Raw genomic sequence first — 57,671 nt, 5'->3', positions numbered from 1 at the left:
GAACATGCGGCTAAAGCCTGGTGCGATTCGTGAGCTGCACTGGCATAAGGAAGCGGAATGGGCGTACATGATTTATGGGGAAGCAAGAATTACATCGGTTGATGCAGAGGGGCGGAATTTTACAGAGGATGTGACTGAGGGAGATTTATGGTACTTCCCTTCAGGCTTGCCGCACTCTATTCAAGCACTTGAACCAGGAGCTGAGTTCTTGCTTGTGTTTGATGATGGTTCCTTCTCTGAAAATAGTACGTTCCAAGTGACTGATTGGCTTGCGCATACCCCAGAGGAAGTCGTTCTCCAAAACTTTGGAATGACAAAGGAGCAATTTAAGAAGCTGCCAGAGAAAGAGAAGTATATTTTCCAAAAAGGAATTCCTGGTTCCCTTGAATGTGACAAGGTGCAAACAGAGCAAGGAGAAGTCCCGAATTCCTTTAAATATGAGCTATTAAAACAAGAGCCAATTACGTCAAGCGGTGGACAAGTGTGGATTGCGGACTCTACCAATTTCAAAGCGTCTAAAACGATTGCATCCGCTCTTGTGAAAGTTGATCCAGGTGCCATTCGTGAGCTGCACTGGCATCCAAATACGGATGAATGGCAATATTTCATTTCTGGAAAAGCTCGAATGACGGTATTTGCTTCTGATGGACATGCGAGAACCTTCAACTATCAGGCGGGAGACGTTGGCTATGTGCCATTTGCGATGGGGCATTATGTAGAAAATACAGGCGACGAACCGCTCTATTTCTTAGAAATCTTTAAGAGCGATCATTATGCAGACATTTCACTCAATCAGTGGCTTGCGGTGACACCGAAACAGCTTGTTTTGGATCATTTAGATCAAGGCGAAGAATTCTTAAAACTGCTTGATACAGAAAAACATCCTGTCATCGCTGCACCTAAAAAAGAGGATTAATTCCAACCTTCCTGCAAAAAGGCTGTCCTTTTTGCAGGTATCTTCATGTAAAGGAGTGTTGTTTACCCATGCAACAATCTGTTCACGCTTTATGGCAAGGGCTGAAATGGCTCATGGCGCTATCAGCTGTCTGTTACATATTTTTGTTGTTTTGTGTGCTGTTCTTTCATTTGACGGGTGCTTTTTATCAATCGATTTTATCGTTGATTCTGTTTATGGGCATCTATGTTGTACTTGGGATCTCTTTTGAACATCTGGAACACGTGCTCATGCGGTTTGTTCGTAAGTGTCGGTCCAAAAAACGATCTATCGTTTTCTATGCCGTTTTATTTCACCTTTTGTTTATTTGGGGTGCTGTCTATGTATCAGACGAATTGGTTGACGGCATTTTGCTGACTACTTCTGAAGAAATTCTCTTTGCGCTAAGTCTTTGGTTATTTCATTTTTTGTTTGATTATGCGTCGTTTTCGTTTGATAAGGAAGCTTCGTGAGGCGCTATCGTCTTTTTGTGGAGAGCGCTTGTTTGACCTGCTCCATATGATGGAGATCATGTTTAATCAAACCTTGAAAATAACTTGATAACGTCAGCTCAGTTTGACCGATCAGAAAGGGTGTAGTCCAGCGAGATGCTTCGATTTTCTTCATTTCTTGAAGCAATTTTGTTCTAACAACAATAAATCGCCCGATCGTCTCGCTTCTCTCTTCCTTTCTTGCTCTTTCGGCTGACTGCTGATTCATTTCATGCACATCAGGTGCCTGAGGTAACGCTTTATTGTTCCAAAATTCCTTTAGGCGATCGTGTAAAATAAATTCATCCCATGGAACGAAATGTGCGATGATCTCAGCAATGCTCCACTTTCCATCAGCGATGGCGCTACGCCATTCTTCTTCTGTTACTTCCGTTAGTGACTGTACCCATTCAAGGGTGTGTTCATAGTGTTTTATCACGGTGTCTTTGTTCATGTTTTGTTATCCCCTTCATGTTTTTAAAAGAAGTTGATCAGAAATTGGTTTGTTTCATCCTTGCGAAATCATTTATAACATATTATCATATACTTTAATTACCAAATGAAAAGGGGGAATTGTGATACGCTGTCCTATATGAAAAAGCTTATTTTTTTGCACTAAAATAAACCGACCGGTCTGTTTATAAAAGGGGAGGAAAAATGATGAAATCTCAAAATGTAATCATTATCGGCAGTGGTGTAGCAGGATTGGCTACTGCTTTATTTTTAAAAAAGGCTGGAATGGAAAGTACGATTTATGAAAGCAGGTCAGATGAAGAATTAGAAACAGGAGCAGGTTTTTTACTATCTCCGAATGGGGTAAAGATTTTGGATGGAATCGGGTGTAAAAATGAAGTGATAGCAAATGCAACCGTGATAAAGAAGATCCAGCAAATAAACAGTGAAAATGAAGTAGAAGCGATCTTTCACAATTATAGCGAAAAATATTATGATGCCCCTTTACTGAACGTCATGAGAGACCAAATCATCAAATCACTTTTAAAAGAAGTTCACCGCCAAGGAATAGAAGTGAAATACAACAAAAAGTTAATCTCAATCACACAGCAGCCTCATTCCGTTCAGGTTCTTTTTGATGATGAAACTGAGATAACAGGTGATATTGTAATAGGAGCAGATGGAACTTTTTCGAAAACAAGAGAGGCTATTGCGTTTAATGCTAAATTAGACTATAGCGGTTTTTGGGGACTACAAGGAGTATCGTTTGTGAAGGATTTTGTATTGGATGAGGCAACAAGTTATTTTTACAATGACGGAAACTTTCAATTCATTTTTGGGAAAGCGCATCCAACAAATAAAATGAATATTTTATGGCAAGCTTTCTCTCAGTGTCCTGAGAAGTTACCTACAAAACATTTTGAGAAAGCCAATAAAGAAACCATCCGACAGTTATTATATAAACAAATGGAACATTGGAACATTCCTAAACACCTTTCTGACATCATCGATCATACTAACATGTTCTTTCCAAGAAGTATCTATGAAATAAAGGATTTTCCTGTGTGGTCAAAAGGACGTGTTGTTCTTGTAGGTGATGCGGTACATACGGCGAACCCTTTTGTTGGTCAAGGAGCATCGTATAGTCTAGAAGATGCCATGCTCATAGCAAAGATGCTAAGGGATCATGATTATCGAGATGCGTTCTATTATTATGAAAAAGATCGAAGAAAGAGGACAGAAGAATTGAATGCGCTATTTCAGCACATGAGTATTCAAAACGATATTGATAAAAAAATGAACGAATACACGATTGAATGGGATGAAGAAACTTACGTATGAGATGAAAGATAAAAAACACCACTTATGCTGAAAAGTGGTGTTTCTTGTGTTTTCTCCATGCATATAAAATCGCAGCGATCAAACTGATCAGTGAAATGAACGCTAGTATTCTGATATAAGGCGGATAGTAGGTTAGCACGATCTCGTTTTTGCCTTTTTCTATTGGAAAACCGATAAACGCATAATTGGCTTGTTCAATCTCGGTTTGATGGCCGTTCACCGTGAGCTCCCAGCCTTTTTCATATGGAACAGGCAGAATCATATAATCATCGCCGCGCTTGTTCTCATAAGAAATCGTAAAGCGGTTATTTTTAAGCTTCACCTGCTGGCTGCCATCATCCTGTTTTTCTTTTTCATATGCCCGCGCAAGGGTGCGGTAAGGCTCATGATACAGCTTTAATTGACTCAGCTCATACGTCCCTTTTGGAACTCGTATGGAAAGGATTTTTTCCGCAGGGACTCGAATCGTCACGTCATTAACGCCTGTTTTGTAGATAGACGTATTGCTTTTGCGTGATGTGACGTAGTCATCCACAGATAACTGAAACCCTTCGTTACGGTCGGTCCGCTTCACATAAAAGCTCACATACACATCCCCCACGCGAGCGATATCATCTGGAAGGGTGATATTCAGCCCGCCCGTTTTCCCGTATACATCAAGCACGCCATTTTCGTATACCGCTTGTTCAGTATGAATGTTTGTATCCTTTATTCGATCAGGCGATTGGTCGATTTCAGCATTTCCTTTTTTGTTTAAGATCACACCTTGCAACATCGCATGTTCTTTATCAAGTGCTGACGCATGCTCTAGTGACTTTTCTGAATAGACGGTACTCGTTGTTCTTGCAAATGGGAGCGGACGTGTATTTTCATACACTTCATAATGCTCGCTTTCCAAGATTGGCTTGAAATCAGCTGGCGGTGAGTAAGACATCCTTTTGTCTCTCATATAATACTTCCCGTAGGTCAGACTGTATAAATTCGCCCTGTCCCCCATTGTTGCATACCGGCTGACACTTTCCCGTCCCATATCAATTTGCAGGTCATTCCAGTAGAAATGGAGCAGATGCTGATTCAATATACTTGAATACGCACTCATGCCTTGAAAGCCTTCAAATAACGGGGTGTTGTTGCGCACGCCGTTCATCCAATCAATCCGGGCAAGCGGATCTTCTTTTGAGCGGCTTTGAATCTGCTGAATGAGCTTCATTTGCTCATGTCCAGCATACGCCTCACTATTCAGATACGTATCTGATACGCTCTTAATATTGCTTCTTTCAAATAAGTAGCCCTGCTGATACACAGCTGCTGTCAGTAAGCTCACAACGATGAGCACAGCTGAAAAGAGACGAAGGTGCAGACGTTTTCCCGCATGTATCGAGAGGAAGAACAAACTGATCACAAGCAGTCCTATTCCGGTAAATACAACAACATCCATATTTCCCTTTGCTCGTTCTGAAAGAGCGACTGCGAGAAGGAATACAAGCCAAGCGCCTAAAACCGCACGTTTTTTCCACTTCCACTCAATTTGCGAGAAATGCTTGATGGTGATGGCTACGGCTGCTCCAACTGTAAAAGCAAGAATATATTCAAATCTGTACTGCGGTGCAGAAAAACCATTAAACACGCTCGCCATCTTTGGACTGTAGTGAAAAATGATCAGCAGAACACTGATCGATGTGAACATGAAAAACCATCTGTTCCGGTAAAGCGGAACGAGAAACAGACAAATCAGAAAGATGACCGGCAATAAATACACCCTGCTTGTAAACAGCAGATGATCATGCAGCTCAAACCAAGGAATTGCCTGTTCATACGGCGGTCTTACATTATTGAGAAAGCCGTAAACAGACGGGATAAAAAAGGCAGCACTGATCCCAAACGATAACAACGTAGAGATCGCAAAGGTCCAGAACACCTTCCAGCCTCGCTCCTCGCTATGAAGCTTAATCATATATCTGAAGACGAGATAAATGGCTAAAAAGATAAAGTGAATGTAAGCAAAGTAAAAATTATTGATCAGCATGAGACTGCAAGCCGCAATAAACCATGCTGGCTTGCCTGTTTTGAAAATACGTTCAACCCCGAGCACAAGCAGCGGAAGCCACATCATGCTGTCGGTGAAAAACTCCCAAAACGTTTGATGTCGAAAGTACACAATAGACAGTCCGTAAATACCGGCACCTGTCAGCGCCCCCAGCCTATGCTGCACAATCGAAAGGAGCACACGATATGCGATGAACAGAATGACTGTCAGCTTGATCACACTCAGCCAGATAACTGCATTTGCCCAAAAGTGAATGTCTGTTGACTGAATAAGGTGGAGCGCATTTAACAACCAGACAACAGCGACTGTGACCATAAAGACCATCGACGTTGTAAAATAATAACCTAATTGCGTATATGTACCGCCGCCTAGACCGAATTGATAGGAATAAAAGAAGTTCCCTTTGACGTATTCATCGTAAAGCAATTTTTTAAATGGGAGCATTTGCGAAATGCCATCCCCATCTCCTGTCATATATCGGCCTTGCGTATATTCATATAAGAAAAAGGAGTGTCCTAATAAAGCAAGAATGAGGCACATCCCAATGAGTATCCATCTACGTTTCATCATCTAAATCCTTTCTCCAAAAGATCCACTGTTCATTGAAACAAAACAACCCAGCAAGCGATTCGTGCTTGCCGGTTATTTGACTCCACGTTATTTAAATAACTGCGTTAACACTCGGTCTTGTTCTTTTGAGCTTGTCTCTTGTTCCATGACATTTGATTCTTGAATTAAGTAATGCGGCCTCTTTTTCGTTTCATAGTAAATTCGGCCAATGTATTCTCCGATCACACCTAGACTCAAGAGCTGGACACCACCGAGGAAAAGCACAGCTGAGATTAAAGTGAAATAACCCGGTACCATGATGCCCGTTCTGACGATTTGAATAAAGGTCGCCACGATGTAAATCAAAGAGAGAAATAAGATCAAAATACCCGTATAAAAACAAATACGCAGCGGGCGGTTGTTAAAGGAAATGACACCATCAATCCCGTAGTTAAATAATTTCTTCAGTGACCATTTTGTATCACCATGCTGTCTTTCCACATTTTCATAATAGATGACCTTTTCTTCAAAGCCAATCCAGCAAAAAAGGCCTTTTGAAAAACGATTTCCCTCTTTCAGCTGAAGCAATGCGTCGATCGCTTGACGGGAAATTAAGCGGAAATCTCCTACGCCATCACGCAAGTCCACTTCGACCACCTTGTTCATCACTTTATAATACATCGATGATAGGTAAGAACGAAGCTTGCTGTCCCCTTTACGGTTTCGTTTGGCAATGACTTGATGATAACCTTCTTCGTAGCCTCTAACAAAATCCTGAATCAAATACGTTGGGTGCTGCAGGTCGGCGTCCATAATGATCGCAGCTTCCCCTTTTGCATGCTCAAGACCTGCTAAAATTGCAGCTTCTTTCCCAAAGTTACGAGAAAAGGAAATGTATTTGACTTTTGCACTTTTGTGAGAGAGCTCTCTCATGTATTGAAGCGTATTGTCTTTGCTTCCATCATTCACAAAGATGATTTCAAAGTCATAATGAAAATCGCGAAACTCTTCCTCGAGTGCCTCAAAGATTCGTCTGATGTTTTCACCTTCATTGTAAGAAGGAATTATAACAGAGAGCAGTTCCCGTTCCATATCGCACCTTCTCTTCACTTTTTTCACATAGTCTGTTATGTTCATTATTCCTTTTTTGTCAGAAAACGAAACCCTTTTTTATTATCCATAAATTTCATGTATCCTTAATCGTTACATTATATCAGAGTTTTATTTCCAGTGATTTTCACCAACATGAATTTAATGTAATTTTAAGTTTATCCATTGTAAAAAGCCTGTAATTTTGATCACAGACTGGGTATTGTTTCATAAAATTGTTTGGTCAATTATATATTTCCCTGTTTATTGAAAAAATGAGTGGAAGTGAAAAGGGCAACCCTTTTAATGCAGCAGCCCTTTGTCGTTTTGTTGCAGATGCTCATTTGCCTTCGATTGTTTATTTTGAAATAAATGCAACTGAGCGCCGTAGCTTTCGATCCATTCTCGGACAATCCGTTCAGTCGTTTCTTGTCCTTTATACTTGCGGCCAGCCTTTGCATAGGTTGTTTCAAAATCACTCCAAAGGAGCTCTACCCATGTACGTGCTTCTTCATATGTGAGCATATTGTTTTTTTCCATTAGTTGTTCGGTTAATCGCTCAAAATATTGTTCCATACTGGTTCCTCCTTCATCTAGCAGAAAGTGCCTTTTTAAAAAAATCTCTTTTTTCATATACTACCCTTACGTCTTCAAAAGACGCAAATGATTTGTATTGTTTGGAGGGAATCAGTATGCGTAATAAAGCAAAGGGCTTTCCAAATCAAGTGAATCACAAGTTTGAAGGCGAACCAGGGGCCACAGATGCTTATGCGTCTAAAAGGCCGAACGGTGAGACGAATACACGTCCACAGGAACGTATGAGGGCATCAGGGAAACGCTAATTTTTCCAAAGGGAGTGCTTGAGATATGAGTTCAAATGGGAAATCGTATATGGAAGACTTTGTTCAATTAAGAACAACCGCTTACCCTCAACCATGGGCGAATGCTAAACATTCTGCCTCTCAGGTCAACGGAGAAACGCAGCAAACGCAGCACGACATCGTACTTCAGAACAACGTCCGTAAACAACGTTCGAAGTAAAGAAAAGGACTGATCTCTAGGGATCAGTCCTTTTTCTTCTTACCTCAGCAAATGGCTATTGATCAGTCCTTTTGCGTAAGCATTGAAATCGGCAGAGCATCTTCTTTATTTGGCTCTGAAACTCTGTAGCCCCAAGCAAAAACCCCATTTAAATACTCCACATAAAACTGCTCGTCTGTATCTTTGATGTGATAGGTCGTTTTCGTCTGAATAGTAGCTGGATCTAATAAATAGGCTTTCGCCATGTCAATTTTCCGCTCCAACACGGCATATTCATTCACAATGCCTAGCTGCTCAGCCTTTCTTGCTTTTTCAGAAAGAGCGGCAATCTCCTGCTTTAATTCGTATTCTGTCATTTCACTATAGCGTTTTTCCATCTGTCATTCCCCTTTGTCTAAAACGTGATCAATTATATCAAGATCAAATCCTTTTCGGTAAAGGAATTGCTTCACTTTCATTTTTTTCTCAAATGATCCGTCATATCCTACCTTGCGTTTTGCCTTCTCAAGCATATAGTGAAGGGCTTCTTCTTCCTTTTCCTCTTCTTGTCCATCATAGGCTTCTTGAAGGGCTTTATCAATGATATCAAATGAAAATCCTTTTCGCTGAAGCTGCAATTTGATACGCTGTTCAATTTCTTTTGCGGACCGGTTTTTCTCTTTCTTAACCAGCTTCAGCACTTGTTTCACTGCTTCCTCTAGCTGCAAATCATTCGGATATTGCGATAGTGCTTGTTCGATGGTGTCATCGTCTATGCCTTTCAGCTTTAATTCTTTTTTTAGCACTGACGGGCCTTTGCTATTCGTTTTTCGGTGGGTGCTTACATATGCTTCTGCAAATTCAAGATCATTTACATACTTATAATGTTTTAATTTGTGTATAATTTCACTAATAGCAGGTGCTGGTATGTCTTTTTTCGTCAAATAATCGGTGACTTCTTTCACTGATCTCATCCGATACGATAAATAATCGACGGCCTGCTGAAATCCTTTTTTTACTGCATCACCGAATTGAATCTCTATGATATCGGCTTCGTCCAGCTCTTTTCCCTTTTTCAAATCATGCTGGACGAGCACATCTAGATCAACGCTAAAAGCGTACTTTTCATCAAGAAAGATGTTCACGCGTTCTGTATTGTTTTTCTGAGCAGAGATTTTCGTAATATAGGGCATCCTGTGATCACTCCTTTTTTCAAACAGTCAGGATGTTTCTTCTGATTCAAAATCGTGAAAGATATAGGTATGTATATGAGAGGAGAAGATGTCAATTGAATATCGCCATTACCGGAGGAACCGGGTTTATCGGCCAGCATATCACAAAGGTGCTCGCAGCTGAAGGACATCATCTATATATTTTAACAAGAAATCCAAAGGAATCCGAACAAAATCATTTACACTATGTGCAGTGGCTGACAGAAGGTGCTAAGCCTGAACATGAATTGCCTGCGATTGATGTATGGATTAACCTTGCTGGAAAATCCATTTTCACACGCTGGACGGACAAAGCAAAAAAAGGCATTCTCTCCAGTCGTCTTCAATCAACGCAAGAAGTAAGACGCATCATAGAAGCGCAGGAATCGAAACCATCTGTGCTCATTCAAGCAAGTGCTGTCGGTATCTATGGCACTTCCAAGACAGAGGATTTTACGGAGGAGGCCCCACCAGCCGATACAGACTTTTTAAGTCATACGTCAAAGCTTTGGGAAGCTGAAGGGCAAAAAATTGAGGCGCTCGGTATTCGCACGGTTTATACACGCTTTGGGGTAGTGCTAGGAGAGAAAGGCACACTTCCTCTTATGACCTTGCCATACAAGCTGTTTGCCGGTGGAACAATTGGCTCTGGCTCGCAATGGGTATCTTGGGTTCACGTGGAGGATGTAGCACATCTCATTGCGTATGCCATTCTACATGATCACATATCAGGTCCACTCAATGTCACGTCTCCAAATCCTGTTCAAATGAAGCAGCTGGGGCAAACCATTGCATCTGTCCTTCATCGCCCTCACTGGCTGAAGGTGCCGTCCTTTGTCATCAAAACCGCTCTTGGCGACATGTCATTGCTTGTATTAGAAGGCCAGCGCGCCCTGCCGAAAAAGGCACTGCTGTCTTCTTATGAATTTTTACTCCCTGAGCTAAAAGAAGCGATTTTGCATTCAGAGGAATAAATGTTGTCAAAAACACCCATCCTATTAAAAATGAGATGAGGGGGCGATTTTGATGAAGAAAAAAGAACACCAGCCGACTTCAAAACTGAAGAAAACCCAGGAAGTTCTGTATCAGCAGGAATTCAAAAAAGCGGAAAGAGCAGCAGAAAAAAGAAACAAATAAAGCGGATATTCCTCTTTTACAAGCACATAACTAAAGTGATCTTGTAAAGGAGGGAAAAGCTTTGAAAAAAGACCAACTCAAAAAATCCAACCAGCAGCTTGCGGCACAAGAGACGGATGGCGAATATGTTGAATTTTCCAAAGAACTTGCAGATCCGAATGACGTAAAAGCGATGGCACGTATGAAAGCAGCCGATCAGCGTGCCAAAAAACAATAAGTAAAAAAAACAGACCCTATCACAAGGTCTGTTTTTATTTGATTTCAGTTAGCAGGGTTGATGCCTTCTGACGTGACTTTTCCTCAGGCACCTCTTCTGGATAACCGATGTGAAGAATCGCAGCAAAGCGTTCGTTTTCCTTTAATCCCATATCCTGTTGAAACCCTTTGTCGTATAAAATACGGCCGCTCTTCCATACCATACCGATTCTTTGATCCCAAGCCAGCAGCTGGAAGTTTTGAATGAGCGCACTCACAGCGGCAAAATCATCATTTCTCACAACTGGATTTTCGTCTTCTTTTAAAACAACAAGTAAAAGTGCTGGTACTTTAGAAAAATAATCTCTGTACTGATTGATCTTTTCTTCTTTTGCGTCTGGGTTGTTGCGTTTAAAGAAAGCAATGAACCGCTCAACAAATACCTCTTTTGCTTCATCCGTCACTGCATATAAAAAACGCCAAGGTTCCGTGATTTTATGATTGGGTGCATAGACTGCATCCTCTAATAATGGCTGAAGCTGCTCAATCCTCACCGGTGTTTCTTTGAATTTTCGAATCGATCGTCTATATCTGACAGCGTCTCGAACCGTTAACGCTTCTGTTTGTTGTTTTGTTTCTGGCATATATGTCATCCTTTCAATCAACCTTAATTGAAATTGATTCTCATTCACATTATAAACATGATCATGTGTTGTTTGCAAATAGGACCTCACCTCTCTGCTAAAAAGTTGTTTGACTTTTTCAAGTAATGTTACAATCATATTACGTTTTAAACAAATTTTGAGAAAAAAGCCAAGATGATGAAATGATTTCAGGTATTTCCACTTTGTCTCATGCGGCTATTTTTTCAAAAAGCTTTCAACCCATGATTGGAAGGGAGGCTTCTGGATGGAATGAAAATCAATATTGGGCAAATCATCAAACTCTATCGTTATAAACAAAATATGACCCAATCGGAGTTGGCAGAAGGAATTTGTTCTGTCTCTCATTTAAGTAAAATTGAAAATGGCTCAAAAGAGGCCAATCAAGATACGATCAATCTTTTGCTTGAACGGCTTGGAATTAGTCAAGAAACGCTGTCGCAAAAGGCGCGTCACCTGCTGTCATTGCTCGATGAGTTTCAAATGAACATGTATTTCTATGCGCTCGATCAAGCAGAGCAAAATGCAGAAATGATCATTCATCACGAGGAACAGTTCTTTTCGCTAGATTTAGGGATTCAGTATCATTTGTCCTTATTTCAATTTTATTTATTAACAGAAAAACAACAGCTTGCCTTAAAAACACACCGCGTGCTTAAAAAGTTTGAAAAAACCTTTATTGACACAGAAAAAGAAACGTTTGAATATCTAGATGGCATCCACCAGATTAAAATCGGTCAGCTCGAAGAAGGATTGAAAAGACTTGAAAGCTGCTTTTCTTACGCTTCTGTTGAACAGAGTGACCTGTATTATCACTATGCAAAAGCACTTGGAGCTATGGGGCATCTCGGTGATGCGCTTGAGGCCACACATCAAGCAATGGATTTGTATAGACAAAAAAATAATTTCAAGCGGGTCATCCATTGTACACTCATTCATGGGGTCATCTCACTAGAATTAAAGGCCTTTCAAACAGCTAAAAGATATTTAAAAGAAGTGATTTTACACACGTCGCTTCACCCTGATGCTTATATTAAGATGACAGCTTATTTTTATTACGGGGTTCTCTTAAAACGCCAAGGAGATTTCTCATCCGCTGTGCCTTATTTACTAGATTCACTCAATTATTTTAATCAAGAACAGATAGAAGATCGTTACTGTGAAACGCTTTATGAAATCGCAACATTGTATGCGGAATATGATCGCAAAAAGGCGCTTCCATACATACACGAGCTGCTCAAACAGCCTCGTATTCAACCAAACTGTTTATATATGATTAAAATCTATAAATTGATGATTGAAGAGAATCCTCATGATTTGAAAACTTATTTAGTAGAAGCAGCGATTCCTTACTTTGAACACAATCAGCTCCACAATGAGTACTTGTTTGCTCTTAGAACCTTGCTTTCCTATGCGGCTTCTGAGCTTGATAAGCGTGCATATATGTCTTACACAACGAAGCTGCTTGATCACTTAGCATCATTTATCCCATATTACAAAAAAGCATGACCTTCTGCCGATCGAAGGTCATGCTTTTTCTATGATTAGATGGTCTTTTGTTGATCTGTATCGGGACGGGTGACTTGTTCGACAGAATGAATGTACCGTTTTCTCGCAAAATAATCGTAAGCATGCTGCCCAAAGCCAAGCCAAATGCTGAGTACAATGAATGGGACCGTTCCCCATAATGCAGGGATATGACAAGCCATTCTCAGCCACGTATAAATCCCTGAGTTTTTTTGATTTTTCGCTAAGGAAATAGACACGATTCGTTTCTCTGCCTTCTCTTCACTAATTTTATTTAGTCTCAGCAGCTGTGAGTGTCTAAATGATTCAAAGTGAATTCGGTTTTTCCAATCGAGTGATTTCAACAGGTCAATTGCTTTTGCACATGAAGGACTTTGTCCGTCATAAAACACAAGCAGTCTGAGTGATTTGATCGAACGCTGTTCTCTTTTCTTTGATTCAGCGAGCTTCTTTTTTTCTTGATCGAGATAGATAATTTTTTTCATAAATTGATCGCCAGCCCTTTTCCTTCATTTATTTTTTTTAGTTCGTTCAAAGGAGATTACAACTAGATTACTATAGTTGCTGGGCCTCTTGTATTGGGAAAAAGCCATCCGACGTGCGTTATATGAGCCTTTAGATAAGGGCAAAATAGCTGATTTCATGGCATATATGAGGTTTTTCAACTAAAAGTGGTTGGGAAAATCGTGATGCTTTGCGGTTTTCTGCGGTATTTGATAGAATTCTGCGGTTTTTCTACATCTTTATGCGGTGTTTTGTAGGTGAAACGCAAAAACAAGATAAAAAAAGACTACTTCCCATTGCGGCGAAGTAGTCTTTTGGTTTATATTTTTGCCAAAACTTCTACTATTTCTTTCTCAATATCTTTCCATAAGTAACGATCTGTCGTATAGTGATGTGCGGCTTCTTTCGCAAACACTTTAAATGCTTCCTCAAAATCGGGTGCATCTTTATCCGGCTTTTTCTCGTCGACAAAGCGCTGAGCTTCTGCTGAGCGAGGTCCCCATTTCCCCACTTCTTTCCCGTCCTGATCAATAATGACGATAATCGGAATCGATCTTGCGGTCCCGTTCGTTAAATACTGATCCATCAGGTCTAGGTGCTCGTCCCGAATGAAATAGCGCGCATCAATCAGTGCTTCATTTGCAATACGCATGAAAATAGGTACATTAACCATCGCATCGCCGCACCAATCTGCCGTGATCACAAGCGCTCTCAGTTTTTTCTTTTGAAGTTTTTGAAGCAGCTCTTTTTCCTTTTGATGAATTGCGTACTGGTTGTACACCGTGAGTAAGTTTTCACGATTTTTCTCCATGTTGTGTACATATGTACGTTCAGCTAATCCCTTTGTAAACCATTCATTTAGTGTCATGTGAACATCCCCCTTACCCTTCAACTTTACCACTTTTGCTGTTCTTTTGTCTAAAAAAACCTTCACCTAGTGAAAGGTAAAGGTTCTTTGGACTTATGGACGCCGTTTTCGATTTGGGTCCATTCCTATCAGCTTAGTGACGAGCACCATTGTGACAGGCAGTGATGTATTCTTTTTATACGCTAAATATTTTCCGCGCCATTCTGGTTTATATTTCTGTTTAAACGACCGTAAGCCGCTGAAACTATACATATATCTGACGTTATTGAAGATGACACTCGCCAAACGTTCTGTCAGAAAGGACTGGTGGAACGTGCCTACATTCGATAATGGTGCCATTCCCATGTTAAAGGATGTGTAGCCTTTTTCTTTCGCCCATTGAAAAAGGTGGATAAAGAGTGCATCCATCATCCCGTTCGGTGCATCATGCATGTGACGCATGAGGTCGATGGATATCTCTCCTTTTTGATACATCGGCATTAAGGACACAAAAGATATGATCTGCCCTTGTTCATCCTTTAAAATCGCAATCGGTGCTTTTTGAAGGTAGTCTTCATGGAAATAGCCTAATGAAAATCCTTTTTCTTTTTTCTTGCCCAGCCAGCTGTCAGAGATTTGTTTTAAGGTTGAGATCAATTCCTCTGAAAAGGGCGGCTCCAGCATTTCAAACGTATAGCCTTCTCGTTCAAATTTATTTGCAACAGCCCGTAAGTTTGATTTTTTCTTTCCTGACAAAGAGAACGTTTCTAAATCGACCATGGCTTCTTCCCCAAGCTTAAAGAAGTGAAAACCTAGGTCATGATAAAGCGCCATTCCTTCACGTTCTACTTGATAAAAAGCGACACGATAGCCTGCTTTTTCTGTCTGCTCCAAAAATTCTTCCAGTACAAGCGGATAAGAGGCTCTACGCCCAGAAGGATCTCCAAGCACAATAACGCAGCGGCCAATCCGGCCAAACTGAAGCATCGCCTCTCCATCACTTGAGAAAAACAGTTTTTTGTCTCCCAAAAAACCTAGATGACTAAGAGCATTTCCTCCCTTTTCTTCGAGAAAAGTTTTTAATTTTTCTTCATCGGCTTCTTCGCCGATTGGAACTGCTTTTTTGTTAAAAATCAATTTGCTAATGAAAAAGAAAAGAGGGACGCCAATTAAAGCAATCATACTGGTCATCGTGATATGCCGTTCATTATGAACCAAATAGTCCTTGCTTAAGAAATGACCAATTTTCATCCAAATGAAGTTTCCAATGACATTATAGTTAAACAACACTAGTAAATATCCGGCGGCGGCGGCCACAAACTGATTCAAAGAATAAGGCGCCTGCTGCTTCACAAATTGATTTCGAAGCGAGAAAAATACCACCATGATGACCGGCAATATAAAGATCAAACTTAGGTTAAACCCTTTTAGTAAAGTAAACACAAAGCCGCCTGCCAGGGCAATCATTGTCAATAGATAAGACCGTTTTGTTCTTTTATACACTTCAATGGACAAAATCATTAAAATGATCCCGAACATTAAAGAAAGACCATTAAATCCTGATAACAAAAAGCGTGGAATGGTTGTAATCACACCTAAACGATCAACAGGAAGCACAACGGAAGCCATAATGAGCAAACCGCTTCCAAACGTTAAAATGGACAAAGATCCGTACAATAGACGGATGAGCAGAGCTCGGTGCAAAACAATTAAGACGTTCGTTGTTTCAATAGCAGGAGCCATTCTCGGATTGCCTTCAAGACGCCTGAGTGTTGTTCCAGTTAAATCGTATGCCGCTAGACAAAGTCCAAGAATAAACGGGAAAATGGAGTAAACGAAGCGGTACAATACAAGCGCTGTCAGTACCATCTCTTTATCAAACCCAATGTATTGCATACTGAGTAAAAAGATCAGATCAAACGAACCAAATCCGCCCGGAACCATACTGATTAAACCGCCGATTGACGCAATCGCAAAGACGCCTAATACAATACGGACATCAACGTTCATCCCCATAGAGACAACAGCCATGTACATGACAAGACCAGCTGCCAGCCACTCTAAAAACGATGCACCAATATAAGCATAGATCGGGTGCTTCAGTCCGTTTTCACCGCTCTCAATCGAGCTTTTTCGAATGGACGCCATGATGATGTAAATGGGCACAATACAAGCAAAAATAATGACAAATGCCCATAACCACGGCTCCTGACTAATAATACTTTCAACTGGCAGGACCCTAACTAAAATCAAATCACTGAAAATAGATAAGCCTAGCAGAACGGAGGATGTTAAAAGGGCTATGCCTTTCAGCAGTTTTTTCGTATCGGTTATGTATTCCTTGTATAGAAGCGTTCTAAGCCCTGCTCCTGATAAACCACCGAATCCAAGTACACTATTAAAGGAGTTGGCGATCCAAGAAATTCGGATCGTTTTCCAGCCGCTGATGGGCATATCAAGGCTTTTTCTTAAAATAAAATCATATAAGGACATGGATAAAACAGCGACAAGTCCAAGAAAGACTAGAATAAACAAGTCCATTCGATTCAAGCTGTCAATAATATAAAACGTCTTTTTAATGGAAAGGCCGCTCAGCTCCTGCTTGGCGACAAAAATTAAGACAAGGATGATCACGATCGGAAAGAGCATTTTTAAGATCGTCATACCCGTTTTTTTGTTCCACATGTTTTTCCCAACTTTCTAAGTTGCTTCATTAATTTCAACTGACCATTATTATACAACAAATACCACTTAATTCATGCAGTTTAACATTCAAAAGCTTCATGATACTTTCAATTAGAAGTAAAAATCAGTAATATAAAGAAAAGAGCCGCTTAAAGGAAGTGAACAAGCGTGGAATATAATATTCATGACACCACCGTACTAAAAGAGGAAATCCTATCTCCTGAGGAAAAAAAGACATGGGTGCTGTATATGAAAGTGCTCACTGCTGCAGGACTTGGAGATGTTTCTGAATGGATGAAGCTTGATATGAGTATGCCTCAAATGAAAGTACTCATGCTGCTCAATAACCATGGCTCTCTTAAGGTGTCCGAAATTGCTGAAAAAATGGGGGCTTCTTTGTCCAATATGACAGGGCTGCTTGATCGGTTAGAACAATCGAACTTTGTGGAACGAAAGCATTCTGAGCGTGACCGTCGAATCATTGTCGTAGAATTGACAGAGGAAGCGAAAAATATTTTCAGAAGTATTTATCAAAAAGGGCATGAAAAAATTAAAAATTCCCTGCAACGGCTCAATGATGAAGAAAAAGAAAAAGTCAATGAAGGTCTAGCGATTTTAGAAAAAGCACTTCGTCCCGAACGTGGCTAAAAAAGAAAAAAAGACGGTCACTTGAGGTCCGTCTTTTTTATTTCTTCTTTTTCTTGTTTATCTGGGGTGAAAAGATATTGACGAATGACTTCCCGGTCATCCCACAGGAGATAACCTAAACCGATAATGAGAAAAATGATGCTGATCCACGTACCGCCTGGGAGTATATCTTCCAGTTCCTCGATTGTTCTTACTGTGCTTACATTTCCACCATAACGAATCTCAAACAAAACGAATTTTGCTATATAAAACAATGCCGCCATGCAGATAAACATAGCGCCGACAATTCTTCTACTAGACATGTGTTGACTCCTTTACTTCCACTGATTTCTTTTGATTAATTCCGTGATATGGGCGAGATGATGCTGTGAATGCCAGACGTACATTCCTGTTGCATCATATAAGGACACCGTTTGTTGATCGGCTGGATGGTAATATGCAGCGTTGAAATCTTCCTCTGTCATCTCCCGAAGTAATGTGACCCACCGGCGATGTAGACTGCTGATTAACGGCAGCGATTGGCTGATAGACGCCTTGCTGTCAGGAAGTGAAGCAAATGCCTCCTGATCATATGGACGTATGTGCGGTGTTTCTTCTGTCAGCGCAAGTTTAAATCGCAAGTAGGCATTCAGATGGCTGTCCGCTACATGGTGAATGAGCTGACGAACGGTCCATCCTCCTGGCCGATATGGGGTATCCAGCTGACCATCTGTCAATGGGACAACTGCCTCTTCATACTTTTGAGGAATGAGTGCCAGCTCATCAATCCATGCCTCCAGCTGCTTTTTCGTTTGTTGGTCCACCGGTTCATATAAGCCAATCGGATATTGTAATGATGTCATCTGCTGCCCCTCCTTAAAATCCTTCTAGAACAAATTTACCTATCATCTTCCCTTGCTCAAGTGTTTGATGTGCCTGCTTCAAATTGGCGGCATTGATGGGGCTGAGCACCTTTGTTAATGTATGTTTTAACTTCTTCTCTTCAAATAATGTACTCGCTTCTTTTAAAAGCTCATGCTGCTTCATCATATCCGAGGTTTTGTACATCGGCCGTGTGAACATGAATTCCCATACAAATGCAGCACTTTTATTTTTGAGTAATTGAATGTCTAAATGGTGTTGATTTTCAACAATGGTACAGATCGTACCTTGAGGTTTAATCGCTTCTGCCATGCCTTTGAAATGGCCATCTGTATCATTTAAGCATAAAATGTAATCCACTTCGCCAATCCCTTTTTCCTGAAGCTGCGCTAAGAGCGGCTGGTGATGGTCAATGATATGATCAGCCCCTAATGAGAGACACCATTCATTTGTTTCAGGTCTTGAAGCAGTGGCGATCACAGTCGCTTTCGCTAATTTGGCGAGTTGAATGGCGATAGAGCCCACTCCGCCTGCTCCACCGATGATCAGCAAGGTCGAGCCTTCTGCATTCCGCTTCATATGCATTCGGTCGAATAGCGCTTCATATGCCGTAATTGTTGTAAGAGGCATGGCAGCTGCTTCGGCAAAAGAGAGATTTGCAGGCTTTTTCGCCACAATTCTCTCATCCACAAGCTGGTATTCACTATTTGAGCCTTGTCGCGTGATATCTCCTGCGTAATAGACGTGGTCACCCGGCTGAAACAACGTACACGCTTCGCCCACTTCCACCACCGTACCGCTTGCATCGTAGCCAAGAATTTTCAATTCATCTTCTTTCTGATTCTTCGGTGACCTCACCTTTGTATCCACTGGATTCACCGACACAGCCTCTACTTTCACCAAAATATCCTTGCCAGCTGCTTTGGGCTTTGCCACCTCCTGATCGATCAAGCTTTGTTCATGCTCAATTGGCAAATACTCAAATAATCCAACTGCTTTCACTCGCTCGCACTCCCTTTCTCCATGCTTCTTTTCCACATTTTATCATACATTTCTGATGCTGATGGATCAGTCAGCAAGCGATTGCACATTTAGGAGTTCTTCAAAGCCCTTCGTTCCCTCACGATGTAAGAAGGTCGAGCCTTTTGTAAAGAGAGGACATAGGTGAACCAGCCGCTCGATTTAAAGAAGTACTGAACATAATAAAACTGAATGTGCTGAAAGAAAACGACGATGAACAGAAAAATTGTGAATAATAGCGTCACAATGTCTCCCTGCATCCATCCACTGATCAATAACATCACAAAACCGAGCATCATGAGCTGTTCGAGCCTCTGCATGATCAGGATAACGAGATGTCCCCGTTTGGTTAGGTCACCTGATTGACGCTTTCGAATGTTTCTTGATTTATAAAACCATACGATACTTGTCACTAGATGATGAATGATAAAAAGAGCGATCATGACCATCAATAAAGGAGTTGATTCAAAAAGATCTTTTATAATGAATGGGATCACCAAAAAATAAAATGCGGTAAATGCGTGTCTAGCTGATAAGAGAAATAATTGTTTTTCTATGTATCGCTGCATGTGTCTCACCTCTATATGTAGTACGTCTCATTTGTCATAAGGTTCCTTCTGCCTATCAAAAAAGGATGCCCTGAAAAAGGCATCCTTCATGAATCAAGCTTAAAATGCAGCACTCAGTACGACAGGACCTTGCGGAAGCTTGTTATCCTTTTTTGGTTCAAGGGTGACAGCCACAGTATCCCATGATTCGTTTGCTTCTTTTTCAGATAATGCATAGGTGACGGTGCCCTCCCCTTTGCTATCTGTTTTAAAGGCACCGGCCGGAACGGGCTGATCTCCTTTAATGAGCCATACTTGATAAACAGCTGATGAATCAAGCTGGCCTTTTAATCCGTCAGCACTCACGACAAGCTCTTTTTTGCCGTGATGCTCAATCACTGAAAAAGCACCCGTTGTTTTTGCCGATTCAGCAGATGCCAGTGATTTTGTCGCAACAACTTTGACAGGTTGTTCTGCTTGTTCTGTTCCATTTGTTAAGAAATACACGTTCCCAGCTGCAGAAATGAGAAGTAGTGCGGCAACGAGAGGCAAAAGCCATTGATTTTTCTTCTTCATTGGCGGTTTCGTCTCATTTGCATCACGCACTATTTTGAGATCTTGAGGCGGGTTCGATGTTGCAGCGATTGTTGTCTCTGATATCTCTTCTTCAAATACTCTTGATAAAATGCGGCCTTTCATCCCTGCCGGAGGCGTTTCGTCCTCTGCTAGAAACGGAATATCAGACATGAGCGATGTCAGTTCTTCAAGCTCTTCTTTGCAATCCGAGCAATGTTTGATGTGTTCTTCAAACTGCGTCTTTTCTTCTCCTTGTAAATGCCCGTTAAAGTAATCAATGACTTGATGTTTACACTGAGTCATGCCTCTTCCTCCTTTCCTCCGCGAGACAGTTTCGTTCGTAAATGCTTCAATGACAACCGAACTCTTCCCTTCACCGTTCCAATAGGGATGCCTAGTTTTTCCGCAATGCTCTTTTGTGTCATTCCTTTAAAATAAACATCTTCGATGATGGTTTGCTGTTCTTTCGACAATGTTGATACTGCTTCACGTATGATTTGTTTTTCTACGTTCCATTCTACTTCTTTTGACACATCTTCTTGATGATCTGCCAAGTATTCAATATGCTCATCTTCAAGAGCTGTTTCATTTCGGTGTTTCCTTAATAGATCGATTGCCGTGTTTCGTGACATCATAAATAACCATGAGGAAAATTTCCCTTTATCTGTATTGTATTCTCCTATGCCGCGCCAGAGCTTGATAAAGACTTCTTGAAGCACTTCCTCCGCCAGCTCACGGTTTCCAGTCATTTTATAAATAAACGAATATAACACACGTTCATAGCGATCGTACAATAATTCAAGCGAGGGCTTATGTCGATCATGTTTGATCTTGTGATACAGCTCAAAATCCTTCAGTGTGTCCATGGTCATCTCCTTCCTTTTTCATGAGAAAGAGCATTATGCATTCATCATGAAATCTTCACGTATGGCTTATCACTCAAATTGCTGAGATAAGCCTCCTTTGTACTTTACTCTTTTTTCAAGGAGAAAAAAAGAGCACTGAAAAAGGAAATGTGTTCCTCATGAGAATGTACTTACTAAACGGATGGATTGACCATTTGGATCACCCACCTCAAGGAAAGTCAAGAATGCATGTGTTTCATTCACTGTTCAGTTGATTTTAGCAAACTCTCATTAGTCTCTCAATTTACATCAGGTAGAACGCATCCTTTCATCATGTCATAATAGAACGAAACAGGAGAACTGGAGTGTCCGAAAATGATTGTAACGATTGTTCTTTTTTTATTAGCTGGTCTGGCTGAAATAGGCGGTGGTTATCTTGTCTGGCTGTGGCTGCGTGAAGCAAAACCCGTCAGCTACGGAATCGCAGGTAGCCTCATCTTGGTCGCTTACGGCGTCATCCCTACATTCCAGCAGTTCCCGACCTTTGGGCGGGTTTATGCAGCCTATGGCGGTGTTTTTGTCGTTCTCGCTGTGTTTTGGGGCTGGTGGGTCGATCGCAAAACCCCTGATATGTACGACTGGATGGGTGCTTTGATCTGTTTAGCTGGTGTCAGTGTGATGTTATTTGCCCCCCGCAGTTAAAGGTCGGATGATGATCACACGCTAAAAAGCCGGCAATATGCCGGCTTTTCCTCTTTTACATTCTAAACTGTGTTTCATACAAACGCCGGTACATCCCGTCCATTTCCAGCAGGTCTTCATGCCTGCCTTGCTCCTTGATGCCCTCTTTTGTTAAAACCACAATCCGGTCAGCATGCTGGATGGTCGCTAGGCGATGCGCAATAATAAACGTGGTTCGTCCTTCAGATAGTTCTTCAAGTGAGCCCTGAATAAAGGATTCTGTCTCCGTATCCAGAGAAGATGTGGCTTCATCTAAAATAAAAATTGGCGGATTTTTAAGGAAAATACGTGCAATGGAGATACGCTGTTTTTGTCCGCCAGATAACATCATTCCGCGTTCACCGATGATCGTATCAAGCCCATTTGGCAAGCTATTTACAAGATCCTTCAGTTGGGCTTTCTCCACTGCCTGCCACACTTCTTCATCAGATGCATCAAGTTTTCCGTATAAAATGTTTTCTCGGATGGTCCCATGGAATAAATAAATATCTTGCTGGACGACACCAATTTGTCTCCGCAACGAAGGCAGTGTCATCTTTCGTGTCTCTATGCCATCAATTGTAATGGTACCCTCCTGCCATTCGTAAAAACGTGGCAGCAAACTGCAAAGCGTCGATTTCCCAGCACCAGAGGGACCTACGACCGCAATGGTCTCTCCTTGTTTCACCTCAAGATTGATGTCATGAAGAACCGGTTTGTCTGATTCATATTGAAAAGACACATGCTCAAAAACGATATCCCCATTTAACTGATCAACTTCAATGGCATCATCCGCATCCTTTTCATCTGGCGATTGATCGATGAGTGATGCAAATCGTTTAAAGCCCGCTGCACCTTTTGGATACATTTCAATGACTGCATTGATTTGTTGAATGGGTCCTAAGAAGATGCCTGTTAATAGCACAAATGACACAAATTCCCCATACGTCATATTTTTTTGCAGCACAAACCATGCGCCGCATACAAGGCCAAACACTGTCACACTCTTAATAAGAAAATGACTGACAGCGGTATGCACAGCCATCATTTGATATGTGGTTAGCTTTGTCTTTCTAAATTGCTCGTTATGTTCAATAAATCGGTCCATTTCATGTGATTCATTTCCGAACGCTTTCACAACACGTATGCCACTAATATTGTTTTCCACACGTGAATGGAATTGACCAATACTCGAGAACATTTTATCAAAAGCAGCAGACATTTTTTTCGTAAAGTAGACGGATAATCCGATCAAGAATGGAACGACAATAAATGTGAGAACTGCCAGCTGCCAATTAATCGACAGCATCAAGCCAAAGGCACCCGTGAGTGTCATGATCGCGATAAATAAATCCTCCGGGCCATGATGCGCGATTTCTCCAATATCCATTAAATCATTTGTCATACGGGACACGAGTTTTCCCGTTTTCTTTTTGTCAAAGAAGCGAAAGGACATTCTTTGCACATGAGAAAATAGCTGATTCCTCATATCCGTTTCTATATTAATGCCTAATTTGTGCCCAAAATAGGTCACGACATAATGCATCGTAGAGCTGATCACGTATAAACTGAGGAGCAGAATACCCCAAAACCAAATGGCATCCCAATCACCATTTGGCAGCAAATCGTCCATCACTTTACTGATGGCAAGGGGAAAGGATAATTCGAGTAAGGCTGCCAGTACCGCACAGGAAAAATCTAATATAAACAGCCCCATATATGGTTTGTAGTATGAGAAGAAACGCTTTAACAATTGACAGACCTCCTACCGATCAGACATTTCTGTCAATATGTCAGCAAACTCTTCCGCTTGATTGGCTACTGCAATCGGATCGTAAGGCCAGAAGAACTCTGTATCCATTTGATAGGTCTGCTCTTTTTTGACAGATTCTAGACTCTTCCAAATAGAATTGTTTTTATCAAATGTTCCGCCGTTGCTTTCATCAATGAAAATGTAATCTCCTGCATATTCAGGAAGGGTTTCATACGAAATGACTTCATACCCTGTCTTACTTTTTAAAATTGTATCTCTGACCTGTTTTGGCGGGTTTACCTGTAATTGCTGATATAATGCCTGCCCGCCTCGATAAATTCCGTTACCATATACATAGACATCATTTTTAAAAGCACCCATGATCGAGACCGTTTCATTCTCTTTTAAAGCAGACTTCACTTTTTTCCTAGCAGCCTCAATTCGTTGATCGAAGGCGGTGAGGAATGCTTTTCCTTCCTCTTCTTTATTTAAAATTTTTGCCAGCGTCGTTAATTCTTCATGTGCATCTTTGAAAGAACCGTAAGGATACACGATGGTAGGGGCTATTTTTTTGTACACATCATAGACTTTTTCATCCTGTACGGCTGTGATAATCAGATCAGGCTTTAAGCTAAGTGCTTTTTCAGCTGAACGCTCGTCACTGATGTCCTCTATTCCTTTTATCTTGCCCTTTAAGTGTACGTTCTTTAAATCCTGCGTTGTCGATCCAACAGGCTGAACGTCAAGTGCAATCACACTCCCTAAATATCCATCTACGAGAATTCGTTTAGGTTCAGCTGGAATCTCTATCTTTCCTTTCACTGTTTCAACCGTTTTCGTTTCTTGCTTTGATTCTGCTGTTTTGGCCTGTTCTTTATTGCCACAAGCCGTCAATATCATTAGAAGAATGACAGCACATATCCAATACGTCTTTTTCATCTCCATATTCCTCCTTCATTTTCGCCACTACAAATGAGAATAGTTATCAATTACTAGTCTCATGTATTCTATCAACCTCTCCCGTAGTGGTCTATGGAGGATTCTCGCAACTTACATATGGACAATTGTTGGATAGGCTGACTGTGTCAATTGAGAGACAAACCGGTCCATCAAAAGAAGTGCACGCTCTCCTTCATCAAATCGAAACTCCTCCAGTTTTACTGGATAAAAGGTACCATTTTTCACAGCCGATAATTGACGAAGAACATCACTTTCTTCCATTCGCTTGTCCATTTGCTTATACCACCCATATTGGTCAGAGACAATAAAAAACATATGATCCGCCTCGTATTCTCCAAGTCTCTCTAAAGGAATGACTGTATGTTGATTAGGAAGAAGAACTTCTTCTAAAATGGCTTTTGGAGGTTTTAAGCCAAGCGTTTCGTAAAGATAGAAGGCGCCTCTTGCCTCATAGGACCACATATACACTTTGTCATGTCCTCTCATTTCATAGATTGCAACGGTCTCGCCTTTTTCTCTAAAGGAAGACAGGGTGTTTCTTGCCTGTTGACTATGCTGTTCAAATCGTTTCACCCAATCGTTTGCCTCATCTTCTCTTCCTAAAAGGCGTCCTATAGACAGTACATCTTGTACAGCATGATGACCGGCGTATGGCAGAACAAGAACAGGTGCGATTTGCTCCAATCGCTTGATCAATGCAGGTTTTGAATAATAATAGTTAGGGACGATGATGACATCTAATTGAAGTGATTTAAAGACGTCATCAGGCGTGTGTTCATTTATGACGAGCGAACTAGCCAGATGTTCTTTGAGTATATCTGAATGGAGATCGGTTTCTTCGTCAATACAAACAGGCTCAATGCCTATTGCAACCAATGACCCGACAAATTGAAAAGCAGCAATCCGCTCTGGTCTTCGGTTCATTCGAAACTGACTGGGCGTTCTTCCTGTTTTTTGACGGAACTTCCTGCTGAAATATAAACTGTCTGCATACCCGACTTGCCGTGCTATGATTTGAATTTGATCGTCTGTTTGTAAAAGACGTTTTTTAGCTTCGTCTATTCGAATTTGTGCAATGTATTCTGTCACACTCATTCCCATACTTTGTTTGAAAAAGGTAGAAAAGTAACTCTCATGAAACCCCATCTTATGAGCTAAGTCTTTTCTTGTTAGTTTTTGATTATAATGTGCAGTCATATACTGCAAGATCATGTTAATCGAATAATGCACTTTTTCGTTGTATGGCTTGGATTGTTTGCGGAAAATGAACATGATTTCTTCCAGCCATTTCGCCTGTTCTTGTATGATTTGGCTCGTCTGTATTTGTTTGATGTAAGAAAAAAGGACTGCAGAGCCTTTCACCACTTCCCCATTATCAGGGAGATGATCATGATTCACCTTATAGACCAATTCATTTTGTGCATCATGTGCCAGAGTGAATTGGTCAAATGTGACCGTATAGATCACTACTTGCTCGCTGGATAAAGATTCAACCATGACATCTATTCCTGAGCGGATCAACACACTGTCTTTGGCATTTAGCTCATATCGAATTCCTTCCATGTCAAGTCTCACCGCACCGTCGGTTGTCAAGAACATCAGTGAAGATGTTTGCCATGAGTCCGTTTGTTTCACAGAAAGAGATCGTTTACTGCTTTCTTTCATGCGAAGAATTGTATGAGTATAGGCGGTCATTTTCTCTTTCTCCTTCCATATAAAAAAGTGCTAAAATAAACCATTTTAGCACTTCAATGTCTGACCGAATGGTGATTATCGCGCTCCAGCCGTTTGTAATTCTTTGTTTTTCTCTTTAAAGCGTTCATTATGTGAAGACACGTACGCTACTTTTTCTGCTTCTGGTTCGATGTATAGCTTTGCGCTATTGAGTGCATTGACTCCATCAACAAACGTACCGGCAATTAAACGCACTTTACTTTTATGTGTGCATAAGTCGCCAACTGCATAGACGCCAGGTAAATTGGTTTCCATCTTTTCATTGACCTCGATGAGTCCCCACTCACCTTGCTTGAGTCCCCATTCTGATAGAACGCTTAAATCACCTTTCATGCCATGGTTGACGATGACAGCATCGGTTTCGATTCGTTCGATGTCGCCTGTTTCTAAGTGCTGAATGGTGACGGCTTCAATTTTGTCACCTTGACCATGAAGCTCTGTGAGTTCATGCGGTGTGAGAATGCGAGCACTAGATGCTTTCATGTTGGCGACGTTTTTTTCATGTCCACCAAACATATCACGACGATGCACAACGGTCACACTTTCAGCAATTGGAACGAGGGCATTGGCCCAATCAACAGCTGAATCTCCGCCTCCAGAGATGACCACCCGCTTTCCTGCAAACGTCTTTAGCTCCTGCACAGTGTAATAAAGGTTTGTTACTTCATAACGGTCTGCATGCTCGATTTCAAGTTTTCGCTGAACTGGAATTCCGTGACCCATCGCTAAGATGAGGGTCTTTGTCAAATGACGATCGCCATTTTCAGCCGTCAGCAGGATATGACCATTCTCATCCCGCTCGAATTGCGTGATTTTTTGATTCAACGCAATCTCTGGTTCAAATGTTTTCGCCTGTGTTTCTAGCTGCTGAATCAGCTGTTCACCTCTTGTTGGCGGCAAACCGCCCACATCCCAAATGACTTTTTCAGGATATAGAAGGATTTTTCCGCCAAGACTTTCGTTATACTCCAGTACCTTCGTCTTTAAATCCCGCATCCCACTATAAAAGGCGGTGTACATTCCTGCTGGACCGCCACCAATAATGGTGACGTCAAACAATTCAAGCTGATCTGTCATTTGAGTCCCTCCGTTTTTCATTGAATGATCTATTTATCATTGATATTGATTCTCATTATCATATGTATCTATTGTAGTCTACTGTAGCGAAGGGAATCAATAGCTTTCTATAAAAAAAGAACAGGACGAGCGCTTTCTCGTCCTGTCATCCATCACACAATCGTTAATCCAAGGTCCTTTAATTCCAGCGAAACAAGTCTTGCAATCGCATCTGCCCCTTCTTTTGTAAAGTGCGTGCGATCCTCTATACCTGTTGACAGCATAAAGTAAGAAGTCGTTTTCTCTATGCCGGAAATTTGATAAAACTGGAGACTAACTGTATTTAAATCAACGAGAAGAACTTCTTCTTCATCGGCAAGTTCTTTCATAGCGGCACAGTAATCAGGGAAATCATTGATATATTCTCCGTCTTTTTCATGAAAGCGGCCGACTGGCGTTAATAAAAGCGGTGTAGCTCCTTTCGCTCTTGCTCCGTGAATATATTGAGACAAATAGCTTTTATACGTTGTGAAAGGATCTGTATGCCGTTCGGGCTTCTCCGTTGAAGCATCATTGTGCCCCATTTGTGTGAAAAGCCAGTCCCCAGGCTGAATGTCAGCCAATATTTTATCAAGCCGTCCTTCTTCAATGAATGTTTTTGAGCTTCTTCCACCGATTGCGCGGTTGTCGACGCTCACACCCTGCGCTGTGTAGCGATGTAAAAACTCTCCCCACCCTCCTTGAACAGGACGATCTGGGTAAGATGAAACGGTTGAATCACCAGCTAAATAGATGGTTGTCATGTTCATACGCCTCCTTTTTCATCTAGCCACTCTAATAAGCGATGCGGACATCCAAGTGGCTGCTGAAAAGATATGAAACAATCAGCATCGCTACTTCATTCATTCTCTTTTTAATGATCAAAACCCTGCTTACCGGTAGATGTGAATACGTTAAATATGCGGCGGAAGTTCTACTTTTGTCTCAACAGCTTGCTTTAACGCCTGAAGCATATAGCCAATTCCTTTATATGGAGCCAGCGGATAAATCGCTGGCTGATGAGGAAGTAATAACGGATCGATCACCTTTCGATATTTTTTTCCACCTAGTATCACTAATTCATCATATGCAGTGAGATGTTTTTCATGAAATTGCTGACTTAGTGCTTTTCTTGTTATCTGATCAGTATGCGGTGTACCAAAAGCCACATCATAATTTTCATGAATAATATCATCTGCCTTTAAGAATCCATGCTTCGCTGAAATAATTAGGTAGTCTGAAAAGAACGTTCGGGCATAGCTTTTCGTACGCTGATGCAGCGGACTTAAATAAACGAGGTTCGCCGGCTGGCTCCCTGCCTCTGGATGGACGTCCCATATTTTCTTCGCCCCACATGGAATGATACAAACTCGCTTCACTTGATTTTCTCCTTCCTTCGTTGATACATCCGATACAACATACAACCTAGCGCTGTGCCAAGTGTATTTAAGAGAATATCATCTATATCGCTGCTTCTTGTAATCATACCAGATTGTGAGAATATCCATTGAAGGATTTCGATGATCGCTGACAAGATCAACCCAGCCAGCACCGCCTTTTGAAAGCGACATGTCCGAAAGGCTTGATATAGAAAAAAACCGAGCGGCACAAATAAGAGAATGTTCCCTGCCACATTTAAAAAGACAAGGTTTGGATAGCCATGCTGAAAGGCGTGTAGGTTTTGTTGAATGGAATGGAAGGGAATCAGATTGACGCTCACTTGATCTTTTGGTGCTGAAAAGCGATTCGGAAAGACCGTTAAATAAAAGAGAACATTCGTATAAACAAATAGAAAAGCAAGGACCATTTCTGTTCGTAAATAGATAAAACGTTGCTGTTTTTTTGCCAGCCTATATCTCATATTTAGATAGAACGGGACGAGCAGAAGAAAATAAGCCATTGAAAACATAGCACTGGATGTCATACAAATAGCTGCCCCTTTCTTACACCATGCTTGACCATATTACAGGTTATTCAAGCTTTCCTGTATCTATTCATCACTTATTCTCACAATTCATGCGATATTGACAAATCGTCATTTTCTCGGTATACTGACTGACATTCAGTCATTTTAAGGTCGGTGATCCTGTGTCAAAACGAGAAAAAATTATGCTTGCTGCGATTGATGCCTTTAAAGAGAAAGGAATCGAAAAGACGACCATATCGGATATTGTGAAAACTGCAGGTGTTGCGCAAGGAACTTTTTATTTATATTTTCCTTCAAAGCTGTCTGTCATGCCTGCCATCGCTGAACATCTGATCGCACAGATGGTACCAGCCATTGAAATGGAACTCACTCAGCATGCGGATGTACTTGATCAAGCAGATGCGCTAGTTGAATTTATTTTCTCTTTTACAAGACAATACCGTGATGTTCTTGCCTTAACGTATTCAGGTTTAGCTGCCACCGAGCATTTAAAGGAATGGGAAGATATTTATGAACCGATTTACAAATGGGTCGCTTCTTTTTTAGAAAAGGCAAAACAGGACAAAAGAGTACGTGCGAACTTGAACTGTCAATATGCTGCGAAATTCATTATCGGTTTACTTGAATCATCAGCTGAGCAAATGTACTTATTTACAGAAACAGATACAGAAGAGGTTCTGATTCAAAAACGAGAGGTGAAGCAATTTCTCCTTTACGCACTTGGCATAGAGACACCTTAACTTAGTACAGCACTTGCTGTACGCTCTTTTTTGGTTTTAAAATGACGAATCGTCAGTTTTCAGTTTTAGGAGGAAATACGATGAAAAAAAGCTGGATGTATGTTGCACTCACATGTTTATTTGAATTACTTTGGGTGTTTGGTTTAAATAGAGCTGATGCTGTGTGGGAGTGGGCGATCATTATCTGCCTGATCCCGGTTGATTTTTATTTTTTAATGAAAGCCTGCGAGAAGCTGCCGACAGGGACTGTGTACGCCGTGTTTGCAGGAGTTGGAACGATTGGTACATCTTTGATGGATTATGCGCTGTTCGGCGGTTCGTTTTCATTAGAAAAGCTTTTATTTATGGGCATTTTAATTCTCGGAATTATTGGACTGAAAGTGTCTGATGGAGATGCACATGAGCAGAAAGGAGAAGCGGTATAAATGGGCTGGTTTTTTGTACTGTTGGCCTCTGCCTGTGAAATTGGCGGAACCATTGGTCTCAATATGTTTAGTAAGAAAAAGCAACTCACGACAGGCATTATATTTGTCGGCGGATTTGCCTTATCCTTTTTGTTTTTGTACGCCTCGTTCTCTTCCGTTCAAGTCTCCGTTGCCTATACGGTTTGGATTGGACTTGGAACAGCGGGTTCTGTCTTGTTTAATATGATTCTATTTAAAGAGCCGAAAAACATGATTCGTATCCTCAGCTTGCTGCTGATTGTGATAGGTGTGGTTGGGCTGAAGTTGTTTGCGTAATAGAAAAAGCAATGGAATAGATTATCCATTGCTTTTTAAGTTAATTTTTATACTTTTCTTGGTACGCTTTAAATTGTTTTTCGTATTTTTGCAACTTTTCCCCATCGACTTTTGAATTTAATTTCGGTTTCCGCTTTCCAATCACCATTACATCTTTATCTACAATAGGACTTGATAAAAAGATATATGGTGCAAAACGATCACACTTCGTATGTGGAAGGGTGACGGATAATCTAGCGTATTCTTCTGTCGGGAATTGGTTTGAAATATCAAGTTCCTTGAGTCCCTCTAATGCCGATATTGGCTCTAAAGACTCGTCCTTCACTTTTATATTTGATAAGCACAGATATTTTAAATTCTTGAGGTATCTTAAAGGTTGAAGCGTATTTAAATTTAATGTATTCCAAATCCCACCTGACAATTGTAACCATTCTAAACCAGTGTTTTTTTGCAAAGGGGCTATGTCATTCAACTTTGAAAAATCTGTTAAGGATAAAGATTTTAAAAAAGTGTTTTTTGATAGATCCCATAAACTTTGTGCCTTTGTATTCCATTCAAGTGACAATACCTCAACATCTTGAAGAGAACTGATGATTGATAAATCTTCTACTCTCAGTTCACGCATATAGAGCATTTTGGGATTAACTAAGCTCAAGATCGTATTGAATTCCTTTTGGCTCACTTTGTAAATCCACAATTTCGTCAGGTTAGAGAAAGAGTTCAACCTTTCAATATTTTTTGTTTTTCCTGTGATTACTAACTCAGTGGCATTTTCATCTACGTCGGCTAAATCATGAACAGCTTCTGGTCGTGCATCATGACGAAAAATATATTCAGGGTCTTCTTTTAACATTCTTTTACCTCCACACCTACTAATGATGGATATCTAAATGAATTTTATCAGATTTTTTCCGAAGAAACAGGGAAAGGGATAAAATCGAGATGGTCTTCTTTAGTCCGTTTAACCACAATCCGCCGATGATTAAGTCTATTTTCAATCCATTTTATAAAATCTTTATCATCTAAAATATGGAGCAACAACATATCAACGACTTCGCTTTCACTATACTCCATATATTCTGCACAGGTCTTGACGATAGCTCGTACTCTTTCATATAAACAAATAAAAGAACCCCAATTCATATACGAATTAGAGTCCTCATTATATGACTAATACAATTTTCCCACCTTAAAACCGAACCCGTTAATCAAAGCCCTTCCTTTTTTATTTCTCGTTTAATGTGGATCATGCTGCTCAAGCAAGAGATCCATTGCGTAAATCGATTCGCCTTTTTCATCCAATAAAAAGTATACAATCAAAGGCTCTCCAAAGGACCCTGTCTGCTGCGTGAACAAAACACATGTGAATTTTTCAATACCTATCGGAATCTTTCTTCTTAATAAAGGATGAAGAATAGGCGAAGTCCGAATTGTATCTATATCCACATCCCAACGTTCGTTTTTTAAAGTGGGATAATGCTCTACTAACAATTGGTGTAACATGTCGGTCGTGAACGCTGCTTTTCCATCAAACTCATCATCTATTATGTTGGTGTTATACATCCGACGGTTGCTTATCCTTTGAAGCATTGATTCGTATTCCTTTTAAGACAAATCGTTTCTGGCCATCAAGAGTACAAGTGATCAATGTCAGTTCATTTTTCCCACGATCCTTTAGTACATCAACATCCGTCGGTTCTATCGTAGCTGAGCTGACAATTTTGTATTCGTATGTTTCTGCTTGATGATGTAAGACGACTTTTTCCCCTTTAGGCACCTCTGGCAGCTGTCGGAAAAGCCGGTCGCCTCTATACCCTCTATGGCCTGCAATCGTGAAATTTCCTTCACCTGGCATTTGATGAGATTTGATTTGAGTCAGTGCAATACTTAAATTTTCTTTTGATGTAACAGGTAGCACTTTTTCATTTAAATCAATTGACGGGATCTCAAGCTCCATCGTATCTCGCAGGTCTTCTTCTGACACAGTTAAATGTGGAATAGAAGAAAGGGCATCACTGTCATTTTCTTCAATCATTTTCAATGCCTCTTCCATGGCTGCTGCCTCTTGAGACGTTCGCCACTCATATAGAAAAGGAACGGAGATAAGCATTAGTCCTGCGACCACCAAAAAGCTGCCTAATAAGGTTCTTTTTTTCATCAATACACTCGTTCCTTCCTTTTACTGAATGGTCCTTCTTCTGACTACAAGAAGAACAGTTCCAGACACTACTAGTAAAATCCCTGCATACATCAAATAACGTAGCCATTCTTCTCCCGTCTTTGGCAATTCACCGTTTGAATCATGAGGCGGATGTTGATCCCCTTGATCTGAGGCTGGGGGATTTGTGTGATCCACTTCATTCTTCATTGGAGCATTTTTCACAATCAATGTCTTGATCTCCACTTCGCCCATTTGAATTGTAAAAGCGATTGGTTTTTTTAACGCTACATAACCATTTGGAGCTTTCGTCTCTGTGAGTGTATATTCACCAGGTTTAAGCCCTTTGACAATGGCTTCTCCGTCTTTTCCTGTTGTCACAGATTTGATGATTTTCCCGGCTTTTGTACGAATGTCAAAGGCTGCACCTTTTAAGGTTCTATCAGTCTGCTGGTCTACCTTTATGATACGCAGACTTCCTAAAATCAAGTGATTCTTCGCTGTTACTTGAAGAGGCTTCTGCTGATTTTTCTCAATCGTAAACCGGATCGGCTGATCATCTAATTCATAGCCATGAGGCGCTTTCGTTTCAACGAATTGATATTCTCCCGGTTTTAGATCGTTGATGTGAAGCTTTCCTTTTTGATCCGTTACAAGTGATTTCTTCAGCGTTTTCCCGTCTTTACTCTGAAGAGCAAACTCTGCGTTTTCCAGCGTGTGTCCTTCAGCATCCACTTTGGTCAGTTCCACTGCTCCCGGCGTCAGTTTGTTGATCATTTCTACTTTTGCTGGTTTGTCTTGACCTAGACGAATCGTAAATGAGACAGGTGTCTGATCCAATTCATAGCCGGCAATGCTTGCTGTTTCGACAAATTGGTAGGTTCCTGGCTTCAGTTGATCGACTGTCAGTTGACCGTTTTTGTCTGTCTTTAAGTCTTTCTTCACACGCTGATCGTGCGCATCAATCAGGTCAAAGGTCACGCCAGCGAGCAACTGACCATCCTCCCCTTTTTTCTGAAGCTTCACAGCACTTGTCGTGCGAATATTTTCTTTTGTCACTTTCACCAGTTGATTTGGGTTGAAATCAATCTGAAAGTCTACTGGTTCTGCATCTAGTTTATGTCCAAAAGGAGCCTTCGTTTCAACCAATTGGTAAGCGCCTGGTTTCAAATCGTTGACAGTGATGATACCTTTTTCGTTGGTTGTTAAACCTGACAGCAATTCTTTACCATTGTCATTGAAAAGGGTAAATTCTGCGCCTTTCAATCTTTCTTTTTCTTCCCCTATTTTAGTTAGTTCTACAGAACCTTTCTTGAGCTGATTGATTGCCTCCACTTGAATCAAGTCTTTTTGACCTAATTCAACTTCAAAGACAAGTGGTTTCGCACTCAATTCATAGCCTTCAAGACTCTTTCTTTCAACAAATTGATAGGTTCCAGGTTTAAGACCTGTGAAGGTAATCTTTCCATCCTGATTGGTTGTAATCCCTTCTCCTCCTGCCACTATCTTTCCTTTGGCATCAGATAGATCAAAGACAACCCCTTCTAATGATTTCCCATCTTCGCCTGTTTTGTGTAATAGCACTCCGCCAGTTGTGCGGCTATTTTCTTTTGTCACACTGACCAGCTTCTCAGGGTTAAATGGAATAGCAAAAGTGACAGGTGTTTCGTCAAGCTCATGACCGAATGGCGCCTTCGTTTCAACAAACTGATAGGTTCCAGGTTTCAGATTGTTGACGATGATCTTCCCGTTCTCATCTGTGACAAGACCTGTTTTTATCTCTTTTCCATTTGCATCTACTAGCTTGAATTCTGCTCCTTCAAGCACATCATTCTTTTCACCGAGTTTCGTGAGCTGGACAGCTCCAGTTTTGAGATCATTGATCACTTTGATTTCTGCCGGTTTTTTTTGTGCGATTTCAATGGTAAACGGATAAGGTTTATTTTTCTTTTGGTAACCATCAATACTCTCTGTCTCCACAAGCTGATATTTGCCCGGTTTGAGGTTGTCGACCAAAATCTTCCCATCTTCATCTGTTGTCAAATCTTTACGCACGACTTTGTCATTTTGATCCAAGACTTCAAATCGAACACCTTGAAGCTTCTTGCCATCTTCCCCTTCTTTCATCACTTCTAATCCACTTGTTTCATAGAGGTTCTTTTGTGAAATGATGACTGGTTCTTTTGGATCGAGTGGTACTTCAAATGTGATGGGTGTTTCATCTAATACATAACCATCGGGTGCGTTTGTTTCGATGAGCTGATACGTACCCGGTCTTAGTTCGTTAATCGTGATCTTGCCATCTTCTCCTGTGACAAGCGCACCATTTAGCTCATGCCCATCTTGATCTAAGAGCTTGAACTCTGCACCTTCTAGTCTCTCTCCGCCTTCACCTATTTTGCTCAATTCTGCAGAGCCTTTGATGATGTCATTTACTGCGGTGACAACCGTTGTTTCTGTTTGATTTTCTTTAATGGTGAACGGCCATTTTTGCTGATTTAATTGATAGCCTTTCGGTGCGTTTGTTTCAACAAAATAATAGGAACCTGGCTCAAGATGTTTGAAAAGGATTTCTCCTTTTTCATCCGTTTTCAAATGGGTTTGGACGGTATCTCCAGATTCATTTTTCAGTTCAAATTCTGCATTTTCTAATGCCGCACCCGTTTCTTTGTCTTTTTTCGTGAGCTTCACATGCTGGCGGATTTCTTGGTTTTGCACCGTTATGCTATTTCCTGTTTTTGCTTGATCTCCTGATTCGTAAGGCTGATCAATCGTGACATTGATCGGTTCCTTCGTTTTCAAATAACCATCAGGTGCTTTCTCTTCTGTCACGATATAGTCACCATACAGAAGACGATCAAATCGAAGAGCTCCTTCTTCATCTGTTGTCTTTGTTCCAATGACGATACCGCTCGCAGCATCAGTCAGAGAAAAGGTTGCTCCTTTTAGCGCTTTTCCACTACTCGCATCTACCTTATGAATGGTTAAAGCGCCAATCGCTCCTGTGCCATCTCCCATGCCAGCGGTACGTTTGACCACAATTGAGGCTTCGGATTCCTTTTTGATTTCTTTTACATTTTCACCTCTAAACGTTACTTCGTTTTGAAGTGTACTTCCCACCTTATCTAAAATGAGAGATTGGTATTCTAAAATATAGGGTCTCGTGATTTCTTCTTTAAATTTGATTTGAAAAGAATCTGGATCGAATTCAAGGTCTAGTTCATAATCCTTCCCTTTTTCAAGCTCTTCCTTTTTGGTCACTTGCCCCTTTTCATCTATTGTTGTCGAGTACAGATGAAATGAGTTTTCTATTATGGCTTGGTTACTGCTCGGATGGTCGATAATCGTCGCATCTTGGATTGTTGATTGACCAAAGTTGATATTCAGTTTCCAATCAATGACTTTCCCTTGTTGATTTCCTGATTTGCTCGTGTATTTCCCTCCATTTGGAATGGACACCACAGCATTCACGTCTGATTCTTTCGTCTTTCCATCATAAAGGGTCGCTTTATTTTCGTAGGTTTTCTGTACTAAATCCATTCCTTCAACACTTGTTTGATACGTGATTTTGTATGGGGAATCAATGGCATGTTTGAAAATGACTTCGAAACCTGATTCTCCCTTTTCATTTTCAAGGAATTTGATGTCATAATGTTCTTTCGCTAATACTTCTTTTTCTTCCGCACCATTTTCCCCGCCTTGTAAATCAAGCGAGTAGACGATGATTGAATCTTTAAGCAAACGCTGATTTCCTTGAATGAAATCCTCGATTTTCGCCTCTTCTAGATGCTTCAAATTATAGTTCACACCGATATTCCATGTGATCTCTTTTTTCTTTGCATCATATGTTCCATTCTTGAACCCATTGGACTGCGTGTATGTGTCAGGCGTAAAGACAGATTGGTTTTCCTTCGTCAAATCCTTGCCATCTTCATTTACCCATTCAAGTTTTACATGGTTACGCAAGTTCTTTTGATCTTTATCTGCTCTTTTTTCATAATCAAAAGACGTTGTATATGTGATAGTATGTTCTGTCTTGATTTCTTTCGTAAATTGAATATCAAATCCATTTGCATGTTCAACGATTTGATAATCTGTGCCTTCTTCAAGCACTGTATTACCTGTCGTCACTTTTAAACTATCTTTTTGCAGCGTCAATCCTTCGTTTGTAAACGTATCTTTTAATAGTAGATTGTTCATGGTTTGTTGATCTTTGTTGAAGGTGATACGCCATGGAATGGTCTTGTTCTTGTAATTCGGTGTTCCGTGGTTTTTCGTTAGGATTTGCTGATCAATTCTTTGCTTCCCTTGTTCGCTCTCTTTGCCAGCTGTTACAGTATTGATAATGTCTTCAGCTTCGAAAATTCGCTCGGTTGCTTTTGTTTGATATGTGATCAGGTAAGCCGATTGAATTTCTTGATTGAATTGCAAGGTAAACCCGTTTTGTTCATCCTTTGTTTGAGGTTGAACCACGTAATTTTCAAATGCTTTTGTTCCTGCTTCGTTGCCGTTCTGATCAATTGTGACTTCTTTGACTTGAATTGAGTCAGATATTAGCGCCTGTGTACCGTTAAAGAAGTCTTCTATCAAAGCATCCTTTTGAGCCAGCTTTTTTTCGTTATAGTTATACCGAATTTCCCAAGTAATCGTTTGTGTGACTGGATCGTAGTGGGCGGCTTTTTTATTTAAAGGGCTGCCTCTTGTCACATTTACTGTTCCATCTGCTGAACTAATCACTTTATCAGCAGAGACAAGGGACGCTTTATTACGAAACACAGACTGATCTTGATTCGTAATGTCCGTTTCATACATTAAACGGTAAGCGAGATGCACGTCATCTTTAAATTCGATCGTGAAATCTTGACCATCTGCTGTTTGGCCGATGGTGTAGTGGTTTTCGTCAAGCAGCTGTCCAAGCGATGTTTCACCATTTAGCTTTGTATCTACACGATAAAGCTTGATTGAATCTTTTTTTAACGCTTGACCTTCTTGAATCGGATCTAACAGTTTCGCTTGTTTCACATCATCTAAGTCCATATTAAAATCGACTGTCCATTGAATGGTTTCAGCATTGTAAGATCGATTGGGTTCTCCCTTTTTAGAGACATTTGGACCATTTGGAATGTATTGAATCGGAATCGATATCGTATCTTTGCCTTCAATCGGGGTAATCACCACTTCTTTTTCTTCAGTGATCACTGTTTGTTTATCTAATTGTGTCCATACTTGAAGTGTTCCTTGGATATTTGAATATTGTTTAATAAAATCTGTGAACTCGATGGAGGCATTTCCGCTTTCATCTACAGAAAAATAACCGATGATCGATTGATTAAATTTCATCTCGAGTCGATCGATTTTTTCGTAAATGACTAATTCCTCTGGAACCTTGAAATGGAATTCATCCCCGCCATTATAGTTATGACCATTCGGGATGGCCCACTTATAGTTAATGGAAATCAGTGAGTTGACGTCAGGCTTATCAACTGAATTACCTTCCTGATCTTCAAAAATTAATTTGGCATCAGTAAGGAGATTTTCTTGTATCTGCATTTGTTTTGAAACACTTTGCAGCCCTACACGATTAGACACGTTCACTTTGTTTTTTAGTAACTCATCTTCATCGCTTTGTGTCTTTTGAACAGTTTCTTGATTGTTAGCAGCTTTGTCTTTCTCCGATGAGGTTGAATCATCTTTTGAAAGATTTTCTTTATGCTCATTTTGCTTTGTTTTCTCTTTTTTCTCAGCTATACTGGTGACGTCAATATCTATAGATCCTTCTAAATTCGGATCAAGCTCAATATCCTCATTGAATGTGACAGTCACTTCATTTTGTTTTGAAACGGTATACTCACCAACAGGGATGTCATCGACAGTAATGCGTTCTTTCTGCTCCTTCTCTACCTGAATGACTGATGGAAGAGAGAGAATATACGGATACTGCTTTTTGAGATCAATTCCTTTGATAGACCAATGCACAATGGCCTTTCTAACTTGCTGATCTTCTATGTTTGATAACTTGTTGCCTTCGCTATCAGCAAACTCAATATTCCCATAGATATTCTCTTGAATGTCTTTAGCTTGTGCCCCTGCTAAAGGCAAGATTCCTAATATACTAGACTGTATGACTAACACGGTCATCAGTGCCACCGATAATATTCTTTTCAATACATCCACCCTTTTCTACAATTATTTTTCAACAACAATTAAAAAATCATTTGTATACTGTCTGATCAATCACTCCGCTTCTGATCAAATTTTTCTAAAAATTGCATCTTAAGACCCTATGAATAAAATGAGTTGATCAACCATGAGTTTGAAAGGTCATCATGAGTAGTAGATATAGTAGCTGGATAGGGGTCTATAGCAATGGGGAATAGTGAGAGGGAACATGAAAAGAATAAATGTGAATTTTTCTATTTATACTGGAATGAACAACAAATGATTAGTACATGCATATATAAGCATGTATTCACATATAGAACGTTCATATAAAATAAGCATGTATCATATGGTATGTATGGTGAGATAGTTCAGCATCATATAGATCGCATTCCTTCTACTCCCTTCCATATGGTAATCAAAAAGCCGATGCTTTTTATTCTTACTTTTACCGTTTGAGCAGCAAAAAAATAAACAAAATGATCCATTTTTATGGGATTCATGGCATACTTATCATCTTTTAAAAGAAAGATATGGAGAATTAGGGTATAACATTTGTTTTCGTCTAATTTTTTTCTCTTTTATCATGAAAAGTGAAGACAAAACGATTTAGCCTAAACATTAAAATCATTTTATGCCTATTTAGAAATTAAAATGTTCTTTAAGTGAACTTCATAATATAAAGGCAAGCCAAGGGAAGGAGTTAGTTGTTTAATGGAGCTCATTGATAATAAATCAAAGAGATGGATAAAAATTCTAAAACTGCTTGTATCAAAAGATAAGTGGTGGAGCCTTCAAGAGATATCGAATGAACAAATCGGTTCGGTTCGTGCCATTCAAAACGATTTAGAACAAATGAAGTCGTTCCAAACAGAGAACGGTGAGCCGTTAATCCGCATAAAGCCAAGACAAGGCATATCCATTTGTTATACACAGACGATACGAGTCGACTACTATATCAAAGAAATTCTAAAAGATACGATTGAAATTCGATTGATTGACGGCGTTTTCTTTGAACAAAACAGGTCTTTCTATGAATGGATGGACACGCTGAATATCAGTAGATCCACATTGTATAACACCATACATAAAATCAATTCGCTTCTTACCTCGTATGACATTGAGTTACGACCAGATAGTATGCAGTTCCATGGAAATGAGAAGGAGATTCGTCAATTTTTTGTGGAATTTTTGTTTGAAGTTTATGGAAGCAGGCTTTGGCCATTCGATGATATTCAAAAGCAAGATGCAGTTGATTTTTTACAAAAGCTATTTCAGGTGCTCGAAGTCAATCTACCTGATGTGGCTTTAGATAAATTTTGCCTATGGCTCGCCGTTTCCATACACCGATTGAGGAAAAATTTTACCATACGACGCAATTATAGGTACTCAATGGATAAGGAAAAACAAACATCTACAGCTAAAGGTATCTATAAACAAATCAAAAACTTGGAAGAACACGTTTGCCAAATGACAAAGGACACTTTTGGTGTTACATTGGATCGTCACGAATTTGTCTTTTTATTATTGATTGAACCAGCTATTGGCCATTATAAATCAATTGAAACGGTCGAAGAAAAATTGACGTTCTTTCAATCGCATACACCACAGCTCTTTGAAGCCATTCATTCCTTTATCAATCAATTGGAGTTGATTTTTCATCAAGAGGTGGCTAATCGCAAGGCGATGACACTGATTCTTCTCCAATATTATGTGTATTCTAGGGAAATTACCGTAAGAGATGGATTCCTTTTCAAAAAGAAATCGAGTTATTTATCAGAGGTAAAAAAACAGCTTCCTTACTTCTATTCGAGGATTACTCATATCATCCAAGAGTTAAAAACAGACGATATACTCGCTTCTTTTGTGAAAAATGAACGAGAATTGATTCGTATCATTACTTCTAACTGGAGAGGGCTTGTTCATTTGGAAATGGATCGGAGAAACGTGTTGAACATTTTTGTCATTTCAACATTAGGTTATAATCATAGTTTGTTTATTGCGGATTTAATTAAATTAAGATTGCCTCCTCTCATTCATATTTTCACAAGTCCAGAAAATACATTAAATGAACTGACAATGGATCGACTTGGGATTGATATGATTGTGACCGATACTGAGCTTCCTCATCAATTAGGACGGTCTACGCTGCTGATCAGCTCTTTTCCAACAAAGAAAGAATTGGACAACTTGCACTCAAGATTGGCTGATATGACAAACTAAGTTTCACCAAAAAAGCTGCTGAGACATGCTCAAGCAGCTTTTTGGTTCTGTATTAATGAAGCACGATTTGTTCATTCATCAAATCAATGGCGTAAAGCGATTGCCCATATTCATCTAATAGAAGGTATACTTTGAGCGGGGCAGTGGTTTGATCTGTTTGCTGCGTGAATAGGACACAAGTGAATTTTTCAATCCCATCTGGCAGCTTGCTTTTCAGAAAAGGATGAAGAATAGGAGAGATTCGAAGGGTATCAACATCTTTCAGCCAAAGCTCATCTTGTAACGAAGGATAATGGTCAACCAAAAACTGACGAAACACTTCCAATGTACTCAAGGTAGATATCCTCACTTTCTTCTAACTTGGCTTCAAACTCACCTAAAAACAAACGGAACCAACTCATCATATGATCTCGGTACACGTATTTTCGCATACGGCTTGAGACATGATCACTTACTTTTTAGACTTGATACTGTAGATCAACTGTACTGTCACGAATGTTCAATATGTATAACGTTTCCTATGTCTTCTCATTGACTCCACCACGAATTCAAACAATGGACCTATGATCATATTCTTACCTGTTTTCTTTCGTGATGAAACGACAACTTCCTGCTACAAAATTCCATTTTTCTGCAAAAAAGAGGGAGATGGGACAAAAAAAGAACAGCTCCTCACTGTTCTTTTGGAAGTTATGAAAGGTCTGTCAAAGAGAACACTTCGCCGCTCACTGCATCAATGCCATCATGACAATCGAGCCTGCCGCATAAAACATATTGTTTTTGCACATCGTCATAGACATAGATAGGTATAAGTTCGAGGCGTTCTCTCAATGTTTCAAAGGCTTGTTTCTGAGTTATGGTGATTTCACTAGCTGTTTGAGATGGATTGAGTATCCCACATACTTGAAACATCTCTTTTTTATCTATGTAATTAATGGCTTCAAAAGTGTTGGCATCAATGAAGACCTTGATTTTATCCATAAATCCACAGCCTTCTTGTTCATTCGTTTTTAATATCGCATGGATGTATCCGTGATCACGTTGGAGTGTTTTTAGAACCCACTTTCCTGTATCCTTTGGATATTTTTGCGCCAAGAAGGTGCAGACTGCTTTGATACACTCATCCTGGTCTTCTTTTGATATCGGGAGGGAATCTGGTGATGATTCCAATGAGAAAGCTTGTTCAGCTGAAATGTTCTCATGAATGTCCATTTCTTTTTTTTCAAAGGCACTGTTTATCGGTTCATTCCACTCAATGACTTCATTCATGTGTATACAATGCGTTTCTTCACGCCCAATTTCAAACGGAAGAGTTCCTGTTCCATCGTTCTTCACATAGATTTCTTCTAACGCATAAATAGACCGGATTTGATTGTGCTCGAAGGAAGGCCATTGAAACAGCTGCACTTGCTGCTCAGCTAAGTTCTCCACCTGATCAAGGGAAAGCACATACTCCTCATCTTTCAGTAATGTTTTGGCTAAAAATGGACCGTGATGTGTAAAGTACATGAGCTGTCCATGTTCATTCCATTTCACTTCGATTCTGCCTGAAGGTGTTACTTTCACACCATCTATTGCTTCTTCGAAAGAAAGTTCCCCTTTCTCCTTCAGATGCATATGAAAATGCTCTCCATAGATCAATCCTGTTTCTTGTTCGATCCATTGAATGACATGAGCTGGATAAGGTCTCTTAAACGTGACACCATGCTGCGCATAGGTTTTGTCCATAACAAAAATAACTGATTCGGTCTGTCCTGTATTCAAGTTCACTTCAATGACAGCTGTGCCGTCTGGGTTTAGATCATCGTCCTCGGGTTCCGTTTCATGAGAGGGAAACCATTCCATATTCAATGTATACACCGTTTCATTGAACATATTGACGTAGCGATGAAAACTGTGTCTTTTTAGATAGTAAAGATCTAAGCCAAATTTCGTCTTTGTCTGATCGATCAGTTGTTGTATGTTTGCATTCATTTATTTCACCTCAAAATGATTCAGTCTTATGGAAGAACAAAGATGACGATAAAGCCGAAGATAACGATCGCTGTTAATAATCCTAAAACCATTGACACCATGTTTGTTTTCTTTGTAAAGCCTTTTAATTCATGCTCTTCAGTCGACCGGTCGATTTTTCTAAAGCGAAAAAGCATGCTTAAATTAATAAGGGCTAGAGTTACAAATAATAAGAAAATTAAAAGCATAGGTTGTATGTTTAAGAATGGATTTGTTACATCTTGGAAGCTGAATGACTGAAGGAACATCAGACCACTTAATACTACTCTTGAAATATTTTCTGCCTTCTTTTCTTTCTCCCACTCTTCCCCCAATTTTTCTTTTTCATAAATGGCTATCTGCTCGAAAAGGGGAATGAAAGACTTTGTTGATCCTTTTTTAATAAAACCATAAATACTTAGAAAGAGCATAATAATTCCTAAACAAAGAAAGAAATGTGTAAATCGAATGTCAGACATTTGAAGCAAGATAAAAAAAGCGACGATTATGATGCCGGCTATTAAATTAGAAACGACTATTTGCTTTGACCTCATCTTTTTTAATGCAGCTTGTTCCATACAATACTCCTCCTCGTTTCAAATGTTTCTGTTAAGCGCTCTATCTCTATTACGATGTTATTGAAAAAATGTTTCAATATTTTCCCTTTCAATTGTCAATTCGGCTTTTTCCCAAATGAAAAGACGCCCACCATTCAATGAACGTCTTATCCTTCTTGATGAAATCAGCACATCATATTTGAGCTGTTCTGTCTTTTATTTGCTGGGCTGCCAGGTGTTTAAAGTCATCAATAGAGAGCAGCTTTGACATTTTTTCTCCATGTTGTCTGATGTTCAGTGTTTTTTCTTGCATTTCTGTATCTCCAATGACAGCGATATAAGGAATTTTTTGCATTTGCGCTTCTCTCATTTTATAGCCGAGTTTTTCATCCCGTTCATCGATTGTGACTCTAATTCCGATATTTCTTAATTGCTGCTGCACCTCTATGCAGTAATCAAGGTGAACGCTTGAGACAGGTATGATTTGTACTTGGATTGGTGAGAGCCATAACGGGAAGACGCCGGCAAAATGTTCAATGAGAATACCAAGGAACCGGTCAAGTGAACCAAAAATGGCACTATGAATGACAACTGGCCGCACCTTTTCATTTTTCTCGTTGATATATGTTAAATCAAATTTCTCTGGCATTTGAAAATCCAGCTGAATTGTGGCGCACTGGTGGCTCCGCTTTAGTGCATCTTGAATATGAAAGTCGATCTTCGGACCATAAAATGCCCCATCTCCTTCATTTAAATGGTAGTCAATCTTTAACTGATCAAGCACATTTTTTAGCGCTTTTTCGGATATATCCCAAATAGCGTCATCCCCTAATGCTTTTTCTGGACGAGTGGATAGTTCGACTGTATACTCAAAACCAAATGTCCGATACACATAATCAACTAATTGAAAAATCCGTTTGATTTCAGCTTCGATTTGATCTTCTTTTAAAAAAATATGGGCATCATCTTGGCAAAATGTTCTGACCCTGAACAATCCATTTAATGCTCCGCTGAATTCATGACGATGCACCTGACCAAATTCAGACATTCTAATTGGAAGGTCTCTATAGGAATATAAGTTATTTTTGAACATGAGCATATGCCCTGGACAGTTCATCGGCTTTAAAGCAAAACTTGTATCGTCTACTTCTGAGAAATACATATTCTCATGATAATGATCCCAATGGCCTGACTTTTCCCAAAGTTCTTGGTTCATCATAAATGGAGTACTTACTTCTTCATATTGCGCTTTTCCTCGCACTTCTCTTGAAAAGGCCATTAATTCATTTCTGACAATCTGACCTTTTGGTAAATAAAACGGCATGCCTGGCGCTTCTTCTGAAAACATAAAGAGGGATAACTGTTTCCCTAATTTCCGGTGATCACGTTTATTTGCTTCTTCCATGAAATGAAGATAATCAGCTAGATGATTTGGATGCTGAAACGCTACACCATACACTCGCTGCAAGACATCCTGATTGCTATCTCCCCGCCAATAAGCCCCTGCCACACGTGTTAATTTAAATGCCTTTAAATACCCTGTAGAAGGTAAATGAGGTCCACGGCACAAATCTATAAATTCTCCTTGCTGATAAATCGTGATGGCTTCTTGTCGAGGAAGACTTTTTAAAATATCCAGTTTATATGGATCATGTGCAAACATCACTTCAGCTTCTTTGTAAGAGACCTCCATTCTTTGAATTAGGTGATTCTCGTTTATGATGTTTTTCATCTCTTTTTCAATCATTGCCAAATCCTCTACGCTTAACGTTTGATTCAGCTTCATATCGTAGTAAAATCCATTCTCAATGACAGGTCCGATCCCCAGTGTCACATTGTCATATAACCTTTTCACAGCTTGGGCTAATACATGTGCAGCTGTATGACGTAATACTTCCAGCCCTTCTTTTGAATCAAGTGTTAGAATCGAGAGCCCCGCATCGTTGTTTAACGGATAACTTAAGTCCACTGTCTGATCATTGATCTTTCCCGCTACTGCTTTTTTTCTTAAACTTGGGCTAATATGGGAGGCAACCTCTGCGACAGTCGTACCTGCGGAGAACTCCTTGATCTTTCCATCTGGAAATTGAATTTTCACCATTTTTTCTCTCATCACTGACACACCTTTCTCTTTTTTGAAATAAAAAAACACACCCATCCCTCGTAAAGGGACGAATGTGTGATTCGTGGTTCCACCCAAATTCCCATAATGCGTATGCTTTATGGCTCTGGTGCCGTAACGTGGCGTAGACGGTATTGGATACTGCAGTTTCCCCAATACAGCTCAAAGGTGGTAAGACAACTTTTCTGCGTTAGGAAGATTTCACCGTGACTTCCCTCTCTGTGAACCGATAAAAGCTGCTCATGTCCTTTTCTTCGCTTTTGATTTCTCCATATATTACATGATGATGGGGAATGATGTAAAGATTTATTTTGTATAGTGTTATTGAATTTTATTCTTTAAATGAAATATCTTGTCATTTCACTGGGGCTATATTCGACTTGATACTTAGGAGATAACGCATTCTTCACTTCTTCCGTTATACACTCCCCTGCTTGATTAAACTTCTTTTCCATTTCTACCCCTTCTGGCAGCAAGTCATCTGTTTCTTCATCAAACCAACAACCATACTGTATGGCCCAATTCCATATTTTAGAGAATAGTACATCGCTTATAGGTACATCATCTCTTTCTATATGACATTGACAATGTCCGCATTGAAAAGGTTCGCCACCATAGGTTCCTTCAATTTTCACATAAGGTTGGTGCTCAAAATCACGACAGCATACCCATTTTTTGAATTCCTGACCAAATGTTGTTAGTTTTATCGAGTAATAACGCATGGACGTTCGTTTTCCTTTCATAGCAAAAACACCTTGATCAATCAGCTTCTTTAGCCGATACTCAATAAAATCATCTCCGATATATTGTTCTAAATGACCAAGGACTTCTCCAATTAAGCGTGGAGTTACAATGTATTCCTCTTCTGGCTCGGACAGATGAAGCCGCTTAGCCATTTTTACTAAATAAGCATCAAATTCATCTTCTGGTACGTTGATTGTTTGTTCACTTCGCCATATCCGCAGCGTATGATCTGTTTCGGCAATGTGAAGCCACTCTTCTTGTAATCGTTCTCTTTCTTCCTTGGAAATGGTGTGAAAGTGATTTTTACTTTCATAAATAATTTTAAATTTTTCAGATGGGATTTCCCCAGTATGTCGAAGGTCCATGCGAAACGTCTTTGTATTAAAATGGTGATCATATGCAATCGCTGTATTGATGACAGACACGTCCACGTTTTTTCCTTTTAATAAATAGATGGCAAATCGTAGACCTATTTGTTCATGTGCATTGTTGCCTATCCATATCATTAAATGTGATCCATCTTTTATATCCTTCACTTGTTGAATCATTATTTGCTGATCGATGACCATATCATCAAATCTACCAAACTCATTGGACATGACATGACGAAGCCACTCAATACGAGTCTCTTGTCCTTGACGTTCATGTAAGTGTGTAAGTGGGCCAATGGAGTAGATATCATCAAAGGTGATGATGTCTTCCACTGGTTTTTGCTTCATTTCTCGTAATGCTTGTTTTAAACTACCAGCAGTTGCTGCCCCAAATACGATATGTATCATTATTCGTCTCCCTTTATCTTACATTTTATATCATCTTCGCCTATTCATGGTTCTTACGTCAATTCTATTGAGTCAATTTCATTCAAAAGTACGACGATGAGAGGATAAGATCTATATAAAGAATGCAGAATTGGGGAGACTAGATTTTTTATAAAAAATGAAGAACCATACGAAATGTGGCAGTCAGTTTACTGAGTAACTTTGAGACTTTCTTTCTAATGATCTATTGATAGAAATACCCTCCAAAAAGGGAAATTCAGTTTATGTACTTCTTCACAAGTTCCCCTTCACAATCGTTCTCTTGGCTTTTTTAACAATCCTGCTAGTCGCTTTTGTATCAGAATCCTTTGACCACTGTTCACATAGGTTTCTTACCCAATTCGGCTGTGCTTTACTAGCGTCATTCAGCCAGTTTCCTACAGAATCTTGAACATATGTTGATGGATCAGATTTGAGGTGATTTAGAATTGGCAGTGCTCTTTCTGGCTCCTGTTTTAATAACTCAATATGCTTTGTCCATACACCTCTTGGACGGATTGCCTCTACAGAGAATCGACGAATATTTTCATCCTCACTTTTTGCCCATTCTGTTAAATATTCTATACTTTGATCGAGCTGCTGACTTAGACTTTCTCTCACTGACATCCAAGCAATTTCGCGTACACCAAAATGATGATCAGCTGCAAATGGCTGAATGTACGCTATTTTCTCTTCTAAAGAGGATGAATGCTGTTTGTTCATATAAGCAGCCCAGCAGCGGACGCTATCAGATATGTGACAACTGCATGCCTGTATGACTTCCACTCTTTTTTCCTCATTTTCTTCCTGCAGCATTTCATCTAACAAATGACCGATAAGACGAATCGCTTTCATGCCTGACTCCGCTTTTTGTTTGGCGATTTCTGCTGAAAGATCGATTAAATGTTTGTCTAAACCAATGGACGGCAAAACATGCTGTAATAGAGTCACATGATTGACAGCCAGCCATTCAGTTAAATTGACACTCTCTAACTCTCCCTGATTCAAAAGAATCAAGACGTCATGAGGAATGTCACTCCCCTTTCGAGCGCCTTTACGATTGATGATCTTCTCACTTATTGGCATTATGTATTCTCTCCTGTCTAGTAGTACTTTTGTTTGACATACATTTTTAAAATAATTTATTATTCACCCTTAAAAAGCTAGTGTGAAATTGATCCCTTCATTCTTTGGATATTTACTCCTATTGTAGCAAATAAACTTCTCAACTGGTGCATTCTTCAAATCAAAAAAGGAACTACCGAAATAAGTAGTTCCCTCAATACTAGTAAATCTATGTTACCTTCCTTGCTCCATCACCTTCAAACTCTTATGCTGAGAAATTCGGTCAAACGCCACCATCAGAATGGTCATGAGTAAAGCGAGAAGAACCGTTCCAGCGCTGATCCAGCTGAGGTTCAATATAGATGTCCTGCTTAGTACAAGACCTCCTAAACCCGAGCCTAAAGCAAATCCGAATTGAATAAATGATGTATTGACACTTAATGCGATATCAGGAGATTTAGGTACAAGTGTGACAAGATATAGCTGCTGAGCTGGCGATGTGCTCCATGTTGCAATCATCCATATCATGATCACCGCCACCATGACCACGAGGTTCCCTGTCACAAATGCTAGCAGCATAAGCATGATGATTTGTAGAATAATTCCAGAGAAAATCGTGAATGTTGGGCCTTTTTTATCTGCTGCTACCCCTCCAAGACTGGAGCCCAAAAAGCTGCATATTCCCGCTAGTAATAAAATGCCACTGATTTCTGTAATGCTAAGATTTGCTGATTCTTGCAGGAAGGGCGTTAAATAGGTAAATAAAGTAGAATATCCACCTACATAAAAGAGTGTCACTGCCACCGCAAGCAAAATTCTCTTATCTTTTAATATCGATAATTGCATACCTAGCGTCACCGGTTCTTGTTCTTTCATAGAAGGGATGCGCCTATACACAACAATCATTGGAATGAGCGTGATCAATCCAATGGCTGCAAATAATGCTTTCCATCCAATCATACTGCTTAGAAATGTCCCGATTGGAACGCCTAAAACCAAGGAGCTGCTTAATCCCATTAAAATGATGCCAATCGCTGTTCCTCTTTTTTCTCGTTCCACAAGACGAGTTGCCACAGCCATTGCCACCACAATGGCCGTCCCTCCACTAATTCCTTGTAAAACCCTTGTCATCAGCACCATTTCAAACGAATGGCTGACACTTGTGATGATATTACTTAAAGTAAAAATGATCAGCATCCATGATAATATTTTTCTGCGGTCGATATTGATGGTTAGTGCAATGACAATCGGTGCGCCGATTGCTGCTGAGAGCGCTAAGGATGTGACCAATAAACCAGCAGCTGATGTCGTGACCTGTAAATCATCTGCGACCATTTGAATAATCCCTGTAATGATATATTCGATTGTTCCGATTAAAAAGGCTGCTAAAGCAAGTAAATAAACAACGGCTTTATTTTTCATCGTGACGGTTCTCCTTTGGGCAATGTTTACGATTTGACTTCATTTTTTATAGGAATTTGAATTTCAATGAGTCTTCCTTCTTCATTTTCTGACAATGGGTAATAGATTTCTCGGCCCGGCTGATCATCTTTCACGCGGTATCCGTTATGTTCGATCCATGTCGCCAGGTCAACACAAGCAGATTGTGCAAATGGGGATTGTGAATGAAATAATAGTGTCGCCATGGTTTCTTCAGCTGGTAACGTGCGCATCGTAATTCCCTGAGGAAGAGAGCCCCTTAACGCTTTAGCGGAATACCCAACCTCAAATTCGAACTCACTTTCTTTAGCAAGTGATTCCCTCCACAGCACGATTTGTGGCTCTGAGTTCAATTCTTGCGGGTGTTTATGTAATAAATGATGAAACATTTGAAAGAATGAAGGGATTTCGTCAACAGTTCCGTTGGATTGAAAAGACATGATGCGTTTGCTTTCAACCGATTTGATGATGACCTCCTGTTCTTTTTCAACACACCCCTCTCGTTTGATAAGGTGCATTCGCTCCTTAATACGGGCTAATTTCTGTTGTTCTCTCTCGATCAATTGCTGAATCTCACTCTCTTTCAAGAGAAACATGCCCTGAATTTGCTCTACTGAGATATCTTCACGAAGAAGCTGCCCCATTTGCTTTAACGTAAAACCTAATTCCTTATAAAGAAAAATTCGATTGACCTCAAGTAGCTGCTCAGCTGAGTAATAACGGTATCCCGAATCTTGATCGATCTGCTGAGGCTTTAATAAATCAATTTGGTCATAATATCTTAAGGTTTTGACAGGCACTTTACTTAACATAGAAAAATCACCGATCTTGAACATCCTGCATCTCCTCCGATTTGTTGATCTGATCACAGTATAAACCTTTCAGTTAAGGGGAAGGTCAACATGAAGTTGATTAAATTTTTCAAAAGCACGAAAAAACCTAGATTTCTCTAAAATCTAGGTTTTGCTCATTATCCTACTATTTTTTCTAACAATCCCATCGCTTCAACAATCTTTATATCATCCATAAATCGTTGCAAACTTACTTTATGCTCTTTCTTTTGTAAATCTGTTGAATAACCTAAGCATAGATTAAAAATACAATCTAACCTTTGTCCGACTCCACTATAAAAATAATTCGTCAATATTCCATTATTTTCACTTGCAAGAACCACAACTGTAGCGATCTCTAATACATATTCTATATCTTCTATAGAAATCGTTCGATCCTTTTTCTTAGCAGTCATGAATTCATGACTATGAATAGAACGAATCCTACCTTCAAGTAAATTGAGTATAGACCTTTTATAGATGACATACACACTGTGAATATGATGTTTATCAGGACAATAGGGATCTTGTAAAATGAATTTTATACGTTCATCTTCTTTTTCCATTTTTATTGCATCAAGATCATATAATAAAATATGATCAATTTCTTCTATTTTCATAGGAGGAAACATGTGGGATACATCTGTTTTGTTTTTCAATTGATCACCCCGAAATCTAGTCTCTCTTACTCCAAACGTTCCAATCTTTCAAGCCACTTGACAATAGCTCCGTTTTTAAAGAAATCGAGTATAACACCCTCGCAAAATCGTTCAGCTCTCAGAACCCCCATAATGAGAGCCAGCACACACTGCGAATTTAAATTGGAAACGTCCACATCCTCCATGTCATTCATTCCCCATTCAATTCCATTTTCTTTGAGGATCTCCCTATAGCGGGTAATCTCCAGTTCTTGATGCTGTTCTGCAAATGTATAGACATCCTCGATAAAACGACGGACCGTTTCGGAATAATTCACATAGGGCATCTGAATCGGATGTTCCGCTGTTCCGTCATTTTCTTGATCTATGACCCATTCACCAATATCATCGCCTTGAAGCATAGGGATATAGTTTGTTAAGATGTTAAATTGACTCAATTTCATCCTCCACCTTTCCATGAATTAAAAATTCTTTGATCGATCTCTCTCAATAAGTTAATAAAAAAGTCCGTGATGATCGTACAAACGAGAAGCCAGTATTCAAATCACGAACCATTTTTATTCATTTCACTTTTTACACTCGTACCATCGATATCACTGTCTCCACATGCACGGTATTATTCATCTTGCTCGTCAACGTTTATGTGTCATATTAAATAATAATCTGATACCAGCTGTGAATAAAGCGTCAAGGAATTTATAAGACGATTCTCAAATAAAAAAAACACCTCTGTCACATCGTTGCGAAGAGGTTATGTTCACTATTTTGTCTTTATACTTCTTAGAAAGGCACTTCTGTTCTCTGTTGCATTTGTCAGCATCGTCGCATTTTCATTGAGCCTTTGTACCAATGCATCCTTAGCTTTTCCTTCAAATGAAGAGAGTAAAGCAACATACACTTCAGCTACAACCTGTTGTGCTGAAGAAAAATCTGATGCGTTTTTTGTATCTTCTTTTAGGTTCTGACAATGCGTTTTTAAACTTGAACCTACAATTTTTTTTAATTCCTCATTCTGTTGTAATCGTCTGTAAAACTCATCTGCATCCATATTAACTCCATATGGCAATTGAAATCCCCCTTACAACCGTAACCATCTTGCTAATTCTTTATCCTTATCTTTTAAACCCTCCGCCATTTTCACAATAAACTCACTAATATCCTCTAAATCTCTAATCAAATAATGTAGAGAAGCCTCAGTTTGATACTGTTCTTCTGAGTCATAAAATGCTGCTCCATCTTTCACAAAAGGGGCGTAAAACAATATAGCTTTTTCAACGTCACTTGGATCTAAATCCTTGAATTCTCCTAACCTTTTTCCGCAAATAGATTTCACGTCATACACCATTTTGCTGTGATCATGAGGGAATTGTTCAATTGCTTGCTTTTTTGTTTTTAAGTCTTCGATAGCTGCCTGTAATCGATGAGCTAATTCTTTTGCATATTTGGCATCCACTTTGATGGTTTGTCCATTCATACCTGAATAAGATGAAAATGATTCGATATTCTGGTTATAAACACCTTTGCTTCCATCAACACTTTTGATATGACCATTCTTATCAAAAGTAAAGTTCGACTCATTTAAACTATGAGTATCCGGATCTTTTGCGAATGCTTGGCCATAGAAGGAAGTAATCAAATTTCCTAAAACCCCAGGAACACCAAGCGGTGACACAAACCGATCTATACGCTCTCTTCGTGATTGACTAGGATTTTTCGTATAAATTGTCGTTCCGTTGTGCCTATCATATTCTAACAACCAACCTGCCCCCACCATATCATCGGGATTAATGATGGCTTTATGATATAAATCAAATTTGCCGTTTCTGATTTTCTTCTGTGTTTCCTCATCATGCAGCTTAACAATGGAAGGGTTGTTAAAGGCTACACTGTAAACATGATTGTTTACACCAGCGTATTCCGCATCTGCCCCTCCAAGTGAGTGACCCGTTGTTGAAATCACTGTATTAGTGCCAGCATACTTTTTCACTTCATTGGCGACGAGCTTATCACCTTGATCAAATTGAGATGTCTTAGTGACAATTTTGTAATCTCCACTTTTCAACAACATGGCTTGTTCCATACTACCGTTATACTTGGTAATCGCTTTAGAGTTTTCAGGTGCCTCTTTTTTCATGATGTATTTGACTTTCTTTTTCGGGTCTTGACCCATTACCACGTTGCCGCCATCTGCACTTATCACGTCAGCTTTGATTTGTTCTTGATTTGTTCCTTGAAAACCTACGACAACATTCTCAGGTTCTTTTGGTTTAACCCATTTACCTTCTTTTTTCTTGGCTTGGACAAATACGTAAACATCTAGGCCTGTGTCTGGGTCTTTTTTGATTTTGTCTACATAAAAAGCTTTTTTTGAATCATTTACAAGTGGTGTCTTATTCTCATAGGCTTTTCTCATTTTCTTTTCACTATATGTATTTTGGCTCAGAGAAAAATAATCTTTATCTGTTAAATTAGGTATGTCCGTCTTTGTATTCATGTACAATGCCCCTTCTCTCATGTAAAATCTAAGATAGAAAGGATGGTTTTATGAAAAAATACATAATTATCCTTGTGACTTTGGTTATTATAACACTTGGAGGGATATTTATGAAGGAACAACACGACAAAAAAACAGCTGCCCAAGAAGCTAAAAAAGAAGAATTGTATTCCTTGGCTAAGAAAAGAATGACTGACTTTATTAAAACAAACTATAATGATATTAAACGAATTGATTATACTGATGATTATGAGATAAACCCAATGGGCGGTATTGAAATTAATGGTTATCTCAATGAAAATAAGAAAAAAGAAATATGGGGAATCTATGATAAAGGCAATGACGAAGTCATATCTTTCACTGTAGATGCTAAAGAAAAACCCGAGTGCGAAGATAAAGTATGCGAGTATTAAAAAGAGGATAAATCATCGAATAAACAAAAACGTCCCCTTGGAATTTCAAGGGGACTATTTGTTTACTTCAAGAAGGCTTCGAGCTGCGCCTTTTTCTTTGGTTTTGGACCATAGATACCATCTGCGATAAGACCATGCATATATTCATATAAAACTTCCATTGATAAAACATGACTGATGATATTTAAGCTCACTTAACAGAAAAAAATTTGGTGATTACATCATATTAGAAGGTTAAATGATCATAATGGCCTTTTGCGGTTCTTTGCCCACTATTATTTAAGGACTAAAGACACCACGGTCTCCACATGCGCCGTATGCGGAAACATATCCACTGGCTGCATGTATTCGATCTTATAGTCTTTTGACATGTATTCGAGGTCTTTTGCTAGTGTAGATGGGTTGCAAGAGACGTAGACAAAGCGTTTTGGTTTGACTTGTTTGACGGTGTCTAGGAAAGTGCGTTCGCAGCCTGTTCTTGGCGGGTCGACGACGATAACATCGGGACGGAAGCCTTCTTTGACCCATTTTGGCAGCCAGTGTTCGGCTGTGCCTGTCACATAAGTTGCGTTTTTCATGCCGTGTTTTTTGGCATTTTTCTTCGCGTCATCAATTGATTCTTTGATGACATCCATACCTCTTACTTCTTTTGCTCCATCTGAGAGCCACATTCCAATGGTTCCAACGCCACAATACGCATCGACTACCTTTTCTTTGCCAGTCAGTTTGGCCGCTTTTTTCGCTTCGTCGTAAAGCTTTAATGTCTGCTTCGGATTCAATTGGAAGAAAGCCCGTGCACTCAATTCAAATGAGACGTCTCCTAAAAATTCTTGGATGACCATGTTGCCAGCTAGGAGCGATGTTTTATGCCCAAAGATGACTGACGTTTTTTCGCCATTGATATTGTGCATAATAGACGTCACTTCTGGCAGACGTTTTTGAATGGCTTCGGCGATTTCTTTTTTCTTTGGAAACTCAGGTTTTGATGTGACAAGGACGACTTGGACTTCACCTGTTTCAAAGCCGACACGCACAACAATCGAGCGCACGTCGCCTTTTCTTGTCCGCTCGTTGTAGACAGATACGCCGAATTTCTCTAAAATTTTGCGGACGACGCCTGTTGTTTTATTCGTTTTCGGATGCTGGACGATACATTCCTTGATCGGGACAAGTTTATGGGAATTCAGCCCATAAAGCCCTGCGATGATGTCGCCGCTATGTGATCTTCCGACTTGGAACTGACTTTTATTCCGGTAGTGCCATGGATCTTCCATACCGATTGTTGGTCTAATGTCGATCTTTTCAACCGACAGCTTTGTATGACGCTCCATTGATTGAATGACAATATCGCGTTTTTCCTTTAATTGCTGCTCGTATGCCAAATGCTGAAGCTGACAGCCTCCGCACTCTTCGTATACTGGGCACGGCGGTTTCACTCGATGTTCTGAGCGCTTTCGAACTTTCCTCACCGTACCTTCTGCATATTTCGCTTGAACATTCGTTGCTTCAACTACTACTTCCTCACCTGGAAGTGCACCTGGGACAAAGACCACTTGCTTTTTAAAATAACCGACCCCTTCCCCATTAATGCCAAGGCGTTTAATGGTAAGCGGGAACTGCTGCCCCTTTTGCAGAAGGGCTCCTTGCTGTTTTTCTTTCACGTTTATTCTCTCCGTTCTATTTAAACCTTTATCGGTTGTCCTCATTTTATTCCATCTGAATAGTATATCACGACTTGGACGAAGAGCGAAAATGCCTTTCAATTATTTATCTGTCTCTATACTTCTCCATAAATAAAGAGAAGCGTAGCTTAAATACGGTGCCCACTCCTTGCTTAAAACTGCCATCTCTTCTTTTGTTGGCTTTACTGGCAGGTCAAAGTGACGTTTGATCGCATTTTGAATCCCAATATCTGCCGTTGGAAATAGATTTGGTCTTCCGAGCCCATTCATGAGGACATTTTGCACCGTCCAAGGTCCAATCCCTCTAATCGGAAGCAGACGTTCTTCAATTTCAATATCCGTTAAGTCGTGTAATTCTTCTAAATTCAGAGAGCCGCTCACTATTCGCTTTGAGACATCAATGACATATTCCGCTTTTCGCTGACTGAATTGCAGTTTTCTCAAATCATCGGTTTCAAGTGATGCAATGGTTTCCGGTAAAGGGTCAAACCAAACGCCGTCGATTTGCTCACCATACGTATGAACAAACCGTTTCGTCAGCTCATAAGCAAATGCAAGATTGAGCTGCTGATGAATGATGCATTTCATCAAGCAATGATATAGATGGAAATCCAGCATAAGCGGCGTTCCGATATGACGTTCAAAAATGGGCGCAAGATTTGTTTGAGCAAAATGGTCATGCACGGCATGTAACTGATGCTCCATGCCAAATATTCGCTTCACCTCAGAAAGGATGGCTTCCTCCGGCCCGTTTGCCTGTACCCGGAACGAAGGTGCTTCTTTTGTTCCTGTCGCTTGAACGACTGCAACGTACGGTTTATGATTTAGCCTCATCGGTACTTTGATTTCTCTTTTATCCAGATCGACCGCCTTTAATGGATCGCTCGACAAACGTCTCAGCACTTGATCGAAGTGATAGGGCGGTTCAACCAATAGGTGTTTTTCCCACATGTTTTTCCTCATCCTTTCTGCCAACACACGCAGATGTGATTGTTTCACTTTGCATGAATGATTCTCTATATTGAATACTTTTAAATATAAAGAGTACAAGAATTTATCAGTTATATCTTCCTTATTTATGGTCATTCTCCTTTTGGATAGATGAAAATTTTTAGTCGAATTCAGCTAAAATTCGACAGCAATCTTCAACATTTTAGGAGCTTTTTCCTTAAATTAGAAATAGAACCTATGGGTGATATCTTCTATCTCAAAAATATTTGTATAATTATGACATATCAAGGAGGTGAACAAAGGAATTAGCGGATTAGGCAATCATTTGTTTCATCTTGCAGGAACATATTTACCTCATTGATAACCGGCTTTACCTAGTTTCACGTTTTACTAAAAGAAGACCCAAAATTTAAAAACAAAGGAGATCCGACCAATGAAAAAAACAATTCTTTCTGTTGCCCTTGCCACTGCTGTTTCTTCGACACTACCAGTATTCGCTGACGCTGCTGAAAAAACATCATCAGCA

General features: G+C 39.9%; 58 protein-coding genes and 1 other annotated feature (2 of these 59 cut by a window edge). Of the genes, 17 read left to right on the top strand and 41 right to left on the bottom strand.

Annotated features, from left to right (window positions below; genetic code table 11):
• Nucleotides 1–916: the 3' portion of an oxalate decarboxylase family bicupin gene (locus tag NST09_RS04270; protein ID WP_017358845.1), read on the top strand. It extends 248 nt beyond the left edge of the window; 916 of the gene's 1,164 nt are visible here — the last part of the coding sequence; its start codon lies beyond the left edge, outside the window; the stop codon is at nucleotides 914–916.
• 68 nt (nucleotides 917–984) lie between these two features.
• On the top strand, nucleotides 985–1,407 hold the full coding sequence (locus NST09_RS04265) for a regulatory YrvL family protein (RefSeq protein ID WP_017366876.1): 423 nt from the start codon (nucleotides 985–987) through the stop codon (nucleotides 1,405–1,407).
• A 4-nt stretch (nucleotides 1,408–1,411) separates the two neighbouring features.
• On the opposite strand, the gene NST09_RS04260 is transcribed toward NST09_RS04265, so the two are convergent.
• Complete coding sequence (locus tag NST09_RS04260) at nucleotides 1,412–1,879, bottom strand: DinB family protein (protein WP_017366875.1); 468 nt, start codon at nucleotides 1,877–1,879, stop codon at nucleotides 1,412–1,414.
• 206 nt (nucleotides 1,880–2,085) lie between these two features.
• Here NST09_RS04260 and NST09_RS04255 point away from each other — a divergent pair, with 206 nt between their 5' ends.
• Nucleotides 2,086–3,219: an NAD(P)/FAD-dependent oxidoreductase gene (locus NST09_RS04255; protein ID WP_342493381.1), complete on the top strand. Its 1,134-nt coding sequence runs from the start codon at nucleotides 2,086–2,088 to the stop codon at nucleotides 3,217–3,219.
• Between the two features lie 22 nt (nucleotides 3,220–3,241).
• On the opposite strand, the gene NST09_RS04250 is transcribed toward NST09_RS04255, so the two are convergent.
• The 3 genes from NST09_RS04250 to NST09_RS04240 all read right to left on the bottom strand — a co-directional run bounded on the left by NST09_RS04250 (nucleotide 3,242) and on the right by NST09_RS04240 (nucleotide 7,480).
• On the bottom strand, nucleotides 3,242–5,836 hold the full coding sequence (locus NST09_RS04250; RefSeq protein WP_342493380.1) for a YfhO family protein: 2,595 nt from the start codon (nucleotides 5,834–5,836) through the stop codon (nucleotides 3,242–3,244).
• Nucleotides 5,837–5,923: 87 nt separating this feature from the next.
• The gene (locus NST09_RS04245; RefSeq protein WP_008341983.1) at nucleotides 5,924–6,907 is read right to left on the bottom strand and encodes a glycosyltransferase family 2 protein; all 984 of its coding nucleotides are present in this window, start codon (nucleotides 6,905–6,907) and stop codon (nucleotides 5,924–5,926) included.
• 300 nt (nucleotides 6,908–7,207) lie between these two features.
• Nucleotides 7,208–7,480, bottom strand: a complete 273-nt coding sequence (locus NST09_RS04240) for a YfhJ family protein (protein WP_017366871.1) — start codon at nucleotides 7,478–7,480, stop codon at nucleotides 7,208–7,210.
• 116 nt (nucleotides 7,481–7,596) lie between these two features.
• Here NST09_RS04240 and NST09_RS04235 point away from each other — a divergent pair, with 116 nt between their 5' ends.
• Together NST09_RS04235 and NST09_RS04230 are read left to right on the top strand one after the other, a co-directional pair.
• Nucleotides 7,597–7,746, top strand: coding sequence for a small, acid-soluble spore protein K (locus NST09_RS04235; RefSeq protein ID WP_003217849.1), 150 nt, complete (start codon nucleotides 7,597–7,599; stop codon nucleotides 7,744–7,746).
• Between the two features lie 25 nt (nucleotides 7,747–7,771).
• On the top strand, nucleotides 7,772–7,945 hold the full coding sequence (locus NST09_RS04230; RefSeq protein ID WP_003217811.1) for a YpzG family protein: 174 nt from the start codon (nucleotides 7,772–7,774) through the stop codon (nucleotides 7,943–7,945).
• A 62-nt stretch (nucleotides 7,946–8,007) separates the two neighbouring features.
• Here the strand turns inward: NST09_RS04230 and NST09_RS04225 are convergent, their stop codons facing one another.
• Both NST09_RS04225 and recX read right to left on the bottom strand, forming a co-directional pair.
• Entirely contained in the window at nucleotides 8,008–8,322 is a 315-nt protein-coding gene (locus NST09_RS04225) for a YfhH family protein (protein ID WP_079919263.1), read from the bottom strand.
• Nucleotides 8,323–8,325: 3 nt separating this feature from the next.
• On the bottom strand, nucleotides 8,326–9,117 hold the full coding sequence (recX, locus tag NST09_RS04220) for a recombination regulator RecX (protein WP_159145525.1): 792 nt from the start codon (nucleotides 9,115–9,117) through the stop codon (nucleotides 8,326–8,328).
• Between the two features lie 95 nt (nucleotides 9,118–9,212).
• Between recX and NST09_RS04215 the strand changes: the two genes are divergently transcribed.
• From NST09_RS04215 to NST09_RS04205, 3 genes are all read left to right on the top strand, one after another.
• Nucleotides 9,213–10,109, top strand: coding sequence for a TIGR01777 family oxidoreductase (locus NST09_RS04215; RefSeq protein WP_099496396.1), 897 nt, complete (start codon nucleotides 9,213–9,215; stop codon nucleotides 10,107–10,109).
• Nucleotides 10,110–10,161: 52 nt separating this feature from the next.
• Nucleotides 10,162–10,272, top strand: a complete 111-nt coding sequence (locus NST09_RS04210; RefSeq protein WP_017358836.1) for a YfhE family protein — start codon at nucleotides 10,162–10,164, stop codon at nucleotides 10,270–10,272.
• 61 nt (nucleotides 10,273–10,333) lie between these two features.
• Complete coding sequence (locus NST09_RS04205; RefSeq protein WP_048002109.1) at nucleotides 10,334–10,489, top strand: YfhD family protein; 156 nt, start codon at nucleotides 10,334–10,336, stop codon at nucleotides 10,487–10,489.
• 34 nt (nucleotides 10,490–10,523) lie between these two features.
• Here NST09_RS04205 and NST09_RS04200 read toward each other — a convergent pair whose 3' ends face one another.
• Nucleotides 10,524–11,111, bottom strand: coding sequence for a nitroreductase (locus tag NST09_RS04200; protein ID WP_232516929.1), 588 nt, complete (start codon nucleotides 11,109–11,111; stop codon nucleotides 10,524–10,526).
• A gap of 270 nt (nucleotides 11,112–11,381) precedes the next feature.
• Here NST09_RS04200 and NST09_RS04195 point away from each other — a divergent pair, with 270 nt between their 5' ends.
• Complete coding sequence (locus tag NST09_RS04195; RefSeq protein WP_035391280.1) at nucleotides 11,382–12,638, top strand: transcriptional regulator; 1,257 nt, start codon at nucleotides 11,382–11,384, stop codon at nucleotides 12,636–12,638.
• A 35-nt stretch (nucleotides 12,639–12,673) separates the two neighbouring features.
• On the opposite strand, the gene NST09_RS04190 is transcribed toward NST09_RS04195, so the two are convergent.
• The 3 genes from NST09_RS04190 to mprF all read right to left on the bottom strand — a co-directional run bounded on the left by NST09_RS04190 (nucleotide 12,674) and on the right by mprF (nucleotide 16,692).
• The gene (locus NST09_RS04190) at nucleotides 12,674–13,141 is read right to left on the bottom strand and encodes a DUF393 domain-containing protein (protein ID WP_007496690.1); all 468 of its coding nucleotides are present in this window, start codon (nucleotides 13,139–13,141) and stop codon (nucleotides 12,674–12,676) included.
• Nucleotides 13,142–13,479: 338 nt separating this feature from the next.
• Nucleotides 13,480–14,028 carry a thioredoxin family protein gene (locus NST09_RS04185; protein ID WP_008341670.1) on the bottom strand — a complete coding sequence of 183 codons (549 nt, stop codon included), beginning with the start codon at nucleotides 14,026–14,028 and terminating at the stop codon, nucleotides 13,480–13,482.
• A 93-nt stretch (nucleotides 14,029–14,121) separates the two neighbouring features.
• The gene (gene mprF / locus NST09_RS04180; protein WP_060832188.1) at nucleotides 14,122–16,692 is read right to left on the bottom strand and encodes a bifunctional lysylphosphatidylglycerol flippase/synthetase MprF; all 2,571 of its coding nucleotides are present in this window, start codon (nucleotides 16,690–16,692) and stop codon (nucleotides 14,122–14,124) included.
• A gap of 168 nt (nucleotides 16,693–16,860) precedes the next feature.
• On the opposite strand from mprF, the gene NST09_RS04175 reads away from it, so the two are divergent.
• Nucleotides 16,861–17,340 carry a MarR family transcriptional regulator gene (locus NST09_RS04175; protein WP_008341672.1) on the top strand — a complete coding sequence of 160 codons (480 nt, stop codon included), beginning with the start codon at nucleotides 16,861–16,863 and terminating at the stop codon, nucleotides 17,338–17,340.
• Nucleotides 17,341–17,357: 17 nt separating this feature from the next.
• On the opposite strand, the gene NST09_RS04170 is transcribed toward NST09_RS04175, so the two are convergent.
• The 6 genes from NST09_RS04170 to NST09_RS04145 all read right to left on the bottom strand — a co-directional run bounded on the left by NST09_RS04170 (nucleotide 17,358) and on the right by NST09_RS04145 (nucleotide 21,211).
• A complete protein-coding gene (locus tag NST09_RS04170) occupies nucleotides 17,358–17,642 on the bottom strand; it encodes a hypothetical protein (RefSeq protein ID WP_146271649.1) in 285 nt (94 codons plus the stop codon).
• A gap of 12 nt (nucleotides 17,643–17,654) precedes the next feature.
• Nucleotides 17,655–18,182, bottom strand: coding sequence for a YfiT family bacillithiol transferase (locus tag NST09_RS04165; protein ID WP_108611433.1), 528 nt, complete (start codon nucleotides 18,180–18,182; stop codon nucleotides 17,655–17,657).
• Nucleotides 18,183–18,195: 13 nt separating this feature from the next.
• Nucleotides 18,196–19,203 (bottom strand): zinc-binding alcohol dehydrogenase family protein, encoded by a 1,008-nt coding sequence (locus tag NST09_RS04160; protein ID WP_048002104.1) that lies wholly within the window; start codon nucleotides 19,201–19,203, stop codon nucleotides 18,196–18,198.
• An 89-nt stretch (nucleotides 19,204–19,292) separates the two neighbouring features.
• Complete coding sequence (locus NST09_RS04155) at nucleotides 19,293–19,790, bottom strand: hypothetical protein (RefSeq protein WP_342493379.1); 498 nt, start codon at nucleotides 19,788–19,790, stop codon at nucleotides 19,293–19,295.
• A gap of 99 nt (nucleotides 19,791–19,889) precedes the next feature.
• Nucleotides 19,890–20,648: an anti-sigma factor gene (locus NST09_RS04150; protein ID WP_326115532.1), complete on the bottom strand. Its 759-nt coding sequence runs from the start codon at nucleotides 20,646–20,648 to the stop codon at nucleotides 19,890–19,892.
• On the bottom strand, nucleotides 20,645–21,211 hold the full coding sequence (locus NST09_RS04145; protein ID WP_181891240.1) for a sigma-70 family RNA polymerase sigma factor: 567 nt from the start codon (nucleotides 21,209–21,211) through the stop codon (nucleotides 20,645–20,647). The genes NST09_RS04150 and NST09_RS04145 overlap by 4 nt, the downstream gene beginning before the upstream one ends.
• A gap of 354 nt (nucleotides 21,212–21,565) precedes the next feature.
• On the opposite strand from NST09_RS04145, the gene NST09_RS04140 reads away from it, so the two are divergent.
• The gene (locus NST09_RS04140; RefSeq protein WP_007496671.1) at nucleotides 21,566–21,892 is read left to right on the top strand and encodes a YnfA family protein; all 327 of its coding nucleotides are present in this window, start codon (nucleotides 21,566–21,568) and stop codon (nucleotides 21,890–21,892) included.
• A gap of 55 nt (nucleotides 21,893–21,947) precedes the next feature.
• Here NST09_RS04140 and NST09_RS04135 read toward each other — a convergent pair whose 3' ends face one another.
• From NST09_RS04135 to NST09_RS04105, 7 genes are all read right to left on the bottom strand, one after another.
• Nucleotides 21,948–23,663, bottom strand: coding sequence for an ABC transporter ATP-binding protein (locus NST09_RS04135; protein WP_048002101.1), 1,716 nt, complete (start codon nucleotides 23,661–23,663; stop codon nucleotides 21,948–21,950).
• A gap of 12 nt (nucleotides 23,664–23,675) precedes the next feature.
• The gene (locus NST09_RS04130; protein ID WP_169476138.1) at nucleotides 23,676–24,602 is read right to left on the bottom strand and encodes an ABC transporter substrate-binding protein; all 927 of its coding nucleotides are present in this window, start codon (nucleotides 24,600–24,602) and stop codon (nucleotides 23,676–23,678) included.
• A gap of 111 nt (nucleotides 24,603–24,713) precedes the next feature.
• Entirely contained in the window at nucleotides 24,714–26,318 is a 1,605-nt protein-coding gene (locus NST09_RS04125; protein ID WP_342493378.1) for an AraC family transcriptional regulator, read from the bottom strand.
• A gap of 75 nt (nucleotides 26,319–26,393) precedes the next feature.
• Nucleotides 26,394–27,434, bottom strand: a complete 1,041-nt coding sequence (locus NST09_RS04120) for an NAD(P)/FAD-dependent oxidoreductase (RefSeq protein WP_024720272.1) — start codon at nucleotides 27,432–27,434, stop codon at nucleotides 26,394–26,396.
• A gap of 152 nt (nucleotides 27,435–27,586) precedes the next feature.
• The gene (locus NST09_RS04115; RefSeq protein WP_017358823.1) at nucleotides 27,587–28,216 is read right to left on the bottom strand and encodes a rhamnogalacturonan acetylesterase; all 630 of its coding nucleotides are present in this window, start codon (nucleotides 28,214–28,216) and stop codon (nucleotides 27,587–27,589) included.
• A 150-nt stretch (nucleotides 28,217–28,366) separates the two neighbouring features.
• The gene (locus NST09_RS04110) at nucleotides 28,367–28,831 is read right to left on the bottom strand and encodes a DUF6884 domain-containing protein (protein WP_017358822.1); all 465 of its coding nucleotides are present in this window, start codon (nucleotides 28,829–28,831) and stop codon (nucleotides 28,367–28,369) included.
• The gene (locus tag NST09_RS04105) at nucleotides 28,828–29,376 is read right to left on the bottom strand and encodes a VanZ family protein (RefSeq protein ID WP_144626195.1); all 549 of its coding nucleotides are present in this window, start codon (nucleotides 29,374–29,376) and stop codon (nucleotides 28,828–28,830) included. The genes NST09_RS04110 and NST09_RS04105 overlap by 4 nt, the downstream gene beginning before the upstream one ends.
• Before the next feature lie 164 nt (nucleotides 29,377–29,540).
• Between NST09_RS04105 and NST09_RS04100 the strand changes: the two genes are divergently transcribed.
• The 3 genes from NST09_RS04100 (at nucleotide 29,541) to NST09_RS04090 (ending at nucleotide 30,859) form a co-directional block, all read left to right on the top strand.
• Nucleotides 29,541–30,119 (top strand): TetR family transcriptional regulator, encoded by a 579-nt coding sequence (locus NST09_RS04100; protein WP_017358820.1) that lies wholly within the window; start codon nucleotides 29,541–29,543, stop codon nucleotides 30,117–30,119.
• Between the two features lie 80 nt (nucleotides 30,120–30,199).
• The gene (locus NST09_RS04095) at nucleotides 30,200–30,544 is read left to right on the top strand and encodes an SMR family transporter (protein WP_003217798.1); all 345 of its coding nucleotides are present in this window, start codon (nucleotides 30,200–30,202) and stop codon (nucleotides 30,542–30,544) included.
• On the top strand, nucleotides 30,545–30,859 hold the full coding sequence (locus NST09_RS04090; protein WP_017358818.1) for a multidrug efflux SMR transporter: 315 nt from the start codon (nucleotides 30,545–30,547) through the stop codon (nucleotides 30,857–30,859). It begins immediately after the preceding gene.
• Between the two features lie 40 nt (nucleotides 30,860–30,899).
• Here the strand turns inward: NST09_RS04090 and NST09_RS04085 are convergent, their stop codons facing one another.
• The 4 genes from NST09_RS04085 to NST09_RS04070 all read right to left on the bottom strand — a co-directional run bounded on the left by NST09_RS04085 (nucleotide 30,900) and on the right by NST09_RS04070 (nucleotide 39,191).
• Nucleotides 30,900–31,712, bottom strand: coding sequence for a leucine-rich repeat domain-containing protein (locus NST09_RS04085; protein ID WP_342493377.1), 813 nt, complete (start codon nucleotides 31,710–31,712; stop codon nucleotides 30,900–30,902).
• Between the two features lie 383 nt (nucleotides 31,713–32,095).
• A complete protein-coding gene (locus tag NST09_RS04080; protein WP_035391310.1) occupies nucleotides 32,096–32,422 on the bottom strand; it encodes a hypothetical protein in 327 nt (108 codons plus the stop codon).
• A complete protein-coding gene (locus NST09_RS04075; RefSeq protein WP_008341713.1) occupies nucleotides 32,415–33,017 on the bottom strand; it encodes a class D sortase in 603 nt (200 codons plus the stop codon). Before NST09_RS04075 ends, NST09_RS04080 begins: the two co-directional genes overlap by 8 nt.
• Nucleotides 33,018–33,038: 21 nt before the next feature.
• Nucleotides 33,039–39,191: a SpaA isopeptide-forming pilin-related protein gene (locus NST09_RS04070; protein WP_342493376.1), complete on the bottom strand. Its 6,153-nt coding sequence runs from the start codon at nucleotides 39,189–39,191 to the stop codon at nucleotides 33,039–33,041.
• Between the two features lie 699 nt (nucleotides 39,192–39,890).
• Here NST09_RS04070 and NST09_RS04065 point away from each other — a divergent pair.
• A complete protein-coding gene (locus NST09_RS04065) occupies nucleotides 39,891–41,399 on the top strand; it encodes a helix-turn-helix domain-containing protein (RefSeq protein ID WP_017358812.1) in 1,509 nt (502 codons plus the stop codon).
• Nucleotides 41,400–41,451: 52 nt separating this feature from the next.
• On the opposite strand, the gene NST09_RS04060 is transcribed toward NST09_RS04065, so the two are convergent.
• From NST09_RS04060 to NST09_RS04005, 12 genes are all read right to left on the bottom strand, one after another.
• Nucleotides 41,452–41,733 (bottom strand): hypothetical protein, encoded by a 282-nt coding sequence (locus NST09_RS04060; RefSeq protein ID WP_017358811.1) that lies wholly within the window; start codon nucleotides 41,731–41,733, stop codon nucleotides 41,452–41,454.
• Between the two features lie 356 nt (nucleotides 41,734–42,089).
• Nucleotides 42,090–43,373 carry a hypothetical protein gene (locus NST09_RS04055; RefSeq protein WP_074041641.1) on the bottom strand — a complete coding sequence of 428 codons (1,284 nt, stop codon included), beginning with the start codon at nucleotides 43,371–43,373 and terminating at the stop codon, nucleotides 42,090–42,092.
• Nucleotides 43,374–43,399: 26 nt separating this feature from the next.
• The gene (locus tag NST09_RS04050) at nucleotides 43,400–43,969 is read right to left on the bottom strand and encodes a hypothetical protein (RefSeq protein WP_060832175.1); all 570 of its coding nucleotides are present in this window, start codon (nucleotides 43,967–43,969) and stop codon (nucleotides 43,400–43,402) included.
• Nucleotides 43,970–44,141: 172 nt separating this feature from the next.
• Nucleotides 44,142–46,061, bottom strand: a complete 1,920-nt coding sequence (thrS, locus tag NST09_RS04045) for a threonine--tRNA ligase (protein ID WP_099497008.1) — start codon at nucleotides 46,059–46,061, stop codon at nucleotides 44,142–44,144.
• A 51-nt stretch (nucleotides 46,062–46,112) separates the two neighbouring features.
• Nucleotides 46,113–46,334: a binding site (T-box leader), on the bottom strand.
• A 74-nt stretch (nucleotides 46,335–46,408) separates the two neighbouring features.
• On the bottom strand, nucleotides 46,409–47,593 hold the full coding sequence (locus tag NST09_RS04040) for a DUF1835 domain-containing protein (protein WP_342493375.1): 1,185 nt from the start codon (nucleotides 47,591–47,593) through the stop codon (nucleotides 46,409–46,411).
• A gap of 273 nt (nucleotides 47,594–47,866) precedes the next feature.
• Complete coding sequence (locus NST09_RS04035) at nucleotides 47,867–48,697, bottom strand: DNA alkylation repair protein (protein WP_342493374.1); 831 nt, start codon at nucleotides 48,695–48,697, stop codon at nucleotides 47,867–47,869.
• 213 nt (nucleotides 48,698–48,910) lie between these two features.
• A complete protein-coding gene (locus tag NST09_RS04030) occupies nucleotides 48,911–50,098 on the bottom strand; it encodes an MFS transporter (protein ID WP_342493373.1) in 1,188 nt (395 codons plus the stop codon).
• Nucleotides 50,099–50,124: 26 nt separating this feature from the next.
• Nucleotides 50,125–50,952, bottom strand: coding sequence for a MerR family transcriptional regulator (locus tag NST09_RS04025; RefSeq protein ID WP_342493372.1), 828 nt, complete (start codon nucleotides 50,950–50,952; stop codon nucleotides 50,125–50,127).
• A gap of 134 nt (nucleotides 50,953–51,086) precedes the next feature.
• Nucleotides 51,087–51,605, bottom strand: coding sequence for a hypothetical protein (locus NST09_RS04020; protein WP_007496637.1), 519 nt, complete (start codon nucleotides 51,603–51,605; stop codon nucleotides 51,087–51,089).
• A gap of 26 nt (nucleotides 51,606–51,631) precedes the next feature.
• On the bottom strand, nucleotides 51,632–52,042 hold the full coding sequence (locus NST09_RS04015) for a DUF6508 domain-containing protein (RefSeq protein ID WP_342493371.1): 411 nt from the start codon (nucleotides 52,040–52,042) through the stop codon (nucleotides 51,632–51,634).
• A 323-nt stretch (nucleotides 52,043–52,365) separates the two neighbouring features.
• Nucleotides 52,366–52,671: a hypothetical protein gene (locus NST09_RS04010; RefSeq protein WP_326849087.1), complete on the bottom strand. Its 306-nt coding sequence runs from the start codon at nucleotides 52,669–52,671 to the stop codon at nucleotides 52,366–52,368.
• Nucleotides 52,672–52,683: 12 nt separating this feature from the next.
• On the bottom strand, nucleotides 52,684–54,099 hold the full coding sequence (locus NST09_RS04005; RefSeq protein ID WP_342493370.1) for a lipase: 1,416 nt from the start codon (nucleotides 54,097–54,099) through the stop codon (nucleotides 52,684–52,686).
• A gap of 50 nt (nucleotides 54,100–54,149) precedes the next feature.
• Between NST09_RS04005 and NST09_RS04000 the strand changes: the two genes are divergently transcribed.
• On the top strand, nucleotides 54,150–54,512 hold the full coding sequence (locus NST09_RS04000; protein ID WP_007496632.1) for a DUF1433 domain-containing protein: 363 nt from the start codon (nucleotides 54,150–54,152) through the stop codon (nucleotides 54,510–54,512).
• A gap of 275 nt (nucleotides 54,513–54,787) precedes the next feature.
• Here the strand turns inward: NST09_RS04000 and rlmD are convergent, their stop codons facing one another.
• Nucleotides 54,788–56,179 (bottom strand): 23S rRNA (uracil(1939)-C(5))-methyltransferase RlmD, encoded by a 1,392-nt coding sequence (rlmD, locus tag NST09_RS03995; protein ID WP_342493546.1) that lies wholly within the window; start codon nucleotides 56,177–56,179, stop codon nucleotides 54,788–54,790.
• Between the two features lie 96 nt (nucleotides 56,180–56,275).
• Nucleotides 56,276–57,145 (bottom strand): DNA-3-methyladenine glycosylase, encoded by an 870-nt coding sequence (locus tag NST09_RS03990; RefSeq protein WP_212339225.1) that lies wholly within the window; start codon nucleotides 57,143–57,145, stop codon nucleotides 56,276–56,278.
• Nucleotides 57,146–57,578: 433 nt separating this feature from the next.
• Here NST09_RS03990 and NST09_RS03985 point away from each other — a divergent pair, with 433 nt between their 5' ends.
• Nucleotides 57,579–57,671 carry the 5' end (the start) of a hypothetical protein gene (locus tag NST09_RS03985; protein ID WP_017366836.1) on the top strand. The gene runs 420 nt beyond the window's last position, so 93 of the gene's 513 nt are visible here — the first part of the coding sequence; its start codon is at nucleotides 57,579–57,581; the stop codon falls past the right edge of the window.

Origin of the sequence: Bacillus sp. FSL W7-1346, from assembly GCF_038593335.1 — a bacterium.
Classification (GTDB): Bacteria; Bacillota; Bacilli; order Bacillales; family Bacillaceae; genus Bacillus; species Bacillus altitudinis.
The sequence above is the reverse complement of the archived record's forward strand: the minus strand, read 5'-3'. Positions and strand labels throughout refer to the sequence as shown.

Coding starts and splice junctions, on each gene's coding strand:
- NST09_RS04050 (WP_060832175.1), bottom strand. CDS start 43,969: ATGGAACAAGCTGCATTAAAAAAGATGAGGTCAAAGCAAATAGTCGTT.
- NST09_RS04025 (WP_342493372.1), bottom strand. CDS start 50,952: ATGTTCAAGATCGGTGATTTTTCTATGTTAAGTAAAGTGCCTGTCAAA.
- NST09_RS04210 (WP_017358836.1), top strand. CDS start 10,162: ATGAAGAAAAAAGAACACCAGCCGACTTCAAAACTGAAGAAAACCCAG.
- NST09_RS04035 (WP_342493374.1), bottom strand. CDS start 48,697: ATGCCAATAAGTGAGAAGATCATCAATCGTAAAGGCGCTCGAAAGGGG.
- NST09_RS04095 (WP_003217798.1), top strand. CDS start 30,200: ATGAAAAAAAGCTGGATGTATGTTGCACTCACATGTTTATTTGAATTA.
- NST09_RS04125 (WP_342493378.1), bottom strand. CDS start 26,318: ATGACCGCCTATACTCATACAATTCTTCGCATGAAAGAAAGCAGTAAA.
- NST09_RS04230 (WP_003217811.1), top strand. CDS start 7,772: ATGAGTTCAAATGGGAAATCGTATATGGAAGACTTTGTTCAATTAAGA.
- NST09_RS04075 (WP_008341713.1), bottom strand. CDS start 33,017: ATGAAAAAAAGAACCTTATTAGGCAGCTTTTTGGTGGTCGCAGGACTA.
- NST09_RS04040 (WP_342493375.1), bottom strand. CDS start 47,593: ATGATACATATCGTATTTGGGGCAGCAACTGCTGGTAGTTTAAAACAA.
- NST09_RS04105 (WP_144626195.1), bottom strand. CDS start 29,376: ATGACATCCAGTGCTATGTTTTCAATGGCTTATTTTCTTCTGCTCGTC.
- NST09_RS04245 (WP_008341983.1), bottom strand. CDS start 6,907: ATGGAACGGGAACTGCTCTCTGTTATAATTCCTTCTTACAATGAAGGT.
- NST09_RS04250 (WP_342493380.1), bottom strand. CDS start 5,836: ATGATGAAACGTAGATGGATACTCATTGGGATGTGCCTCATTCTTGCT.
- NST09_RS04240 (WP_017366871.1), bottom strand. CDS start 7,480: ATGGAACAATATTTTGAGCGATTAACCGAACAACTAATGGAAAAAAAC.
- NST09_RS04165 (WP_108611433.1), bottom strand. CDS start 18,182: ATGACATCATTACAATATCCGATTGGCTTATATGAACCGGTGGACCAA.
- NST09_RS04030 (WP_342493373.1), bottom strand. CDS start 50,098: ATGAAAAATAAAGCCGTTGTTTATTTACTTGCTTTAGCAGCCTTTTTA.
- NST09_RS04120 (WP_024720272.1), bottom strand. CDS start 27,434: ATGACAGATCAGCTTGAATTGTTTGACGTCACCATTATTGGTGGCGGT.
- thrS (WP_099497008.1), bottom strand. CDS start 46,061: ATGAGAGAAAAAATGGTGAAAATTCAATTTCCAGATGGAAAGATCAAG.
- NST09_RS04130 (WP_169476138.1), bottom strand. CDS start 24,602: ATGAAAAAGACGTATTGGATATGTGCTGTCATTCTTCTAATGATATTG.
- NST09_RS04260 (WP_017366875.1), bottom strand. CDS start 1,879: ATGAACAAAGACACCGTGATAAAACACTATGAACACACCCTTGAATGG.
- NST09_RS04150 (WP_326115532.1), bottom strand. CDS start 20,648: ATGACTCAGTGTAAACATCAAGTCATTGATTACTTTAACGGGCATTTA.
- recX (WP_159145525.1), bottom strand. CDS start 9,117: ATGCCCTATATTACGAAAATCTCTGCTCAGAAAAACAATACAGAACGC.
- NST09_RS04055 (WP_074041641.1), bottom strand. CDS start 43,373: ATGAATGCAAACATACAACAACTGATCGATCAGACAAAGACGAAATTT.
- NST09_RS04255 (WP_342493381.1), top strand. CDS start 2,086: ATGAAATCTCAAAATGTAATCATTATCGGCAGTGGTGTAGCAGGATTG.
- NST09_RS04225 (WP_079919263.1), bottom strand. CDS start 8,322: ATGGAAAAACGCTATAGTGAAATGACAGAATACGAATTAAAGCAGGAG.
- NST09_RS04170 (WP_146271649.1), bottom strand. CDS start 17,642: ATGTCTAGTAGAAGAATTGTCGGCGCTATGTTTATCTGCATGGCGGCA.
- NST09_RS04200 (WP_232516929.1), bottom strand. CDS start 11,111: ATGCCAGAAACAAAACAACAAACAGAAGCGTTAACGGTTCGAGACGCT.
- NST09_RS04115 (WP_017358823.1), bottom strand. CDS start 28,216: ATGACAACCATCTATTTAGCTGGTGATTCAACCGTTTCATCTTACCCA.
- NST09_RS04265 (WP_017366876.1), top strand. CDS start 985: ATGCAACAATCTGTTCACGCTTTATGGCAAGGGCTGAAATGGCTCATG.
- NST09_RS04000 (WP_007496632.1), top strand. CDS start 54,150: ATGAAAAAATACATAATTATCCTTGTGACTTTGGTTATTATAACACTT.
- NST09_RS04085 (WP_342493377.1), bottom strand. CDS start 31,712: ATGTTAAAAGAAGACCCTGAATATATTTTTCGTCATGATGCACGACCA.
- NST09_RS04235 (WP_003217849.1), top strand. CDS start 7,597: ATGCGTAATAAAGCAAAGGGCTTTCCAAATCAAGTGAATCACAAGTTT.
- NST09_RS04155 (WP_342493379.1), bottom strand. CDS start 19,790: ATGCAGCGATACATAGAAAAACAATTATTTCTCTTATCAGCTAGACAC.
- mprF (WP_060832188.1), bottom strand. CDS start 16,692: ATGTGGAACAAAAAAACGGGTATGACGATCTTAAAAATGCTCTTTCCG.
- NST09_RS04140 (WP_007496671.1), top strand. CDS start 21,566: ATGATTGTAACGATTGTTCTTTTTTTATTAGCTGGTCTGGCTGAAATA.
- NST09_RS04080 (WP_035391310.1), bottom strand. CDS start 32,422: ATGTATAACACCAACATAATAGATGATGAGTTTGATGGAAAAGCAGCG.
- NST09_RS04185 (WP_008341670.1), bottom strand. CDS start 14,028: ATGACACTAAATGAATGGTTTACAAAGGGATTAGCTGAACGTACATAT.
- NST09_RS04005 (WP_342493370.1), bottom strand. CDS start 54,099: ATGAATACAAAGACGGACATACCTAATTTAACAGATAAAGATTATTTT.
- NST09_RS04065 (WP_017358812.1), top strand. CDS start 39,891: ATGGAGCTCATTGATAATAAATCAAAGAGATGGATAAAAATTCTAAAA.
- NST09_RS03990 (WP_212339225.1), bottom strand. CDS start 57,145: ATGTGGGAAAAACACCTATTGGTTGAACCGCCCTATCACTTCGATCAA.
- NST09_RS04145 (WP_181891240.1), bottom strand. CDS start 21,211: ATGGACACACTGAAGGATTTTGAGCTGTATCACAAGATCAAACATGAT.
- NST09_RS04090 (WP_017358818.1), top strand. CDS start 30,545: ATGGGCTGGTTTTTTGTACTGTTGGCCTCTGCCTGTGAAATTGGCGGA.
- NST09_RS04190 (WP_007496690.1), bottom strand. CDS start 13,141: ATGAAAAAAATTATCTATCTCGATCAAGAAAAAAAGAAGCTCGCTGAA.
- NST09_RS04195 (WP_035391280.1), top strand. CDS start 11,382: ATGAAAATCAATATTGGGCAAATCATCAAACTCTATCGTTATAAACAA.